49 protein-coding genes (1 of these 49 running past the window's edge) are annotated in these 57,671 nt (G+C 41.6%); 32 read left to right on the top strand and 17 right to left on the bottom strand.

Translation table 11 applies throughout. The features are described from left to right. The 9 genes from ACFVS1_RS25095 to ACFVS1_RS25055 all read left to right on the top strand — a co-directional run. Positions 1-1,275: the 3' portion of a heavy metal translocating P-type ATPase gene (locus ACFVS1_RS25095; protein WP_387551760.1), read on the top strand. 849 nt of this gene lie to the left of the window's left edge; the window shows 1,275 of its 2,124 coding nt (coding positions 850-2,124); the start codon falls outside the window, past its left edge; its stop codon occupies positions 1,273-1,275. A gap of 136 nt (positions 1,276-1,411) precedes the next feature. Beyond that, positions 1,412-1,546 carry a hypothetical protein gene (locus ACFVS1_RS25090; protein ID WP_387551757.1) on the top strand — a complete coding sequence of 45 codons (135 nt, stop codon included), beginning with the start codon at positions 1,412-1,414 and terminating at the stop codon, positions 1,544-1,546. Position 1,547: 1 nt separating this feature from the next. Next, a complete protein-coding gene (hflX, locus tag ACFVS1_RS25085) occupies positions 1,548-2,813 on the top strand; it encodes a GTPase HflX (protein WP_387551754.1) in 1,266 nt (421 codons plus the stop codon). 697 nt (positions 2,814-3,510) lie between these two features. After that, a complete protein-coding gene (locus ACFVS1_RS25080) occupies positions 3,511-4,869 on the top strand; it encodes an NAD(P)-dependent oxidoreductase (protein WP_387551794.1) in 1,359 nt (452 codons plus the stop codon). 26 nt (positions 4,870-4,895) lie between these two features. Further along, complete coding sequence (gene preA, locus ACFVS1_RS25075) at positions 4,896-6,182, top strand: NAD-dependent dihydropyrimidine dehydrogenase subunit PreA (RefSeq protein ID WP_352927791.1); 1,287 nt, start codon at positions 4,896-4,898, stop codon at positions 6,180-6,182. Between the two features lie 14 nt (positions 6,183-6,196). After that, positions 6,197-7,615, top strand: coding sequence for a dihydropyrimidinase (hydA, locus tag ACFVS1_RS25070; protein WP_241594159.1), 1,419 nt, complete (start codon positions 6,197-6,199; stop codon positions 7,613-7,615). A gap of 42 nt (positions 7,616-7,657) precedes the next feature. Beyond that, a complete protein-coding gene (locus ACFVS1_RS25065; protein ID WP_387551749.1) occupies positions 7,658-9,142 on the top strand; it encodes an NCS1 family transporter in 1,485 nt (494 codons plus the stop codon). Between the two features lie 16 nt (positions 9,143-9,158). Next, positions 9,159-9,377, top strand: a complete 219-nt coding sequence (locus ACFVS1_RS25060) for a hypothetical protein (RefSeq protein ID WP_034304894.1) — start codon at positions 9,159-9,161, stop codon at positions 9,375-9,377. A gap of 157 nt (positions 9,378-9,534) precedes the next feature. Then, positions 9,535-11,169 (top strand): PucR family transcriptional regulator, encoded by a 1,635-nt coding sequence (locus tag ACFVS1_RS25055; RefSeq protein ID WP_352927785.1) that lies wholly within the window; start codon positions 9,535-9,537, stop codon positions 11,167-11,169. Positions 11,170-11,296: 127 nt separating this feature from the next. On the opposite strand, the gene yhfH (ACFVS1_RS25050) is transcribed toward ACFVS1_RS25055, so the two are convergent. Genes yhfH (ACFVS1_RS25050) through yhfH (ACFVS1_RS25030) form a run of 5 tightly spaced genes read right to left on the bottom strand, consistent with a single transcriptional unit; the run spans position 11,297 to position 12,114 of the window. Next, positions 11,297-11,437: a protein YhfH gene (gene yhfH / locus ACFVS1_RS25050; protein WP_192825404.1), complete on the bottom strand. Its 141-nt coding sequence runs from the start codon at positions 11,435-11,437 to the stop codon at positions 11,297-11,299. 29 nt (positions 11,438-11,466) lie between these two features. Beyond that, positions 11,467-11,604, bottom strand: a complete 138-nt coding sequence (gene yhfH / locus ACFVS1_RS25045) for a protein YhfH (RefSeq protein WP_352927338.1) — start codon at positions 11,602-11,604, stop codon at positions 11,467-11,469. 28 nt (positions 11,605-11,632) lie between these two features. Further along, positions 11,633-11,770, bottom strand: a complete 138-nt coding sequence (gene yhfH, locus ACFVS1_RS25040; protein ID WP_387551743.1) for a protein YhfH — start codon at positions 11,768-11,770, stop codon at positions 11,633-11,635. Between the two features lie 29 nt (positions 11,771-11,799). Further along, positions 11,800-11,937, bottom strand: a complete 138-nt coding sequence (gene yhfH / locus ACFVS1_RS25035) for a protein YhfH (RefSeq protein WP_352927348.1) — start codon at positions 11,935-11,937, stop codon at positions 11,800-11,802. A gap of 42 nt (positions 11,938-11,979) precedes the next feature. After that, complete coding sequence (gene yhfH / locus ACFVS1_RS25030) at positions 11,980-12,114, bottom strand: protein YhfH (protein WP_352927350.1); 135 nt, start codon at positions 12,112-12,114, stop codon at positions 11,980-11,982. 472 nt (positions 12,115-12,586) lie between these two features. Here yhfH (ACFVS1_RS25030) and ACFVS1_RS25025 point away from each other — a divergent pair, with 472 nt between their 5' ends. The 9 genes from ACFVS1_RS25025 to ACFVS1_RS24985 all read left to right on the top strand — a co-directional run bounded on the left by ACFVS1_RS25025 (position 12,587) and on the right by ACFVS1_RS24985 (position 23,038). Continuing rightward, the gene (locus ACFVS1_RS25025) at positions 12,587-13,477 is read left to right on the top strand and encodes a diacylglycerol/lipid kinase family protein (RefSeq protein ID WP_352927353.1); all 891 of its coding nucleotides are present in this window, start codon (positions 12,587-12,589) and stop codon (positions 13,475-13,477) included. Between the two features lie 268 nt (positions 13,478-13,745). Next, positions 13,746-15,779 (top strand): Na+/H+ antiporter, encoded by a 2,034-nt coding sequence (locus tag ACFVS1_RS25020; protein WP_352927355.1) that lies wholly within the window; start codon positions 13,746-13,748, stop codon positions 15,777-15,779. Positions 15,780-15,863: 84 nt separating this feature from the next. After that, complete coding sequence (locus tag ACFVS1_RS25015; RefSeq protein WP_387551737.1) at positions 15,864-16,358, top strand: GNAT family N-acetyltransferase; 495 nt, start codon at positions 15,864-15,866, stop codon at positions 16,356-16,358. A gap of 189 nt (positions 16,359-16,547) precedes the next feature. Beyond that, a complete protein-coding gene (locus ACFVS1_RS25010) occupies positions 16,548-17,933 on the top strand; it encodes a protoporphyrinogen oxidase (RefSeq protein ID WP_387551735.1) in 1,386 nt (461 codons plus the stop codon). 721 nt (positions 17,934-18,654) lie between these two features. Continuing rightward, positions 18,655-19,197, top strand: coding sequence for a helix-turn-helix domain-containing protein (locus tag ACFVS1_RS25005; RefSeq protein ID WP_387551732.1), 543 nt, complete (start codon positions 18,655-18,657; stop codon positions 19,195-19,197). A 63-nt stretch (positions 19,198-19,260) separates the two neighbouring features. Beyond that, a complete protein-coding gene (locus tag ACFVS1_RS25000; protein ID WP_387551729.1) occupies positions 19,261-20,370 on the top strand; it encodes an ABC transporter ATP-binding protein in 1,110 nt (369 codons plus the stop codon). Then, positions 20,360-21,163 carry an ABC transporter permease gene (locus ACFVS1_RS24995; RefSeq protein WP_101225717.1) on the top strand — a complete coding sequence of 268 codons (804 nt, stop codon included), beginning with the start codon at positions 20,360-20,362 and terminating at the stop codon, positions 21,161-21,163. The genes ACFVS1_RS25000 and ACFVS1_RS24995 overlap by 11 nt, the downstream gene beginning before the upstream one ends. Before the next feature lies 1 nt (position 21,164). Next, on the top strand, positions 21,165-21,968 hold the full coding sequence (locus ACFVS1_RS24990; protein WP_387551725.1) for an ABC transporter permease: 804 nt from the start codon (positions 21,165-21,167) through the stop codon (positions 21,966-21,968). Beyond that, the gene (locus ACFVS1_RS24985) at positions 21,965-23,038 is read left to right on the top strand and encodes an ABC transporter substrate-binding protein (RefSeq protein WP_352927374.1); all 1,074 of its coding nucleotides are present in this window, start codon (positions 21,965-21,967) and stop codon (positions 23,036-23,038) included. The genes ACFVS1_RS24990 and ACFVS1_RS24985 overlap by 4 nt, the downstream gene beginning before the upstream one ends. A 215-nt stretch (positions 23,039-23,253) precedes the next feature. Here the strand turns inward: ACFVS1_RS24985 and ACFVS1_RS24980 are convergent, their stop codons facing one another. Continuing rightward, complete coding sequence (locus ACFVS1_RS24980) at positions 23,254-25,353, bottom strand: carboxypeptidase regulatory-like domain-containing protein (protein WP_387551792.1); 2,100 nt, start codon at positions 25,351-25,353, stop codon at positions 23,254-23,256. Between the two features lie 64 nt (positions 25,354-25,417). Continuing rightward, positions 25,418-25,654, bottom strand: a complete 237-nt coding sequence (locus tag ACFVS1_RS24975) for a hypothetical protein (RefSeq protein ID WP_387551721.1) — start codon at positions 25,652-25,654, stop codon at positions 25,418-25,420. Positions 25,655-26,051: 397 nt separating this feature from the next. On the opposite strand from ACFVS1_RS24975, the gene ACFVS1_RS24970 reads away from it, so the two are divergent. Beyond that, positions 26,052-26,942, top strand: a complete 891-nt coding sequence (locus ACFVS1_RS24970) for a foldase protein PrsA (RefSeq protein ID WP_387551718.1) — start codon at positions 26,052-26,054, stop codon at positions 26,940-26,942. 306 nt (positions 26,943-27,248) lie between these two features. Here ACFVS1_RS24970 and ACFVS1_RS24965 read toward each other — a convergent pair whose 3' ends face one another. After that, entirely contained in the window at positions 27,249-27,791 is a 543-nt protein-coding gene (locus ACFVS1_RS24965; RefSeq protein ID WP_387551715.1) for a YtxH domain-containing protein, read from the bottom strand. A gap of 169 nt (positions 27,792-27,960) precedes the next feature. Here ACFVS1_RS24965 and ACFVS1_RS24960 point away from each other — a divergent pair, with 169 nt between their 5' ends. Together ACFVS1_RS24960 and ACFVS1_RS24955 are read left to right on the top strand one after the other, a co-directional pair. Next, a complete protein-coding gene (locus ACFVS1_RS24960) occupies positions 27,961-28,425 on the top strand; it encodes a MarR family winged helix-turn-helix transcriptional regulator (RefSeq protein WP_387551712.1) in 465 nt (154 codons plus the stop codon). After that, entirely contained in the window at positions 28,425-31,541 is a 3,117-nt protein-coding gene (locus tag ACFVS1_RS24955) for an MMPL family transporter (RefSeq protein ID WP_387551709.1), read from the top strand. Before ACFVS1_RS24960 ends, ACFVS1_RS24955 begins: the two co-directional genes overlap by 1 nt. 825 nt (positions 31,542-32,366) lie before the next feature. Here the strand turns inward: ACFVS1_RS24955 and ACFVS1_RS24950 are convergent. The 4 genes from ACFVS1_RS24950 to nagA are packed head-to-tail and all read right to left on the bottom strand — an operon-like array spanning position 32,367 to position 35,774. Beyond that, positions 32,367-33,089, bottom strand: a complete 723-nt coding sequence (locus ACFVS1_RS24950; RefSeq protein ID WP_387551706.1) for an SIS domain-containing protein — start codon at positions 33,087-33,089, stop codon at positions 32,367-32,369. A 34-nt stretch (positions 33,090-33,123) separates the two neighbouring features. Beyond that, positions 33,124-33,846: a GntR family transcriptional regulator gene (locus ACFVS1_RS24945; protein WP_387551703.1), complete on the bottom strand. Its 723-nt coding sequence runs from the start codon at positions 33,844-33,846 to the stop codon at positions 33,124-33,126. Between the two features lie 15 nt (positions 33,847-33,861). Next, positions 33,862-34,596, bottom strand: a complete 735-nt coding sequence (nagB, locus tag ACFVS1_RS24940) for a glucosamine-6-phosphate deaminase (protein ID WP_387551700.1) — start codon at positions 34,594-34,596, stop codon at positions 33,862-33,864. Then, positions 34,596-35,774 carry an N-acetylglucosamine-6-phosphate deacetylase gene (gene nagA / locus ACFVS1_RS24935; RefSeq protein ID WP_387551697.1) on the bottom strand — a complete coding sequence of 393 codons (1,179 nt, stop codon included), beginning with the start codon at positions 35,772-35,774 and terminating at the stop codon, positions 34,596-34,598. The genes nagB and nagA overlap by 1 nt, the downstream gene beginning before the upstream one ends. 311 nt (positions 35,775-36,085) lie before the next feature. Between nagA and nagE the strand changes: the two genes are divergently transcribed. Next, positions 36,086-37,996 (top strand): N-acetylglucosamine-specific PTS transporter subunit IIBC, encoded by a 1,911-nt coding sequence (gene nagE, locus ACFVS1_RS24930; RefSeq protein ID WP_387551694.1) that lies wholly within the window; start codon positions 36,086-36,088, stop codon positions 37,994-37,996. 562 nt (positions 37,997-38,558) lie between these two features. Here the strand turns inward: nagE and ACFVS1_RS24925 are convergent. Continuing rightward, positions 38,559-40,292 (bottom strand): AAA family ATPase, encoded by a 1,734-nt coding sequence (locus ACFVS1_RS24925; RefSeq protein ID WP_387551691.1) that lies wholly within the window; start codon positions 40,290-40,292, stop codon positions 38,559-38,561. 249 nt (positions 40,293-40,541) lie between these two features. On the opposite strand from ACFVS1_RS24925, the gene def reads away from it, so the two are divergent. After that, positions 40,542-41,120 carry a peptide deformylase gene (gene def, locus ACFVS1_RS24920; protein WP_387551688.1) on the top strand — a complete coding sequence of 193 codons (579 nt, stop codon included), beginning with the start codon at positions 40,542-40,544 and terminating at the stop codon, positions 41,118-41,120. A gap of 254 nt (positions 41,121-41,374) precedes the next feature. On the opposite strand, the gene ACFVS1_RS24915 is transcribed toward def, so the two are convergent. After that, on the bottom strand, positions 41,375-42,889 hold the full coding sequence (locus tag ACFVS1_RS24915; protein WP_387551685.1) for an MDR family MFS transporter: 1,515 nt from the start codon (positions 42,887-42,889) through the stop codon (positions 41,375-41,377). Positions 42,890-43,018: 129 nt separating this feature from the next. Between ACFVS1_RS24915 and ACFVS1_RS24910 the strand changes: the two genes are divergently transcribed. The 4 genes from ACFVS1_RS24910 (at position 43,019) to ACFVS1_RS24895 (ending at position 47,661) form a co-directional block, all read left to right on the top strand. Continuing rightward, a complete protein-coding gene (locus tag ACFVS1_RS24910) occupies positions 43,019-43,498 on the top strand; it encodes a MarR family winged helix-turn-helix transcriptional regulator (protein WP_387551682.1) in 480 nt (159 codons plus the stop codon). 189 nt (positions 43,499-43,687) lie between these two features. Next, complete coding sequence (efeO, locus tag ACFVS1_RS24905) at positions 43,688-44,533, top strand: iron uptake system protein EfeO (RefSeq protein ID WP_387551679.1); 846 nt, start codon at positions 43,688-43,690, stop codon at positions 44,531-44,533. Continuing rightward, positions 44,534-45,820: an iron uptake transporter deferrochelatase/peroxidase subunit gene (efeB, locus tag ACFVS1_RS24900; RefSeq protein WP_387551676.1), complete on the top strand. Its 1,287-nt coding sequence runs from the start codon at positions 44,534-44,536 to the stop codon at positions 45,818-45,820. Positions 45,821-45,906: 86 nt separating this feature from the next. Beyond that, positions 45,907-47,661: an FTR1 family iron permease gene (locus tag ACFVS1_RS24895; RefSeq protein WP_387551673.1), complete on the top strand. Its 1,755-nt coding sequence runs from the start codon at positions 45,907-45,909 to the stop codon at positions 47,659-47,661. Positions 47,662-47,703: 42 nt separating this feature from the next. Here ACFVS1_RS24895 and ACFVS1_RS24890 read toward each other — a convergent pair whose 3' ends face one another. Then, the gene (locus ACFVS1_RS24890; RefSeq protein ID WP_352927421.1) at positions 47,704-48,129 is read right to left on the bottom strand and encodes a DUF4395 domain-containing protein; all 426 of its coding nucleotides are present in this window, start codon (positions 48,127-48,129) and stop codon (positions 47,704-47,706) included. Between the two features lie 478 nt (positions 48,130-48,607). Between ACFVS1_RS24890 and ACFVS1_RS24885 the strand changes: the two genes are divergently transcribed. The 5 genes from ACFVS1_RS24885 (at position 48,608) to ACFVS1_RS24865 (ending at position 55,948) form a co-directional block, all read left to right on the top strand. Further along, complete coding sequence (locus ACFVS1_RS24885; RefSeq protein WP_352927438.1) at positions 48,608-49,039, top strand: MerR family transcriptional regulator; 432 nt, start codon at positions 48,608-48,610, stop codon at positions 49,037-49,039. Positions 49,040-49,227: 188 nt separating this feature from the next. Further along, on the top strand, positions 49,228-50,526 hold the full coding sequence (locus ACFVS1_RS24880; protein WP_137019314.1) for a hemolysin family protein: 1,299 nt from the start codon (positions 49,228-49,230) through the stop codon (positions 50,524-50,526). A gap of 329 nt (positions 50,527-50,855) precedes the next feature. After that, complete coding sequence (locus ACFVS1_RS24875) at positions 50,856-53,657, top strand: response regulator (RefSeq protein WP_387551670.1); 2,802 nt, start codon at positions 50,856-50,858, stop codon at positions 53,655-53,657. Positions 53,658-53,693: 36 nt separating this feature from the next. Then, positions 53,694-54,527, top strand: a complete 834-nt coding sequence (locus tag ACFVS1_RS24870; protein ID WP_352927426.1) for a CheR family methyltransferase — start codon at positions 53,694-53,696, stop codon at positions 54,525-54,527. Between the two features lie 278 nt (positions 54,528-54,805). Continuing rightward, on the top strand, positions 54,806-55,948 hold the full coding sequence (locus ACFVS1_RS24865; RefSeq protein WP_387551665.1) for a PP2C family protein-serine/threonine phosphatase: 1,143 nt from the start codon (positions 54,806-54,808) through the stop codon (positions 55,946-55,948). Between the two features lie 95 nt (positions 55,949-56,043). On the opposite strand, the gene ACFVS1_RS24860 is transcribed toward ACFVS1_RS24865, so the two are convergent. Both ACFVS1_RS24860 and ACFVS1_RS24855 read right to left on the bottom strand, forming a co-directional pair. Continuing rightward, entirely contained in the window at positions 56,044-56,214 is a 171-nt protein-coding gene (locus ACFVS1_RS24860) for a CsbD family protein (RefSeq protein ID WP_352927429.1), read from the bottom strand. Positions 56,215-56,292: 78 nt separating this feature from the next. Continuing rightward, the gene (locus ACFVS1_RS24855) at positions 56,293-57,051 is read right to left on the bottom strand and encodes an alpha/beta hydrolase (RefSeq protein ID WP_387551662.1); all 759 of its coding nucleotides are present in this window, start codon (positions 57,049-57,051) and stop codon (positions 56,293-56,295) included. Positions 57,052-57,671 lie beyond the last annotated feature (620 nt).

Genomic DNA, 57,671 nt, shown 5'->3' with positions numbered 1-57,671 from the left:
ACGACGATTGCAAAAATCATCCACCTTGTTGAAGAAGCGCAGTCCGAAAAGGCCCCTTCCCAAGCCTTCGTCGATAAATTCGCAAAATTCTATACGCCGGCCATCATGCTCATTGCCTTGGCCATTGCCGTATTACCCCCGATTGTGATGAACGGGGATTGGAGTGAATGGATTTACCGGGGATTGGCTGTACTGGTTGTCGGCTGTCCTTGTGCTTTGGTCATTTCTACGCCCATCGCCATCGTGACAGCTATTGGAAATGCTGCGAAACATGGTGTTCTGATTAAAGGCGGGGTCCATTTGGAGGAAGCAGGGGCCTTAAAAGCGATCGCGTTTGACAAAACGGGTACTTTAACAAAGGGCGTACCTGAAGTGACTGATTTCAAGGTATTATCTGATGTGTTGAATGAAAAGGACGTGCTGGCTATCGCTGCTGCTTTAGAAAGCAGATCACAGCACCCCCTTGCTACGGCCATTCTTCAAAAGGCGGAAAACCACGATGTGGACTATCATTCTTTATTGGTAGAGGATTTTGCTGCGATCACCGGTAAAGGCATAAAAGGGAAAATCAATCAAGAAATCTATTACATTGGTAAGCCCCATCTTTTTGAAGAAGAGCCAGGTATAGTTTTCTCTGATGATGTGCTTACATTAATCAGCGGCTTTCAAAATACAGGGAAAACGGTGATGATGCTTGGTGATCAAGTGAAGCTCCTGGCACTGATCGCAGTGTCGGATGAAATAAGGGAAAGCAGTAAGGAAGCGATTCGGAAACTGCATGAATTGGGCATTGAAAAAACGATCATGCTGACTGGCGATAATATTGGAACAGCAAAAGCAATTGGAGCGGCAGCTGGCGTTCATGAGATTGAGGCGGAGCTTATGCCGCAGGATAAATTGACCATCATCAAACGATGGAAACAAAAATATGACCGAGTGGCCATGGTGGGCGATGGTGTGAATGATGCTCCGGCCTTGGCAGCTTCCACGGTAGGAATCGCAATGGGCGGGGCGGGCACGGATACGGCCCTTGAAACTGCCGATATTGCCTTAATGGGTGATGACTTATCGAAGCTGCCTTATACAATCCGCTTAAGCCGCAAAACATTAAAAATCATAAAGCAGAACATCACGTTTTCATTGGTGATTAAAATCCTGGCTTTATTATTGATAGCACCGGGCTGGTTAACACTTTGGATGGCGATTTTTGCCGACATGGGTGCGACGCTATTAGTTACCTTGAACAGTCTTAGGTTATTGAGAATAAAAGAATAGAATAATATGGGCTCCCTGGTGCATCTTAAGGTGCAACAGGGAGCTTTTCTTTATGGGCTTTCCAATTGTTTCATGTGAAACTTTGAAAAAAAGTATCGGTCCTCTTAGTTTTTTGTTGAAAGTAAAAGGAGGTCCAATGAAAACACGTAGCTTTGGCAGCAATCGTTATGCAAGCGATATCTATTATGCTACAATGTGGCTGGCTTTAGGCAGCATGATAGGTTTGTTTAAGTATAATATAGGGAGTAAGGTTTGTACGGAAGGGATTTGAAATGATGGAATTACAGCAAAGGGCAATCTTGGTTGGAGTTAATCTCAACGGTTCAAAGGATTTTGAGTATTCGATGGAGGAATTGGCCAATTTAACGGAAGCATGTGAGGTGGAGGTTGCAGGGACCATCACACAAAATTTACATCGGGTGAACTCATCACATTTTATCGGTACCGGGAAGATCGAGGAGGTAAAAAATCTCGTTGAGTATAAAGAAGCCAATGTCGTCATTTTTAATGATCAGCTCTCCCCTTCGCAACTTCGTAATCTGGAGAGGGACATGGATTGCAAGGTGATTGACAGGACAATCTTAATTCTGGACATCTTCGCGCATCGGGCGAAAACGAAGGAAGCACAGCTTCAGGTAGAAGTGGCGAAGCTGCAGTATATGCTCCCGCGTCTCGTAGGTTTGAGGGAGTCATTAGGGCGTCAGAGTGGCGGGGTCGGTACAAACAAAGGTGCAGGTGAAAAGCAGTTAGAGCTTGACCGCAGGAGAATCGAGGAAAATATAAGTGTATTGAATAAGGAACTGGAAGACCTTGTTGCACACCGGCAAACGCAGAGGAAACAGCGGAAAAAGAATGCCATCCCTGTCGTATCCTTGGTCGGTTATACCAATGCAGGTAAATCTTCGATCATGAATGCTTTGATCGAGATGTACCATCCAACAGCAGAGAAGCAAGTGTTTGAGAAGGATATGCTGTTCGCTACGCTTGAAACATCCGTCCGAAACATTCCGCTGCCGGATAATAAGGAATTTTTATTGACTGATACGGTGGGATTTGTGTCTAAATTGCCTCATCATCTCGTGAAAGCATTCCGATCAACACTAGAAGAAGTAGTAGAAGCGGATTTGTTGATCCATGTTGTCGATTTTTCCAATCCAAATCATGAGCAGCAAATAGAGATAACGGATAAGACTTTAAATGAGATAGGCATTAAAGGGATTCCGACGATTTTTGCCTATAACAAAGCGGACCTTACTGATTTGGAAATCCCTAAGGTGAATCGTGACTCTGTATATATGTCTGCAAAAAACAAAGTCGGCATCGAGGAATTGATCGAACAAATTAGCAAGCATATTTTTGTTGACTATACTCACTGTGAAATGCTGATTCCGTATGATCAAGGGCAGCTGGTTTCCTATTTCAATGAAAATGATCACATAACGGAAACTGAATATGAGGCAAACGGATATCGAATTAAGCTTGAGTGCAAGAAAACGGATTATGAGAAATATAAACGATACGTTATTCATCCGGAATGAGCCTGCCTGTTGATAAGTTGTTAACTGTTTGTTGATAAGTGGAAAAGTTGATTTCTGAATGTGGATAACTTTTGTTTAAATGCTTCTGTTCCGCAAAAACAAAGAGATTACTGTCCTATAATATGTGAATAAGTTGTGGATAAAGGCAAAAAGACCCAAGAAACCTTGAATTGAGTTTCTGGGCTTTTTTTTTATGTGGACAAAGTGTTGATAAGTAGGTTTTGAAACAAATCATCCAAATAATATCAGTAAGTATGATGAAAAGTAAGTTTGAATGTAGAAAAATGACGATGTTTATCACTTATTGTTAGGAAATATAACATGAATATTACATATTGCATATCTAGCATCTGGAAATGCTTTACACTTTGTATAATGAAACTTGCTTTTCAACATTATAAAATAAAGAATACTCAATTCTCTGATTTATAATCTGGTTTTGAGTTTTTAAGATTAGTAGGGGGGGCTTTTCGTGTTAGAAGAAGCAGGGATCGAGGCGTGACCAGTGAGAGAAATAAACAAAACGAGAGAATTCTGGCTGTGAAATCGCCATGACTGTTAGTTGAATAAATGGACGGAAAACATGTTGGCAATGCTTTCAATCGTTTAAATATGAGGACAATAGAGAGAAATGATGCAATTCCTCCCTTTTTATTTTTCAAAAATAAATGTTTGGAAGGAGAAATAGTGGATGAGTATGACGAGCCCGTTAAGAGGTGGTCTAGAGATTAACTTTCAGGAAGCGGAGAGGGGTTTATCTCCAAGGGAAGCTTTGGAAGAATCGAATCGATGTTTATACTGCTATGATGCCCCATGTATCCAAGCCTGTCCGACCGGAATAGATATTCCAGGTTTTATTAAGAAGATAGCTTCAGGTAATTTTAAAGGGTCGGCCAAGACGATCATGACGGCCAATCCTGTCGGTGCCAGCTGTGCGCGGGTATGTCCGACTGAAGAGTTATGTGAGGGAGCATGTGTCCTGAACCATTCTACAAAGCCAATCATGATTGGCAATCTCCAGCGTTATTCCACAGATTGGGCCATCCAAAATAAACAAGCCCTATTCAAGGCCGGGAAGAAGAATGGCAAAAAAGTTGCCATTGTAGGAAGCGGTCCGGCGGGTTTGTCTGCAGCAAGGGAGTTAGCCTTGCTTGGCTACAGTGTAACCATTTTCGAAGCTGAAAAGAATCCAGGCGGATTAAATACTTACGGGATTGTATCGTTCCGTTTGCCTCAGAGCATTTCTTATTGGGAAGTTGAACAAGTAAAGAGTTTGGATGTTGATATTAAAACGAATACACGGGTCGGAGTGGATGTTTCCGCAAATCAGCTGACTGCCGACTATGATGCGGTCATTTTAGCGATCGGCATGTCCGATGTTCCTAAGCTTGGAATTGACGGGGAGGAATTGGCTGAAGTTTATGATGCAATCGATTTCGTGAAAGCAACGAAGACAGGGGCTATCACGGATAAATTCATTGGGAAGAAGATGGCGGTAATAGGAGCTGGAAACACGGCGATCGATGCCGCGACCTGTTCTGTACGTCTGGGCGCCGAACAGGTGAGCATTATTTATCGTCGTACCCAAAAGGAAATGACAGCCTATGATTTTGAATATGAGTTTGCCAAACAAGAAGGTGTCGGATTTCACTGGCTGACTGCCCCCTCCAGGATCCTCTCGGATGAAAGCGGTCAGGTTACAGGCATCGAGTGCGTGAAGATGGTGCTTAGCGAGGCAGGGGAAGATGGGCGGCGCCGTCCAGTCCAAATTTCCGGATCGGAGTTCGTCATTCCGGTCGATGGGGTCATTCGTGCTATAGGCCAATCCAGGTATATAGGCTTGATTGAACAGTTCGGCATTAAACATGAAGATGGTGTCGTTACATTGGAGGGTGATTCCTATAAGACATCGCATGATAAGATCTTTGCGTGCGGTGACGTGATCTTCGGAAAAGGCCAAGGTGAGGCAATGGTTGTTTCAGCTGCCCAGCAAGGGAAAAAGACAGCCTATGAAATTGACTCGATTTTGAATGGCGAAGCGGAGGATATTGCTTAATAACTATGAAAAATAGGAGGCTTATCATGGCTGATTTATCAATTGATCTTGCAGGTATTAAATCTCCCAATCCTTTTTGGCTTGCTTCAGCACCACCTACTAATTCGGGTTATCAAGTCCAGCGCGCATTTGAAGCTGGCTGGGGTGGAGCTGTATGGAAAACATTGGGTGATCCCATCCTGAATGTTTCATCACGTTTTGCAGCGGTCAGCTTTAATGGACAGAGAGTTGCCGGGTTCAACAATATAGAATTGATTACGGATCGTCCTCTTGAAGTGAATCTGAAAGAAATATATGAAACGAAGAAGAGATTCCCGGATCATGCAATCATTGCATCGGTGATGGTGGAGCCGCAACAGGAAAAGTGGCATGAAATCATCAAGCGTATAGAAGATGTAGGGGTCGATGGTTACGAATTGAACTTTGGCTGCCCGCACGGTATGGCAGAGCGTGGGATGGGAGCTGCTTCTGGGCAGGTTCCCGAACTTGTGGAAAAGCAAACATACTGGGCGAAGGAAGCTGCATCCAAGCCCGTCATCGTCAAGCTTACACCGAATATAACCGACATTACGGTTACGGCTGAAGCGGCAGTGCGCGGCGGTGCGGATGCAATAAGCATGATCAATACGATCAACAGCTTGGCAGGAGTGGACATCCATTCATGGAATACGATTCCGCATGTAGGCGGCAAGGGGGCTCACGGAGGGTATTGTGGTCCAGCTGTGAAGCCGATCGCTTTGAATATGGTGGCAGAGTGTGCAAGGAATAATAAGATCAATGTTCCCATTTCCGGAATAGGCGGCATTTCAAATTGGCAGGATACGGTGGAATTTTTATTGATGGGTTCGACTGGAGTGCAAATTTGTACGGCTGCCATGCATCACGGTTTTAGAATAGTAGAAGACTTGATTGATGGACTTTCCAATTACCTTGATGAAAAAGGGATATCCTCCGTCATGGAAATTGTCGGTAAATCCGTACCGCGCTATTCCGACTGGGGGAATTTGGATCTTAATTATAAGGTCGTTGCGCGCATTAATAATGATGTGTGCATTAACTGCAATAAATGCCATATTGCGTGTGAAGATACTTCCCATCAATGTATAGATATGTTAAAGGACACGTCAGGCAGCTCCTTTTTGAGAGTGCGCGAAGAAGATTGCGTAGGCTGTAATCTGTGCTCGATCGTCTGTCCGGCCGATGGGGCAATCGATATGATCGAACTGACAAATGAATTACCGCCAATGACGTGGAATGAACGCCAATCGTTCCTTGGGGGCATAAGCAGTGAAAGAGTTGATTTCGTAAAATGATGGAGGGGTCTAATATGAAGAAAATCATTAAAAATGGAACGATTGCAACGGCTGCAGATACGTATCAAGCGGATATATTGATTGAAAATGAGAAGATTGCAATGATTGGCAAGGACCTGCCGGCTGACGGGGCTGAAATCATTGATGCAAAAGGCGCTTATATTTTTCCGGGTGGCATTGATCCGCATACCCATCTCGACATGCCGTTTGGAGGGACAACGACGAAGGATGATTATGAAACGGGTACGATTGCTGCTGCATATGGAGGCACGACAACGATCATCGACTTTTGTCTGACCGAAAAAGGGGTGCCATTAAAGAAAGCGATTGAAACATGGCATGAAAAGGCCAATGAAAAGGCGGCCATAGATTATGGTTTCCATTTAATGATCAGTGAGATTAATGATGATGTATTGGCTGAGTTGCCAAGTATCATCGATAATGAAGGGATTTCTTCCTTTAAGGTGTTCATGGCTTACAAGAATGTTTTTCAAGCTGATGATGCCACGCTATACCGCACTCTGTTGCAAGCAAAGGAACTTGGCGCACTTGTCATGGTTCATGCTGAAAATGGCGATGTCATCGATTATCTTACGAAGCAGGCGCTGGCTGAAGGGAACACGGATCCAATTTACCATGCATTAACAAGGCCTCCGGAGCTTGAAGGGGAAGCGACTGGACGGGCCGCCAAACTGACGGAAATGGCAAATGGCCAGCTCTATGTCGTTCATGTCACCTGTGAAGATGCGGTTGAAAAGATCACTGAGGCAAGAAATAAAGGGGTGGATATTTGGGGGGAGACTTGTCCGCAATATCTGGTTCTTGACCAGTCTTATCTTGAAAAGCCCCATTTCGAGGGATCTAAATATGTATGGTCCCCGCCGTTAAGGGAGAAGAAAAACCAAGAAGTGCTATGGAATGCTTTGAAAATGGGCCAGCTGCAAACGATCGGCTCCGATCAATGCTCTTTTGATTTTAAGGGACAGAAGGAACTTGGACGTGAAGATTTCACGAAAATACCGAACGGCGGGCCGACGATTGAGGATCGCATGAGTATCCTCTTTTCTGAAGGGGTCATGAAAGAGCGTATTACCTTGAATCAATTCGTCGACATGACATCTACGCGTGCCGCCAAGCTATTTGGATTATTCCCGAAGAAAGGGACGATAGCAGTAGGTTCGGATGCTGATATTGTCATTTTTGACCCGAAAGTTGAAAGGGCCATTTCTGCAGAAACCCATCACATGGCTGTAGATTATAATGCGTTTGAAGGTATGGAAATTACAGGTGAACCGGTGTCCGTTTTATCGAGAGGTCAATTCGTCATTAAAGACAAACAATTTGTGGGCGAAGCTGGAAAAGGGCAATTCCTGAAACGGGCAAAATATAATGCGGCACTGAAGCCGGATACAGGGAAAAAGCTTCCAGTCTAAATTCGGTAAGGAATCTTGCAAATTAAATTAGGGGGATTTTCTATGAGTGAGAAGAAAGATTATTTAAAGTCTCCCGATTTGCTGCCTATACCTCATAGTGAGAAAAACATAAGTGCAGCCGGATTTGGTTTCATTTGGGTGGGCATGGCTGTAGTATTGGCTGCCTTCGCAATCGGTGGGAACGGTGTCCAAAGTTTATCCTTAGGCTGGGTCGTTCTTGCAACGGTCATTGCCTGTGTGGTTCTCGGCTTTTTGATGACAATGACAGGGGATATTGGTGTTGAACATGGAATATCATTCCCAGTTTATATGAGAGCGCCGTTCGGTACGATTGGCACCCACATCCCTTCAGTTGTACGCGGTTTTGTAGCGTCATGCTGGTTCGGGCTAAATACTTACTTTGGAGCCACTGCAATGAACGCTATCTTCACAACTCTTTTTGAGTTTGATAATTGGTTTATCTGCTTCCTCATCTTTGCCGTTTTACAATTAGTCAACACGGCAATGGGAATAAAGTCGATAGAACGATTCGCCGACTTGGCGGCGCCCGTCATCATTTTAATTTCCGGCTGGATGTATTTCACCCTATCCGATCAGGCTGTAGCCCAAGGAAGAGATGTTTGGTCCTGGATTGAAAGTCCGGTCACTGGCGGGGCAGCTGCAACGGCATTCATGGTCGTCATTATGGCAAATATGGGATTTTGGGGCACGCTGACTGCAGATATGCCCACGCTTTCCCGATATATAAAGGCACCAAAAAATGAAAAAAATTGGTTCAAGCGCAATAAGGGGCAAATAATTGGGAATATTATCACCTATCCCATCACTCAGACGTTCATGGTGATTATCGGAGCGGTTTCTTATATGGCCGTTTCCAATTATGATCCTGTAGTTGCCATACAGGGATCAGCAAGTGGAATCGCCCTCGGCGTCCTTTTGATCATGATCGTTTTTGCTCAATGGTCGACGAATACTACGGCCAATGTCATTCCCGCAGCTACCATTTTCTCCAATGTCATGGGTCCTAAAATGCCATTTTGGGCGGGAGTCGTTGTAGCGGGGGTGATTGGGATAGTAGTTCAGCCATGGAGCCTGTTCGGCATCATCATAGAAGTTTTATTAATAATAGGCGGAATCCTGGCATCCATTGTCGGCATCCTGGTAGCGGATTACTATTTCCTTCGAAAACGGAGAGTGAATGTACAAGAACTCTATGAAAGTGAAGGGCAGTATAAATACTTGAATGGAGTGAATTGGGCAGGAATCATTTCATGGGTGATTGGAGGAATCGGTGCAACGATTTTTTCAAATTATTCGTTTATTATTGGCTTTCTTCTCGGCGGTGCCAGTTATTTTATATTAGCTAAGTATTGGTGGTTCAAGCGATATGAACAAGCTGAAATCATTGATCCGAGCGATGAGAAATATTTAGGCATTTCCGTTGGCAGGGATTGGATAATTGGGAAAGGTCCAGAACTTGAGGAAGAGATGGTTTTTACGGCTTCGACCGGCAAGGAAAACGTTTGAAAAAGGGGGAATGGAAATGTCCGAATATCAAGAGTATCGCTTAGAAAGGGAACAAATCGATTTTTTACTTGAAAGAGGATATCGAATCACCCGGGTTTCCGAAAGTTTAAGTGGAGCCTTTCTCGATTTTGAACTGATTGAAGGAACGAAGCAGGAATGGAAGCAATTGAACATCAAAACCCCGGAAGGAAGGAAATACTTTTCTACATTGCTTTTCAAAAAAAAATTGAATTGAAATAGTTATGGACCGGGCCTATTCCTCACGAATGGGTCCTTTTTGTTCGAGTTTTTTGTAGAATTTTGACGTTAGATTTTCTGACAAGTGTCTGGAGATTTAAGGGTTGTCCGTTTATAATAGATTTTAAAGCAGTTTTATAAAAGGATGTGGCTGGATGAATACATCGATAACAATCGAGGAAATTCTAACACGCAAGCATTTTAATCTGACGGATATAATTGCAGGTAGCAGTGGGATAAAGCGTCAAGTGAAGTGGGTCCACTGCATGGAAGTCACCCAAATCAGCCATTTGTTAAATGGAAACGAACTGATACTGACTACCGGTTTAGGGTGGAAAGACTGCGATGACACATTTCTATCCTACTTAAGACAGTTAATGGAATGCAATGCAGCTGGACTCTGTATAGAGATTGGCGCCAACACCATGGCAGTGCCGCAATGTGCCATTGATCTCGCAAATGAACGGCAATTCCCTATCATCCTATTTCATGAAGAAGTCCCTTTCGTAGAAATCACGCAGGATATACATTCCCTTATCATCAATAAACAATATCAGATGATCTCCAACTTAGAAAACTACTCCCAGCAGTTAAATAAAAATCTCCTCGAAATTGACCATTATGAACCAATTCTAAAATTTCTCCACAGCTATTTAAATGTACAGGTTATTCTTATCTTTAATGAAAATGATATAGCCAGCATTCCAAAAATAAAGAAAAAAACGGCCTATCAAATGGTGGCGGACATATACGAAGAGAAGCGGAAAATGGATAAAACCGTTCTTGGACAGCCGATTCAAGTGCTAGGTGAAAATTATGCAGAACTGCTCATTTGCAGCAACGGCAGGGAGTTGACAGATTTTGATTCACTGATCTTGGATCGAACGGCTACAGCATTGGCGCAGCATCTATTAAGGGAAATATATATAGAAGAAAAGAAGATGTCGGAAGAAAGTAAATGGCTTACAAATTGGATTGAAGGAGAATATAGTGATGAAGCAATCCGGGAGAGGCTATCCTATATTGATCCGAAAATGCAGTTGGATGGCGGAATCGTTTGCATATGCAAACAAAACCCAAAGTATGATAAAGGTTCCACAAAGTTAGATGGAACCTATTTTAAGATAATGTTTAGAACGATTTTTGAACAGTACGGCTTTCAGATATTTTCCATGGAAGTGCATCAGCATCTTGTTTTTATTTTGGGTGATAATCGTCCATCTGAAGATTGGAAATCAAGGGTTACAAGCGCGGTGGATCGAATCATAAAAATGGATGTAAGCGGGCGTAATCGTATGGGTCTGCTTTCCATTGGTTTTGGAAAGCATGTTCAAAGGTTAAGTGAGATTTATAAAAGTTATGAAACGGCCCGTGAAACTTTGCTGCTTCAGGATACGTTGCCAGAGGATAGCAGGAGCATCTTTTATCAGGACTTACATATGCATCGCATGATTTCGCTCTTAAATAAGCATGGTAATCTAGAGGAAACGGTGTACGAATATTTAGGTCCTGTCATTGAATATGATAAGCAAAACAATGGTGAGTTAATGCCTACCTTAAAGACCTACCTAGCTTGTAACGGTTCTAAACAGGAAACGTCGAAACAACTATTCATTGTCCGGCAAACGCTATATCATAGGCTTGAAAAATTGGAGAAACTGCTAGGTTCTGATTTTATGCGTTCAGATAAGCGTCTGGGCCTTGAATTCATGATTTTTGCATTGGACTTCTTACAATACAGCAGCAGGAAGATCAGAGGGAAATTTGTAGACAAATATATTGGAAGATAAAAAATGAGTAAGACTGAAGGGTGTCCAGGGGACATCCTTTTTTGAATGCAAGGAAAGGGAGGCAGATAACAAGGTTAATGCTGACATCAAAATCGCCTATATAGCTTCTTGATGTCAGCATCATTTATTAATATTCATCTTTTTTGGAAAGGCAGCGGTCACATTCCAAGAGGTAGGATTCAGCTTGTTCAATGATATGGGTTCCGCATTCCGTACATTGTTTAGGCGGCAGTGTCCTGAAGAATTCCAGTGGATTTATAGTTTGCATGATGACTCCTCCTTTTTGATATGGTTTAATCAGTCTTCGTGTTTGGAAAGGCAGTGATCACATTCCAAGAGGTAGGATTCAGCTTGTTCAATGATATGGGTTCCGCATTCCGTACATTGTTTAGGAGGCAGTGTCCTGAAGAATTCCAAAGGGTTTTTTGTTTGCATGATGACTCCTCCTTATGATTTGGTTTAATCAGTCTTCGTGTTTGGAAAGGCAGTGATCACATTCCACTAGGTAAGATTCAGCTTGTTCAGTAATATGGGTTCCACATTCCGTACATTGTTTAGGCGGCAGTGTCCTGAAGAATTCCAGTGGATTTATAGTTTGCATGATGGTTCCTCCTTTTTGATTTGGTTTAATCAGTCTTCGCGTCTGGAAAGGCAGCGGTCACATTCCATTAAGTAGGATTCAGCATGCTCAGTAATATGTTCACCGCACTCGGGACAATGTTTTGCAGGGATATTGTTAAAAAACTCAATGGATTTTTTCATTTGCATAATGATTCCTCCTTTTAATGTTAGATATATTTTCCAATCGCTTTATTCTTCACGTTTGGAAAGGCAGCGATCGCATTCCATCAGATAGGAATCTGAGTGGTCCGCATGTGTTTCACCACATTCCGGGCAATGTTTAAATGAATCGATTATGAGTAAATCTGATTGATTTGCTTGCATGTCTCGCTCCCTCTCTTTATAGTACAGTTTTTGTTGTTTGTTTGTTGTTATAATACAGTATATACCCGAATTTGGAAAATGTATAGGTATTTTACAGAAAATTTCAATTTTTTTTCACTGGTTGTCTAAAAACCTTATAGGTAAGGGAATCATCATCTGTTTATTTTTGAATTTTTCTTCACGGCAAGTAGGAAATGGAAGAAATAACGCTTTTTATAAAACGAAAAAACAAAGAGGGAGCGAAACGGACAGACAATTTTCAGTTGGTTGTGATAGGCAATAATGTAACAGATGAGAAACAGGAAGATCAGTGATCGATGAAAGCCTGTTTCACAGTCGATGTAAGAGCTTGTTCTAAAATGTCAGCAAAATTCAAGTGGCAGCGATTATGTATAAGTTCCTGTCTGTGTGGTTTTAATACATCAGTAAAGAGGTAACTTGCTAGTAGAAGTACAATAATGGGGGGGAGCATATGTCTAAAGCAATGATTATCGTCAATCCATCTTCAGGCAAGGAAAAGGCAGGGAAGATTTTACCGAAAGCGGAAAAGACTCTTGGTGAAATTTTTGATGAGGTATGCGTTCGTAAAACGGAAGGAGAAGGGGATGCTACGGGTTTTGCTAAGGAGGCCTGCGCAGAAAGGTTCGATGCTGTCATTTCCATGGGTGGGGATGGAACGGTGAACGAGATAGTGAATGGTTTGGGCGAGCAGCAGCATCGGCCTACTTTCGGAATCATTCCTCTAGGAACCATCAATGATTTCGCAAGATCTTTGGGAATACCACTCAATCCCAATGCTGCCATCGAGATATTGAAGGATATGCATATTAAGGAATCGGACATAGGGAAGATCAATGACCGTTACTTCATGAATGTGTTGGCAGTAGGGGCAATCGCCGAGGCGACCTATAATGTTACCGTTGAACAAAAAACCCGTCTTGGGTCTTTTGCATATTTCATTGAAGGAGCAAAAGCGATCATTAAAAAGACTCCGTTTCCTTTAACGGTTGAACATGATCAGGGAAAGTGGGTGGGCGAGGCTCATTTACTCATTGCAACAATGACTAACTCTGTCGGCGGCTTCGAACAACTAGCACCAGAGGCGGAAGTGAATGATGGAAAGCTGCACACATTTATCATTAAGGATTTATCTCTTCCTCTCATCGTCAAGATCATTCCCAGTTTGATTAGGGGGGAGATCATGGGGAATGACGAAGTTGAATATATTAAAACTTCCAAGCTCCATTTAACTACATCAGAGGAACTTGCAGTCAATATCGATGGAGATGAAGGCATTCTTCTTCCTTTCCAGGCAAATGTACTGCATAAACATCTTCGTCTCTTTGTCCCGGGGACCAAATAACTTGTTATGTGGGTTCATTGTCATTCATCTTGTGGTAAAGCTGATTATGGGTTAGCCAATCAGCTTTTTTCTATGCGGTTACCCAAGGTTTATTGATGGAGTAGATCTGTGATGTTCATCGGGCACAACGTAAGCTCCTTCGCTTTTAAAAAAGTTATCATTATTCAGGAGGATTCAAGGTTAGAATAGTTAATGCATGAATGACTGGGTATAAATATGTTACGCTTATAGTTATGATTATAGATAAGAGAGGAAGTTTGATGTTTGTATGGAGTTTTTTCTTGTTATATTAGCGCTTCTTATATTGATTGGAGTGTCTAATGTAATTAACCATTTTATACCCTTTATACCTGTACCATTAATACAAATAGCACTGGGTGTCATATTGGCACTTTTACCCCTGGGTATGCATGTTGAGATGGAGACGGAATTATTTTTGCTATTATTCATTGCACCCCTATTATTCAATGATGGCAAAAATGTACCACGAACAGCACTTTGGAAGTTGAGAGCACCCATTCTGATGCTTGCACTAGGCCTGGTATTCATAACGGTTTGGGCAGGCGGGTATTTAATTAATTGGATGATCCCTTCGATACCATTGCCGGCAGCGTTCGCTTTAGCGGCCATTTTGTCACCTACGGATGTAGTGGCAGTAAGCGCTTTGGCGAGTCGGGTCAAGTTACCGAAGAGCATCATGCACCTTCTCGAAGGCGAAGGGCTAATGAATGATGCCTCAGGTTTAGTTGCCTTTAAGTTTGCTGTTGCAGCTACAGTTACTGGTGTTTTCTCCTTAGTCGACGCAACCTTCAGTTTCATATGGATTGCAATTGGTGGGTTTGTAGGTGGAGCGATACTGGCTTTCATCATTATCAGGCTTCGTGTATTTCTTCGCCGTTTAGGGATGGAAGATGTCACGATGCATATGCTGATCCAAATCCTAACCCCTTTTATTATTTTCCTCGCTGTGGAACATTTCCACCTTTCAGGGATTTTGGCAGTCGTGGCTGGGGGAATTGTCCATGCCATTGATCGAGATCGGGAAATATCACCAACTGTAGAACTTCAAGTCGTTTCAAAGAGTACATGGTCCGTCATTTTATATGTATTGAATGGTCTTGTATTCGTTTTGCTTGGCTTGCAAATCCCAAGCGTTGCGAAAACTATTTTTCAAGATCCAGCCTTCAATAATGGACAAGTGATCCTTTATATCGTGATCATTACACTTTTCCTCTTCGCTTTACGATTCATTTGGCTTACGGCTGCCTGGTCGATTGGCTGGATGACAAAAAAAGCGGGAGCTCAAAAACCAGACTTCAAAGCTGCTGGAATCATTACCATTTCCGGTGTTCGCGGAGCTGTAACGCTAGCGGGTTCGTTCTCGATTCCATATGTGTTGGCAGATGGAAGTCCATTTCCTGAGCGTTCGTTAATCATTTTCATTGCAGCGGGTGTCATATTGCTGACACTGATTGTTGCGAGTGTATTTCTGCCAATCGTGGCAAGGTCAGAAGAAGAGGAAGTGGTGGACAAGCAGGCTGACAAAACGAAAGCTGCTACCATTCACTCACATCAAGCCGCTATTCGGGTGATTGAGTCCCAAATGACAGATGAAAACCGGGAAGCGGCTTTATCGATCATTTCCAGATACTGTACCAAGATCAATGAACTGTCCTATGTCGAACAGGAGAAAGAACCGGCTGCATTAAGGGAAGAAGAGAAGGATCTTCGCTTCAAGGCCCTTGAAGCAGAGCAAAAATTCCTGGATAAACTTATTAAGGATGAAAAAGTGGACCGGGAAACGGCGTATATATGCAAGGAATACATCCAGCGTATGGAAGGCGCCGTAACAAATCGACTGAAGTTCCGTTTTTTCAGGTCAGTAACGCTTTTCAGAAGAAGTATGCTAAGGGTTTTAAAATTATTTTTCCCTAATAAAAGTGAAATAAGAAAAATCAATCTTAAGAGATTGGAAAAGGTCAGGGATCTTAAAATCAGGATGTATAAAGCTGCCATCCAAGAGATACAAGCCGGAATTACATCCGATAATCATAAGACATCCTCGATGATCATAGACGAGTATAAAGTGTTGATTTTAAAATGCAAACGTGAAAATCGAGGCAGTACCCCGAGTAAAATGGTCGAATATGAAAGAGAGCTGTTCTATAAAGCGATCCAGGCAGAACGGGACGAAGTGCAGGATCTGTTTGAAAAACGACAAATCTCCCGTGATGTTGCCAACATACTCCGCCAGCAAATCAATTTACGGGAAGCACTGACAATCAATGAAAATACACACTGATTAACAGAAGGAGCACTGCCGATATTTTTGGCAGTGCTCCTTCCGGTATGTGTATCCAATAATTGATGAAAGAGGCTGCAGTTAATGGAAAAGGAAATCGAGACCATCACCTTAACGCCTTATTTACCGGAACATCTTCACCAGCTTTCCCAGTTTTATTCACCGGGTACACAAACCCCTTTTTCAGCTTTACCGGAAGAGTCACTGAAAGATTGCCGGGAAGATTGCGACAAGCACCCTATCGTAATATTGGCAAATGGTATCCCTGTTGGCTTTATCGTTTTACACATTGGCGAAAACATCGCGCCTTTCACCAGCGATAAAAAAGTGAAAGTACTTAGTGGATTTCTTGTTGATCAAAAACATCTGGGCAAAGGGATTGCGAAGAAAGCCTTGCAAATTCTTCCGGAATTCGCAAAAGGGAATTTTCCAAACAAGGATTCGATCATTCTGGCAGTGGGTGTCATGAACATGAATGCAAAAATGCTTTATTCGAAATCAGGGTTTCAGGATACAGGGATTCAGAAGGAAGGCAGAAGCGGGTTGATGGAGATGATGGAGTATAGATTAATACGATGAACAATGATATGGAATAAGAAACGACAAATTGGCATGTAGACTTTTCCAAAGAGGAGAGGTCTTTTTTGTCTAATTTGTTACAGGTTTCACTATGAAACTAATGAATTAGAAGGGGCCGCTTTTAATAATGCCGCTGCCTTATGGTACACTTTACTTAATGCAAAATTCGTTAATCGAGGTGTAGTCCTAATGAAAACAGTCGTAGTCGTAGGTGGGGGCATTACCGGTTTATCAACCATGTATTATTTACAAAAAACAGTTAAAGCGAGGAGTCTCTCGGTACGATTGATATTAATAGAAGGAAATGAGGAGCTAGGCGGTAAAATAAAGACTGTGCACGATGGTCCTTTTAAAATTGAAGCGGGAGCCGATTCGATTGTCGCCAGGAAACAGAATATAAAACCATTTCTTGAAGAATTGAACCTGGAGGATCAAGTAGTCTATAATGCAACGGGAAAATCATTTATCCATACAGATGGCATGCTGAAGGGAATCCCCGAAGATGCCCTATTCGGAATACCAATGAGCCTGGAGTCGCTGGCGAAAAGTGATTTGGTTTCTGCCCAAGGAAAGGTCGACGCCTTAAAGGATTTCTATACAAAAAATGAGACCTTTACCAAAAATGACTCTATCGGTTTATTTCTTGAAAGCTTCTTAGGCAAGGAATTGGTGCAAAAGCAGATATCGCCTGTCCTTTCGGGTGTTTACTCAGGAAAATTAAATGAATTGACCATTGCCAAAACACTGCCAGAGATGCTGGATTATAAAAATCAATATGGCAGTATAATACGAGGTCTATCGGAAAATAAGCAGAAATACCAAAGCAAGGGAAATAAGAAGTTTCTTTCGTTTAAAAATGGCTTATCAACATTAGTTGAACGAATTGAGGAAAGCCTCGATATGGTCGAGATTTTAAAAGGGGTCCGTGTAGCTGGAATTGGAAGAAATGCTGAGGGGTATATCATTTCATTGGCAAACGGTGAAACGCTCGAAACGGACTTTATCGTGTTGAGTACACCGCATACTGCCGCCCAGAAATTATTGGCGGATCGGGAGTTGGATGAGGACTTCGACGGCTTGATCAATAGTTCGATGATTAGCGTTTATCTTGGATTCGATATCCCGGACAGCATGCTTCCTAAAGACGGGACAGGTTTCATTGCAGGTGATAATAGTGATTTGATTTGCAATGCATGTACCTGGACTAGCCGGAAATGGGAGCATACTTCTGAAAACAGTCAGCTTTTGGTAAGGCTTTTTTATAAAAGTTCAAGTCCGGACTATGAACGATTACGGTCACTTACAAACCAGGAATTAATCTCCGTGGCCTTACGCGACATTGAAAACAGCCTAAGTATTTCTGGGGATCCAATTACGAGTGAAGTGACGAAATGGCATGAAAATATGCCAAACTACCATATAAAACATCCTCAAATCGTTCAATCCCTGGAGGCGAAAATCTCCGAGAATTATCCGAATGTTTTACTTGCGGGCTGTTCATACAATGGTGTCGGAATCCCTGACTGTATTGCTGATGGGGAAAAGAAAGCACAAGAAATATGTCTGAAGTTATAAAAGGGTGGCGGTCTCAGACTGTAGACAAATTCGGGGAAAATTGAGTGTTTGTAAAATTCGAACGTTGATTTCCACTCCAGGCACTCGTTTTCTGCGGGCGGTCCGGGAGCCTCCTCGGCACGCTTGCGCCTGAGGGGTCTCCCCTGGACGCGCTTTTCCCGCAGGAGTCTCGTACCTTACGCTCCAATCAACTTTGTTTTACCTTTTAGATAGAACCCTTATGCCTAGTTTTAAAATTAAGGTGATAAAAATACGTTCTAAACATGATTCTATTTCCGCGAAATCGACTTGAAATGATTACTTTAGATCAATTGATGCCATAGAATCGATTTTGTAGTCGCCATGATTGTAACTCCAGGTATGATAATGATATCCTAGAGTCTTTTTGAAAACGTGATTAGAAGAGGTCACCAAACATATTTACGGTTCTTTTTTAGTACAATATACGGAAATAAGATCATCAAAAAGGTTTGACACGTCACATTAGAATACGTGGAAGAATCACGAGAGGTTACCTATTCTCCATACCTGCTTCATTTCCAATAGTAAATCAGAAAGGACTGCCAGGTGGCGGTCCTTTTTTATCATGACTGGAAATTCCGTTTGAAGTTTCAGGCATTTCATGTATAATGATATTCGTAAAATTAAACTGAAAGTTTACTTATATAAAACTTTATCTACTGTGTGTTTACTATAAGTAAACCGATTGAGGGTAATTGTGATGCAAATTGGAAAAAAAATAAAGAACCTTCGCTTGAAAAAAGGATTGACCCAGGAAGAATTGGGGGAAAGAACGGATTTAAGCAAAGGATATATTTCACAGTTGGAAAGGGACCTTAGTTCCCCTTCAATTGAAACTCTTTTCAATATTTTAGAAGTGCTTGGCTGTACACCGAAGCAGTTCTTCGATGAAGAGGATCAGGTCCAAAAAGTAGTGTATGAAGAAGAGGCACAAACGTTTTTCATCGATGAAGAACGCGGTTATCAAATCCAGTGGCTCGTGCCTGAATCGAATGAGAAGGAAATGGAACCTATTCGACTGACTCTCCAGGAAAAGGGGGAGTTCAAACAATTTGAACCATCCTTGTCGGAAACATTCGGCTATGTATTAAGCGGAAGAGTCATTGTAAAGCTTGGTAAACATATGTATTTCGTCAAGGCAGGGGAATCGATTTATTTCCATGCTTCAGATGAACATCAAATCATCAATGATTTTGAAGGACCTTCCGAGTTATTACTCGTGGTGACGGAATCATACTTATAGAATGCAAAACAAATGCAATCGCTGAAGATTGATGAGTAAGGTAATGGAGAGAGGGAAGAAGCTATGGCAAACGGGAATATAATACGCTTCGATCAGGTTACGAAGCAATTCGATGATGATACGGTAGTGCTCGATAATGTTAGTTTTGAAATCGAGAGAGGGAAGTTCTATACGCTCTTGGGTCCTTCCGGATGCGGGAAGACTACGATCCTTCGTTTAATTGCCGGATTTACGGAAGCCTCCAAAGGTGATATTTACTTTGAAGGAAAAAAGATCAATGATGTGCCGGCCAATAAAAGGCAAGTGAATACGGTATTTCAAGATTATGCACTTTTTCCGCATTTAAATGTGTTTGAAAATGTAGCATTTGGTCTTCGAATCAAAAAAATGAAAAACTCGGAAGTGGAAATAAAGGTGAAGGAAGCCCTCAGCTTTGTTAATTTGGAGGGGTATGAAAAGCGGGAGATCAGGGAAATGTCCGGCGGTCAGCGGCAACGGGTTGCGATTGCCAGGGCGATCGTTAATGAACCGGAAGTCATCCTTCTTGATGAACCGCTATCTGCCCTCGATTTGAAATTGCGTACAGAAATGCAATATGAATTGCGGGAGCTGCAACAGAGGCTTGGAATCACGTTTATCTTCGTCACTCATGACCAAGAGGAAGCATTGGCGATGTCAGATGAGATTTTTGTCCTTAACAAAGGGAAAATTCAGCAAACCGGGACCCCTACGGATATTTATGATGAACCTCTGAATCGATTCGTTGCCGATTTCATCGGCGAGTCCAATATTGTAAAAGGAAAAATGATTGAAGATTACCTCGTGGAATTCGTCGGCAGACAGTTCGAATGTGTCGACCAAGGATTGAACAGTAATGAGACGGTCGATATTGTCATCCGCCCGGAAGATTTAGAGATTACTTCCGTCAATCGCGGGAAACTGCAAGTTCGTGTGGATTCCCAGCTATTTCGCGGAGTTCATTATGAAATCAGCTGTTATGACCATGATGGAAATGAATGGCTTGTCCAATCTACGAGAAAAGTGGCAGTTGGAGATGAAATAGGTCTGTATTTCGATCCGGAATCTATCCATGTCATGCGATTGGGTGAAACTGAAGAGGAATTCGATAAGCGTCTGGAAGCGTATCATGATGGGGAAAGTCATGAAGAATAAAATATCCCGGAATATTTACTTCATACCCTATGTCTTATGGATTGCTTTATTCGTGATTGCACCCATTTTGTTGATTCTTTACTATTCCTTCTTTGATATTGAAGGCAATCTATCTTTGATTAACTATCAAAAGTTCTTTACGCCAGTATATTTAAAAATGACTTTAAGCTCATTTTGGTATGCTTTCCTGATTACGGGGATATCCCTTTTAGTCGCTTATCCGACAGCATATTTGTTAACGAAAACCAAGCATAAGCAGTTGTGGCTTTTGCTGATTATCGTGCCTTCCTGGATCAATTTACTTTTGAAGGCTTATGCCTTCATTGGTATCTTTGGCACGTATGGTGTGGCGAATGGTTTTCTGGAGGCAGTAGGAATTGGAAAGCAACAGATTCTCTTTACCGATTTCAGTTTCATATTCGTTTCAGTTTATATTTTCATCCCGTTCATGATCTTACCGATATTCAATGCGCTTGATAAAATGAATCCAACCCTTCTGGATGCGGCCAATGACTTGGGGGCGTCCAGATGGATGACATTTCGCCGAGTCATTTTTCCATTGACGATAGATGGTGTAAAGACAGGATGCCAGGTAGTCTTCATCCCCGCACTTTCCTTGTTCATGCTTACAAGACTGATTGCCGGTAATCGCGTCATTACGCTAGGTACGGCTATCGAGCAGCACTTCCTTGTAACACAGGATTGGGGAATGGGTTCCACAATTGCGGTATTTTTGATTATTATAATGTTCCTGATTATGTTTGTAACGGGTAACCGAAAGCAGGGTGTGTAAATTGGGCCATAAATTATCACCAATATCAAAAGCGTTTCTCGTTTTGATTTTTCTCATACTCTATGCACCGATTTTCTTTTTAGTCTTTTACTCTTTTAACAGCGGTGGAACGATGTATGACTTTAAAGGGTTCACGATGGAGTGGTACAAGGAGTTATTCCAAGATACAAGGCTGTTGATCATTGTATTGAATACACTTGTGATTGCTTTATTATCTGCCTTGATTGCAACGATCATCGGGGTGATAGGGGCAATTGGAATTCGTTCCTTTGCGAGCAGCAAAGCTAAGAATACGGTATTGTCATTCAATAATGTATTGATTGTCAGTCCCGATGTGATCATCGGTGCTTCCTTCCTGATTTTATTCACGATGGCCGGGATCAAGCTTGGATTCTACTCGGTACTGTTGTCGCATATCGCCTTCAGTATCCCGATCGTTGTGCTGCTGGTCCTTCCGAAACTTCAGGAAATGAGCCCTACTTTAATTGATGCGGCCCGGGATTTAGGGGCAAGCCGGTGGGATGTATTAACGAAGGTCATCCTTCCATACATCCTGCCTGGTATCTTTGCTGGTTTTTTTATGGCATTGACTTATTCACTTGATGATTTTGCTGTTACGTTCTTTGTGACCGGTAATGGCTTCTCCACTCTTTCTGTGGAAATCTATTCACTGGCACGCCGTGGGATTTCATTGAATATCAATGCACTGTCGACACTGCTGTTCGTCGTGACACTGCTGTTAGTGGTCGTTTATTACTTTATAACTCAACGTGTAAGGCAAACGGGAATGGGGGGGAAACGATGAAAAGGCTTGTCCAAATGTTTTTGATCATCTCCCTCGTATCGGCTTTGCTTCTATATGCGATTTCAAGATTGAATTCATCACAGGGATTTACGAGCAGCAATACGCTTACCATCTATAATTGGGGCGATTACATCGATACCGACCTAATCGAACGTTTTGAAGAAGAGACGGGCATAAAGGTCATTTATGAGACATTTGATTCGAATGAGGCCATGATGACAAAGATCGAACAGGGCGGTACGACTTATGATATTGCCATTCCGTCCGAGTATATGATCGATAAGATGAGGCAAGAAGACTTGCTTGTTCCCTTAGATCATTCCAAGCTTCCGAATTTGAAAAATATCGATGAGCGATTCATCGATCTGCCATTCGATCCGGAGAATAAATATTCAGTGCCGTATTTCTGGGGAACGGTCGGAATTGTTTACAATTCCAAGATGCTCGGTGGAAAGGAAATAACCGCCTGGGCGGATTTATGGGATACAGATTTAAAAAATGAAATCCTTTTGACGGATGGAGCTAGAGAAGTGATGGGCATGGGCCTGAACTCTTTGAATTATTCATTGAATGATATAGATGAAGAACACCTTCAAGAGGCAAAATCCAAGCTTGATGCCCTCACCCCGAATATTAAAGCGATTGTCGGAGATGAAAGCCGCATGTTATTGGAAGCCCAGGAAGCGGCGATTGGTTTGGTTTGGTCGGGAGTTGCTTCTGAAATCATGGCTGAAAATGAAGATCTCCAATACGTTGTTCCAAAAGAGGGGTCCAATTTATGGTTTGATAATATGGTCATCCCGAAAACAACCAAAAATGTCGATGCGGCTCACCAGTTTATTAACTTCATGCTGGACCCGAAGGTTGCGGCACAGAATGCTGAATATGTAAGTTACTCGACACCTAATAAAGAAGCACTGAAATATATGCCAGAAGAAGTGGTGAAGGATGAACGTTTCTATCCATCGCCGGAACTGACAAAGAAACTGGAAGTGTACGAAAACCTCGGGAAGAAAAACTTGGCTCATTACAATGAACTCTTCCTTGAATTCAAGATGCATCGTAAGTAACACACAAAAAAAGCATGGTGTAGGAATTCCCTCCGTACACCATGCTTTTTCGTTGTAAGTTCGTCACACCTGTTTGAATAGATCCTAATGTTTCAGTAATTTTTTTGAATCACCATATTCCTTTGCTGTTTCATTTCATTTCATTAATGCTTCAAGCGCCTCGCTTATCTTGCTTTTATCATCAGCTTCTTTTACTTTCCTGTAATGGTTCCGAGTCAATCTGCCACATTGAGATGGAATAATACCTTTAGGATGGAATGGCCTTTACCCAGCTTTATCTTTTTCCTCGCTTTTTGATAGCCTTTTGAACGAACGATCAGGCTATACTTTCCTTGCAGCAGATCTTTAAAATGGCAGATTCCTTTTTTGTTTGTTTGTTTGGAACTGATTCGCATTCCGTCACTCGTGAGCAGCTCGACCTTAGCTCCCTTAATCGGCTTCTTCGTTGTCTCATCATATACTTTACCTGTAATAACCCTTTTGGAATGGCTCAGCGGTACTAACTGGAAATCAAGGATAATTTTTTCCCCTGATACAAGGGCAGATGTTTGTGAATAGTATTCGGGTGCAGATGCATGAACAGCGAATCGGCCCTCCGGCAAGTTTTTGATTTTATATTTTCCTTTGTTATCAGTATATGTTGATGCGATTTTTTCTCCGGATTCATTAAATACTTCAATCAGCGCGTTGCTAATCTTACTTTTATTATCAGCGTCTTTTACTTTTCCTTTAATGGTTCCGAAATAATCCGTCGCATTGAGATAGAAGTTTACCTCTAGAATGGAATGGCCATTACAGAGATTCACCTTTTTCTTTTCTTTTTGATAGCCTTTTGAGCGAACGATGAGGATATACTTTCCTTGCGGCAGATCTTTAAAATGATAGATGCCTTTTTTGTTTGTTTTTTGGAAAGTGATCAGCTTTCCATTACATGTGAGCAGTTCGACTTTAGCTCCCTTAATCGGCTTCTTCGTTGACTTATCATATACTTTTCCTATGATGACCCCTTTGGAGATCTTCAGCGGTTTCAGCTGGAAATCAAGGACAAGGCTTTCCCCTGGTTCAAGGGTGACGGTAACTGTCTCGGTAAGGTATCCCTTTGCACTTACGCGAACGGTGTACGTTCCTGGGACGAGTGCCGTGATGATATATTTCCCATTTTCATTGGTTTTGCCGAATACTTTCAATTTGACAGCATGATTGAATGCAGAAATCAAAGCGCAAGGAATCGGCTTTCCATTCTTTTCGTCTGTTACTGTGCCGCTTAAGCTTGCTAGAGCCATTGTGAGAAGGAGTGTTACATTCGTCGTTTCCCCGGCGTTTACATCGGCTTCCGTAATGCCGGTAATATATAATGAAGCCGAGGCCCTAACTGTATATCTGCCAGGTAACAGGCCCTGAACCTCAAAGAATCCCGAGGAATCCGTGGAAACTGCTGCTACAAGGACACCTTGACTATTCAAGATTTCAACTCGTGCACTTGCAATTGGCAGGTTGTTTTTAGCATTCCTTACCTGGCCTCGGATAGATCCCAGTCCAGAAGCTCTGATCAGCGAGATGTTTGCATTTAAATCGGACTCGCCTGCTTCAAGTGTCAGTGTGAGCTGAGCTTCGAGGTAGCCTTCTGCACTTGCGGAAATGTTATAGGTGTCTGGCTCCAGTCCTTCGAAGTAATATTGTCCATTACTGTCTGTAAATGTAAATCCGATAAGCTCACCGCGAATATTATTCAGGTCAATTCTAACGCCTGTAATAGGTCCTCCGGAAATGCTGTCCGTGACCGTCCCCGCAATCACGCTTGATGACTCTGGCACGAGTCTAAGCTCAAAATTAAGAACGTTTTCTCCAACGCCAAGGTCTGCAGATGCTGTCTCAGAGAGGTATCCAGGTGCTGACGCACGAACCGTAAAGATCCCCTGAGGCAGGCCTTGAATGAGATATTCCCCGTTTTGATCAGTGAGTCCAAAGGCGATGGATACTCCGAATTCATCAAATACTTCAACTAATGCACCCACAATCGGCTGCCTTGTTTCTTCATCAATTACCGTCCCGGTTAAGTCAGCAGGGTTCGCTAATAAAGCAAAGTTAACAGCAGCAATGTCGTCCGGATTTAGAGAAATGGTTTTGGTCTGTGCCTGGAAGTTCGGATTCAAGGCAACCACTTGGTACGTTCCGGGTACAAGATTAGGAACGATGTAGCGACCAATATCGTCCGTTTGCGTCGTAACGACTACTACACCTGAGGAGTTAATAACCCGTATTCTTGTGTCGGGCAGCGGTGCCCCCGTTGCCAGGCTGGTAATCGATCCCTGAATGGACGCTGTCTGCTGCAGAAGCAGGAAGTTAAACGAGACGGTCTGACCTGAAAAGACGATTGCGCTAAGTCAGGAACCCCCATGCGAAATTTGCAAATCCCGTTTTCTGTGAATTCCTAGGATCGCCATTCACACGGATCCGAAAATAAATTGCGTTTCCATCGTACGCCAAATAAGCCGCAGGAAACTGTGTATTCCCTACTATATCGGTCGAAACTGGAGATTCATCCCCGACCACATCAAAAATGGGCTGACTACCCAATAATATCGGCTGAAACTGTGTATTAGCAGGAAAGGCCATTCATGTTACCTCCTTGAAAAAACATCATCACTCTAGAGTATCGGATAGACGAAATGTTTATGATTAATAAATTTGAGTCGAATAAGGGGGAGGAGTGTAAAGCAGCTGCGGATTTTACTGGTAAATGAGCCTTTCTGGAATTGTAATCTTAAAAGCCTATGACTTCATGGGCATTTTTGATACATAGGGTATAACGGATGGTTGATCGAAGGTGGATATAACCGTATAACTTCGTTTTTTTAAATGATCAACCAATGAAATACTTGAAAATATCTGTAGGTATATAAGTATGTTAGTATAATGATTGAGTTGGTGCATATTGAAGGCGGAACTAAAATCTTAAGGATTAGTTAATATTTCCAAGCTATCATGATAGAAAAATTAAGGGAGAGTATTCATGAAACTATTAAGAACCACGAAGGCATATATTTGGGCAGGGAGCATTTTAATCATTGCCGGGATCATGGCATTTGCGATGATTTCATCAACGGATAAGACAATGGCGAGTATCGATGGCGAGAAAATCAATAAGGATGAGCTGTATGACGCGCTTCTTGCGGGATACGGAGCAGATACTTTAGACCTGTTGATTACGAATAAATTGGTTGAATTGGAAGCGGAAAAAGCAGGAATTAAAATTAAGGATGAAGAAATCCAGAAAGAAATCGATGTTATGGTAGAGTCCTATGGTGATGAAAAGTCGCTAAAAGAACAATTGGAAGCAAGCGGTTCTTCAATGGAAGCCTTAAAAAAGGACATCGTGGTTTATCTGCAAACGAAAAAACTGGTCGAACCGAGAATTACCGTGACGGACGATGAAATCAGTACGTATTTTGAAGATAATAAAGAAACATTTGATCAAGCTGAACAAGTGGAAGCCAGTCATATTTTAGTCGAAGACGAAAAAACGGCTAAAAAAGTTGCGAAAGAAATTGCAGAAGGCGGTGATTTCGCTAAATTGGCAGCTGAATATTCCACTGATACACAAACGGCGGATAAGGGCGGAAACCTGGGGTATTTTGGAAAAGGTGATATGGTGGAAGAGTTTGAAAATGTTGCCTTCGATCTTGATATAAATAAAGTCAGTGATCCAGTCAAATCCGAATATGGATACCATATCATAAAAGTAACCGGTAAGAAGGAAGCAAAAAAAGCTAATTTAGAAGACAGTAAAGATGTAATTAAAGAAACGCTTCTTTCTGAAAGATTACAAGAGGAATATCCCGTTTGGTTAGCTGAAGTGAAAAAAGACCATGAGATAACGAATAAATTGGAGAGCTCTAACTAAGGTTATCAAGTGAATATTATATGAAAAAACAAAAGGGTTCCGGAAAATGTACCTTTCATCAAATGATGTTCCCGAACCAATTACCCAAAGCAGCACCTTCAACTCCATAGGTATGGCCTGTCTAAATTTATATAGAGTTTTACGAGACTACTGCGGGACAAGCATGTCTAGGGGAGACCCCGCACTTGCTTTTCGAGGATGTTCCACGGCCGCCCGCGGAAAGCAAGTTTCTTGAGCGGAAATCAACATCCAAATTGTACAAGGCATAAAAAAAGCTGAGGCATAACACCTCAGCTTTTTTATATATTAGAAATTGGATGAAATGGATTTTTGATTGGATAATCCAGATTTTTTAACGATTTCATCACTCTCTTTTACACCTTTATCATGATCGGATTTCAATGATTGTGATGGTGTCTCTTTCAGTTGTTTACCGGCAACGACCACCTTTGAACTGATGTCTTTTAATTCACTTGTTGCTTCCTTCGCTGTACCAAGTGCATCAGTGGAGATATCCTTTACTTCTGATACTTTACCCACCACGTCTTCATTGACGGTTTCATATAGTGTTTCCACGTCGTTGATTGCCTCTTTAATCGTCTCGGTTGCCCCTTTGACTCCTGATACCATCTGTTCCTTCATTTCGCCGGGATTTTCCTTGACCTGTTCAATCATATTCATGGAGTTGTCTTTTAAAAGGACGGCTGAACGCTTTACTTTATTTCTTGTGTTTGAGTCAAGTAAGGTCAACGCACCACCAACAAGCCCCCCGATTAGAATCCCTTTTAGAAGTTTGCTATTCTGTTGAGTTTCGATAGTTGATTGATTTTCAATAGTCGATTGAGTCATTTATATTTCCTCCTTTAGAATAGTTGATTGTTTGCTTACTTTGGGTTTTCCCTTATTTACCATAAGTTAAACTGGAAATAATAAACTGTCATGGGATTGACATAATAAATGGAACAATAGTAATCTACATATAGTTAAATGACTGAACTACTTTTTGGGAGGTGCAACGATGGCTAATGAAAAAGTTACTGGATTGATTGATCGATATATGAAGGTTTCGTTCTATGTCAATAAGATGGGGGAGCTTTTAATAAAAGATCAGATTTGTGATGTGCTGACGAACGAACAATATTATACTTTACGCTTCATTCAACAACAGCGGTTGTGTACATCGACGGAAATCAGTGATGCCTTTTATATTAATAAGAGTGCCGTCACGTCCAACATCAACAGGCTGGAAAGCAAAGGATTGATAGAACGGGAACAGGACCTGGTTGACCGAAGGGTCTTTCACTTGAAGCTTTCAAAAGAGGGGGAAGCATTGTTACAGGAAACGGAAAATAAGATTCATAAGTTGGTAGAGAGCATCATGACGAAATTCGATTATGAAGAGATCGTTGGATTCCTTGATACATATGAGAAGCTTGCACAAATTTTCATTCAAATGAAGAATGAGGAATGGGAGGAAATATAATGAGGGGGATCATAAAGGGAAGATGGCTGGTCATTATCGCTTGGGTTGCAATTACGGCAGGTTTATTGTTTGCAGCACCGAATATGGCGGACCTTGTCCGGAATAAGGGACAGCTGGATGTACCGGCAGAGTACTCCTCTGGGATGGCCAATAAGCTACTGAAAGAGATCCAGGATAAGGATGAGTCACAAGTGGCCCTCGTATTTCATGGTGATAAGAAGCTGTCTTCCTCTGAACTGAAAGAGATTGAGATAGCGATCCAAAACCTTGAAAAGAATAAAGCAGAGCTTGGCATCAAAGAGGTCATGACCCATTTTAAAGAGCCCTCGCTAAAAGGTCAGTTGGTCTCGGAGAATGAAAACACAGTTTTGACATCCATCACGATGGTCAAGGGGGACCGAGAAGCTAAGGAAGTGATCGATGTCCTTTATAAAGAGCTGGAGCAAGTGGATGTCGAGCATTATTACACAAGCAGCTGGATGATTGATGAAGATCTTAATGCCAATTCCCAAGAAGGGCTGAAGAAAACTGAAGGCATCACGGTTGTCTTCATTCTGGCTGTATTGCTGATCGTCTTCCGTTCAGTGGTGGCACCGATCATTCCGTTGGTAACGGTAGGTTTCACTTATTTATGTTCCCAATCCATCGTCTCATTCCTGGTGGATAAATGGGACTTTCCGATTTCATCTTACACCCAAATATTCCTGGTAGGTATTTTATTTGGAATCGGGACTGATTATTGCATCTTGCTGCTTAGTCGTTTCAAGGAAGAGCTATCGTCACAGGAGTCCTTGCCTGAGGCGATCGTTGAGACATACCGAACTGCGGGTAAGACGGTCTTCTTCAGTGGGCTGACCGTAATGATTGGCTTTGCGGCAATCGGTTTTTCTACTTTTAAGCTCTATCAATCTGCAGCGGCCGTTGCCATAGGGGTTTTCATTTTAATGATCGCCCTTTATACAATCGTTCCATTTTTCATGGCGGTTCTTGGCAAAAAGCTATTTTGGCCGGCAAAAGGGAAACTTGAGCATAGTGAAAGTAAACTATGGGGAATTCTCGGTAACTTCTCCATGAACCGCCCATTGTTGGCGCTGCTGATCGTTGCAATCGTCTGTGTTCCCTTTTTGTTTATGTATGATGGGAAGATTTCATATAACTCCCTTGAAGAAGCGGGTGATGATGTTCCTTCCATCATGGCATTTAATATCATTTCCGATGAGTTCGGACCGGGACAATCCATGCCAACACAGATTGTCATAAAGAATGACGAACGCATGGATTCCGAAGAATACGTCGCACTTGCTGAAAAAATCAGCCAGGAAGTAGTCAAGGTGGATGAAGTCGATGTAGTTCGATCCATGACCCGCCCGACAGGTGAACCGATTAAGGACTTATTTGTAGCGAACCAGGCCGAAACCTTGGAAAAGGGAATCGGGGAAGGAAATGAAGGCATTAAACAAATCAGTGATGGATTAAAAACCGCAGGCAGTGAGCTTTCGGATTCAGGACCGCGGCTGAAGCAAGCGACGGACGGAATAGGGGGTCTCATATCCGGTACCAATGAATTGAAGAGTGGCGTAGGCCAGGTGGAGAAGGCGTTAACAAGCATTGAAGCAGGCATTCGCGATGGCTCTTCAGGGACTGGGGATATAAAAAACGGACTGAATGAGGTCAAGGCAAACTTGGAGAAGCTCGCCACCGGAAGCGGACAGCTTCTCGAAGGCTATAAACAATCAACTAATGGGCTAAGTGAGCTCGCAGGTGGATACAAAGAGATTCAAACTAATCTTACGGGCGTATCACAAAGTCTTGCTGGTTTAAATCCTTCCTTTGAGCAAATGGAAGCCACTCATCCAGAATTACAGGCGGATCAGTCCTATCAAACAATCAAGCAAACCGTGCAAGGAGCACAGGGTGGCTTGGAGCCCATGGCAGCAGGACTTTCCGAGCTTAATAGGAATCTAGGTTCAGTGTCCGGCGGTTTGAATACCGCGAACAAAAATATGGCCCAAATCGTAAACGGTCAAACCTCTCTCGGGGAGGGCCTGAACCAATTGATTTCAGGGGTTGACACTTTACAAAAAGGACTAAGCACGATGGCCAATGGTCAGGGGGAAGTCATAAATAATCTGTCAGGATTTAAAGGAGGCCTTACCAGCTTAAGTAATGGGCAGCAAGAACTCCTAAATGGTTTTTCAAGCCTCGGCGGACAACTTACTGATTTGACAGATGGCTTAAATGAAAGTGCGGATGGTCTGAATGAAGTCCATGATGGACTATCGTCCGCACAGGGGTATTTATCAGGGCTGGCAAAAACGGATAAAACGGTAACAGGCATGTACATTCCCAAGGAAGTAGTCGAAAGCGATGAATTCGGGGAAGCATTGGACGCGTATTTATCTGAAGACGGTAAAACCATGACCATGGATGTGGTGTTCAAGGCGAATCCATATTCCAATGAAGCAATCGAGCAAATCGATTCGATTGAGGCAACCGTTGAAAGAGTAACGAAAGATACAAAGCTAGAAAATGCGCAAGTGGCGATCGGGGGAATCACAAGTACCCATCATGACTTGGGCATGATGTCTGAGGAGGATTTCTCAAGGACGGTCGTTTTGATGCTGTCGGGTATCGCAATCATTCTTTTTTTCATGCTGCGATCCCTGGTCATGCCGATCTATTTGATTGTGTCGCTCGTTTTGACATATTATACAGCGGCAGCCATTACCGAGTTAATTTTTGTTAATATTCTCGGTTACGCCGGCATTGGCTGGGCAGTTCCATTCTTTGCTTTCGTCATCTTGATTGCTCTTGGCATTGACTATAGTATTTTCTTGATGGATCGCTTTAACGAATGGAAAGATAAACCGGTCAAGGAAGCGATGTTACTGTCCATGAGAAAAATGGGAACGGTGATCATCTCGGCGGCTGTCATTCTGGGCGGAACCTTTGCTGCCATGATGCCAGCAGGAGTTTTATCGCTCTTGGAGATAGCCACTTTAATATTGGTGGGGCTTGCTTTATATGCGTTTGTCATATTGCCATTGTTTATCCCAGTTATGGTTGCGACGTTCGGAAACGCAAATTGGTGGCCGTTTTTGAAAAATAAGGAATAAATTTAAATTAAAGAAGGCATCCATATGGATGCCTTCATTTTTTCGACTGAATGTGGCTTGGAACCTCCCTAAATTGAATAAATTTGCGGCATTTCCGTCCAAATAACTCCACTAGAGGTTTGGCAGACAGTTGGTGAAAAGGGAGCGAAATTTAATGAGTGGTCCGCAAAATAAATGATCCGGAATGCGAAGGTTGAATAAAATCATGAACGGTCGAAAAAAGCGCAGGGTAGGTCGAATAAAATCGTGAACGGTCGAGAAAAGTACGTGGTAGGTCGAATAAAATCGCGAACGGTCGAATAAAGCGCAGGGTAGGTCGAATAAAATTATGAACGGTCGAAAAAAGCGCAGGGTAGGTCGAATAAAATCGTGAACGGTCGAGAAAAGTACGTGGTAGGTCGAATAAAATCGCGAACGGTCGAATAAAGCGCAGGGTAGGTCGAATAAAATCGTGAACGGTCGAATAAAGTACGTGTAAGGTCGAATAAAATCATGAACGGTCGAAAAAAGTGCATGGTAGGTCGAATAAAATCGTGAACGGTCGAAAAAAGTGCGTGGTAGGTCGAATAAAATCGTGAACGGGCGAAAAAAGTGCATGGTAGGTTGAATAAAATCGTGAACGGTCGAATAAAGCGCAGGGTAGGTCGAATAAAATCGTGAACGGTCGAATAAAGTCATATGGCGAATAACTGGAATCCAGCTGAAATCTACTAACATATTCAAAAAACTGCAGACAGACTTGCTTTTCCTCGAGTTTGTTTACAGTAAGAAGGCATCCGCATGGATGCCTTCTTTAATTATGTATTCCTTTTTGGCTAAAGCGATTCATAATTGGGGGATTCTTGTTTTATATTTCGCGATGATCTTTTGATTGTGTTCATCTGCCCCTTCAATATTACTGCTTAGGAATACGGGAGGGGTCTCCCCTGATTCAATAATCGTTTGGATGACTTGTGTGAAAATCATATTGAGGAGAACGGCCCCGACCACGGTCGATCCAGAACCAAAAGGTATATTATGTGATTTCAGTAATGTGTCACCTTTGGCAATATGATTGTCTATGACCAAATCAACGACATCGTGGAGATAATGCTTCCGTTTATGCCGTGAAGGACAACTTTTTGCATACTCCGGTGATGTTAGTCCAATGACGAGGGCCCCTTTTTCTTTTGCGATAGTGGCGACATCTATGGGAACGGGATTTACGCCGGATGATGAAATGACGATACAGACATCACCAGGACGGATGTCCTCATCATGCATGAATTTCTCTGATAGGTCATTTTGCCGTTCAAGTTGGGAGGATCTTGAAGCACCCTTAAAAAGCATCAAATCTTCAACGAAAATAGGACGAATTGCGGCTAACCCACCTGCCCGGTAGAATACCTCTTCGGTCAAAATATGAGAGTGTCCGCTTCCGAATAGATGGATGATTCCATCTGACATCACTGCTTTTGCGATATGTTCCACAGATTCCTTAATTGATTGCTTTTCCTGTTCTCCCACAATTGTGAGTAAAGCCTGCACTTCTTCAAAATATGAGTTCATATATGTGACACCCTCCGATTGAAAATATTCAATTTTATCTGCTTATAGTGATAGTGAACTTATACCTGTCCGCACGATATGCCGATTTAACATATTCAAGGGGAGTTCCATCCATTAGGAACGTATGCCTTTGAATGAATAATATGGGTGAGTGCTTTGGAATCGCTAAGTGGGTGACTTCTAATTCAGAAGCAATCGATGATTCCAACGTTTGTGTAGCATAGTCTATTTTAAGTTTAACGTAATTCTCGACATATTGGTAAAGAGAGAGGTTAATGATCTCTTCCGTTAATCCTTTAATTAAATTGGCAGACATGTACACGGTCTCGAGCGCCATTGGAACATCATCAGCCAACCGAATGCGTTTTATTTCATAAACGGGAGCATAAAGGGAAATGTGCAATTCACTGGCAATCTTCTTATTAGCCGGAATGATTTCAAAGCTCAGCAGCTTACTGCTTGGATTCAATCCCCTGGCTTTCATGTCCTCGGTGAAACTGGTCAATCCATTGAGCTGCTGCTCCAACTTCTTATCGGCGACAAAGGTTCCCCTTCCCTTTTGACGGTATAAGTATCCGTCATTCACCAAATTATTTATAGCTTGCCGGACGGTCATCCGGCTAATTTCGAATTGCTCGGCATATTCACGTTCAGATGGAAGGGCATCGTGCGCTTGGAACTCACCGTTTTCTATTTGTCTTTTTATTTGTTCTTCGATTTGAAAATAAATCGGAAGAGGTGAGTTTTTATCAATCATCGATTTTCGCTCCTTTTAGGGTATTATCACTCCGGATAACGCTTTTTGGTCTGCGATAATTGTAACATTATTATGTTTTTTTAGGATAGATGCAGGGAATTCCTCTGAAATGTCACCGTGTATCAATTTCTTCAGTGTTTCGGCTTTTTCTTCACCAGATATCAGCAGCAGAATTTCTTTGCTTTTCATGATTGTTGAAATGCCCATCGTAACGGCATGTGTAGGAACTTCATCTATGGAATCGAAATAACGTGCATTCGCTTGACGGGTGGAATCTTCGAGTGTCACGACATGTGTACCGGATGTGAAGGAAGTTCCAGGTTCATTAAAACCAATATGGCCATTTTGCCCAATGCCAAGTATTTGAAGATCGATCCCTCCGACGGAATCAATCATTTCATCATACCGTTTACATTCTCCGTTGGTGTCATCGGCCGTTCCATTTGGCAGGTGAGTACGCTCTTTATTTATATTGATGTGAGTGAATAAGGAGTCATTCATATAATAATGATAACTGTTTGGATCATTCGGTTTTAAGCCGATATACTCATCAAGATTAAATGACGTTACATGTTCATAAGAAGTATGATTGCGCATGTGATCTTCAATCAAATTATCGTACATTCCTTTAGGGGTACCGCCTGTCGCAAGGCCCAATTTGATAGTAGGATTTCCTTTGACTTTTCCGATCACTATTTCTGCGGCTGTCCGGCTCATTTCCATGTAGTCCTGCACTTGTATGATATTCATTATACATTCTCCTTTTTAAAAGCTAAATTTCCTCTGCAAAACGTCATTTCAACGTCCAAGCGGTCATTCAATATGACAAGATCCGCGTCTTTGCCTACCTGGATGCTTCCTTTTCTGTCAAAAATCCGAAGCTGTTTGGCAGGGTTTTCCGCCGTCATTTTTATAATGTCAGTCATGGAACAATCGGTATATTCCATTGTGTTTTTGATGGCATCGTTCATTTTCAATATACTGCCGGCTAGTGTACCATCTGAAAGCGTTGCTTTCGTTTCGTTAACATACACAGGCTGACCGCCTAAATCATAGGTTCCCTTTTCAAGCCATTTGGCACGAAGCGAATCCGTTATCAAGATCATTCGTTCGCTGGTAATTTGGTTATATGCAAGCTTGATCATTTCCGGCCTGCAGTGAATGCCGTCAGCAATAAGTTCAACATATAGCTCGTCTCGAAGATAAGCGGCTCCCAAAACACCAGGTTCACGGTGATGGAGTCCCCTCATCCCATTATAAAGATGTGTAACATGGGTAGTCCCTGCTTGGATTGCTTCATCTATTTGGTCGTATGTTGCATCTGAATGTCCAATGGAAGCGACGACGCCAGTCGCCTTTAAGTGAGCGGCAAGATCTAATCCGTTTGGTTGTTCAGGTGCTAGCGTTACAAGCTTGATTTGATTTTCGGCCATTTCCTGCCACCTTTTAAATAGAGTGACATCAGGGTCAACAATATGCTCTTCTGGCTGTGCTCCTTTACGGACCGGTGAAATGAATGGACCTTCTAAATGTATACCAATTATTTCAGCGTGTTCTTGAGTTTGATTTTCGATATATTTACCAGCATTAAGAAGTGCTGATTCAATGGCTTCGGTAGATTGAGTCATTGTAGTGGCCAGAAAGCTGGTGGTTCCTTCTTTGGGAAGAGTCTCTGCCATTGTAGATAATGCTTCATGTGTAGCATCCATGGCATCGGAATTGGATACTCCGTGAATGTGGATATCGATCGCACCGGGAATTACCTGATAATCCGGTGAAAGGGTAATTACCTTGGCATCATCGTCCTGTTTGTATTGGCTGACTGGACCAACCTCGGCAATTTTTCCATCCACGATTTTAATATACCCATTTTTGAATGTTTCCTTTTCGCTATGAACTATTAGATTATTAATAATGAATGTTTTCATACATAATCTCCTTTATGAAAGTAAAACTTAATGAATGAGTTACCAAATGGTTTCTTATAATTTGCCCTCATTTTATCGCTTTTATTAAAAGTTGTCTAGACCAGTTGGATGGTATAAGGAATAAAAAAGATATTATTGCTTTATTTTCGAACAATATAGTATATTATCAAGTAAATTGGTATAGACATCTATATATTTTCTATGCTAGTATAAGCCAAAGAAAAGTTATTATATTGATAAAATGAAAACGCTTTATACTTCTCGTTCAACAGAATCAATAGAAGAAGTTAGGAACAAGGGAGATGAGTTCGATGTTGAATTTTTTACAAAAGATTGGTAAAGCTCTTATGCTGCCAATTGCTGTTTTGCCAGCAGCAGCTATATTGCTTCGCTTAGGTCAGCCAGATTTACTTGATATTGCATTTATGGCGGCCGCGGGAAAAGCGATTTTTGATAATCTTGCCTTACTATTCGCTTTAGGTATTGCAATAGGATTATCTAAAGACGGTAGCGGTGCAGCGGCATTAGCTGGTCTTGTTGGTTACTTTGTTTTAACGAATGGAACACAAGCAATTAATAAAGATATCGATATGGCTGTTTTAGGCGGTATTATATCCGGTATAGTTGCCGCTCTTCTATATAATAGATACTCCGACATACGACTCCCTGAATGGCTTGGATTCTTTTCAGGGAAAAGGTTCGTCCCAATCATCACTTCGCTTGCGATGATTATACTTGCGGGGATATTCGGCTTTGTCTGGCCGCCAATTCAGGATGTAATCAATAGTGTTGGAGACTGGATTACAGGTGCAGGGGCATTGGGTGCCGGCGTATTTGGCGTATTGAATCGCTTATTGCTTCCAGTAGGATTGCACCATGTCCTGAATAGTATGGTTTGGTTTGTTTTTGGTGAATTTAATGGTGCGACAGGTGATATAAATCGTTTCTTCGCAGGGGACCCGACAGCTGGGCCCTTCATGACTGGCTTTTTCCCAATCATGATGTTCGGACTCCCAGCTGCAGCATTAGCGATGATTGCAGCTGCTAAGAAGGAGAAACGTAAATTGGTGACGGGGATGCTTGTTGGGTTAGCTTTCACTTCTTTCTTAACAGGAATCACAGAACCGATTGAGTTTCTATTCATGTTCATCGCCCCAGTGTTATATGTAATACATGCCCTTTTAACCGGGGTCTCTATGGCACTTGCTGTTATGTTGGATATCCATCATGGTTTTGGATTCTCCGCAGGAGCCATTGATTATTTCTTGAACTTCGGCATTGCGCAAAAACCGCTATGGTTAATACCGATTGGATTGGTCTACGCGGTCGTTTACTTCGTGATTTTCTATTTTGTCATCAAGATCATGGATTTAAAAACACCAGGCCGTGAAGACGATGAGGAAAATGTGGAAGAAGAAACTATTGTGAAAACAGGGGATAAATATACCGATATGGGATCGCTTTTCATTCAAGATCTTGGCGGTAAAGAGAATATAAAGCTAATTGATAACTGTGCAACACGCTTGCGTTTACAAGTGGCCGATTCAGGAAATGTGAATGAAGCAGCCTTAAAACGGCATGGTGCGCGCGGTGTCATGAAGTTGAATAAGTCGAGTGTGCAGGTCATTGTTGGAACAAATGTTGAATTCGTTGCAAATGCAATGAAACAGCTTGTCAAGAATGGCGTGAACCCAAGCGAAGTGAAAGCAGGTCCATCTGCACAAGTGGCAGAGGATATAGTAGAGGAAAACCAAGCTTTGGGTGCAAATGACTTTGTCCTTCCAATTGAAGGAACCGTTTTACCGATAGAACAAGTTCCCGATCAAGTGTTTGCTATGAAAATGATGGGGGATGGCTTTGCTATAGAGCCAGCCAATGGAAAACTAGTATCCCCAATCGATGGGGAAGTGCTAAGTATCTTCCCGACAAATCATGCACTCGGATTGAAAATGGATAATGGTCTGGAAATTCTGATCCATGTTGGTTTAGATACAGTTAAATTAAATGGAGAAGGGTTTACATCCCTTGTGCAAGAAGGTCAAAGAATAACAAAAGGAACACCTCTTTTGGAAATTGATTTAGATCTCATAAAACGGAATGCCCCATCAACGGTCACTCCTATTATATTCACTAACTTACCAGAAGGAACGGCAGTGAAATTGCAAAAGTCTGGGATTCAGAAACAAAATACACCAGATATCATCCAGTTGGAAAAACTATAAACTTGTAAAAAAAGGGTGTCGACTTGTCGGCACCCTTTTTTTAAATGGATGAAACGGCCTCTCTGTATACTTCTTACTATGATAAATTGTCTTAACCAAAACAAACGGGTATCCCATTGGCAGGATCTATCATGACCCTTGCGTGAATACGAAAGACTTCTTCCAAAAGGCAGGTGTAATTATTTCGCCTAGGGTACCGATTTTAATCATTTCTTCCTTCATTCTGAACGATATTATGATTTCACTCTGCCTGTTGTGGTCAGTGAGTTACCTGTAAGACCAGACGGAAGTCCAAGGAGCGGAAAACTTTCTGAAATTCATATCTGCCAAGGGGATTGTATTTGAGCTGACATCGAATATTTGATTTTGATTAGGAAAGGAAGTGTCAAGGTGGACAAGGGGAGGAAAAACCGTAAAAGATCATATCGTGTTGACTAGTATGAGGAATATCCATCTGGTTATTTCATTTCTTTGCCCTGCGGCCATATAAGATAAAAAAAGAGCCTGTTTTATCGCAAACAGGCTCTAAATATTAGGTCTTAAGAGTCAGCGGAAAAGAGTATTATGCATTCGAGTATATCCTGGTCATTTCTGCTGCATCAACGATACGCTGAACTTCAGATCCCTCAAGTGTCTCTTTTTTCAATAACTCTTCAACAAGCTCTTCATACTGTAGGCGATTCGAGTCAATCAACATTTCCGTTTCAGAAATCGCTTTCGTGAATAATTCCTGCATCTTTTGCTCTTTCTCTCCTTTATTAAAGGTGAGGGTAAATCCATCTTGAAGCATTCCGGTATCGACCATTTGTTCAAGCAGGTGCTTCGCCTGTTGTACATCTCCGCCTACACCGATGCTATGTTCTCCTAAATACATTCTTTCCGCCACGCCACCTGCTAAGATCATTTTGACTTGATCAAGCAATTCACTGGCAGTTGCCAGATGGAGTTCTTTTGGTATTGGCGCTACATATCCAAGGGCTTCCCCACGCGGAATGATGGTCGCCTTTCTAACGGAACCGGGCTTTGTCAAAGCAGCAATAAGGGCATGTCCACTTTCATGAATGGCCACACGCCGCTTCGTATCCGCATCATTCAAGGTACGTGATGTCGCTCCAAGTATCGTGCGGTCAATGGCGTAATCAAGATCCTGCTTACGAATCATATCCTGTTCATTCCTCAGGGCATGTCGTGAGGCAGTATCGAACAGGGAGCTTAAGTCAGCGCCGGAGAAACCGGATGTACTTTCAGCCAACTCATCCAGGGAAGCCAGGACATCTGTCGCTAGACGCTTTCCCTTCGTATGGATATCGATGATTTCCTTTCTTCCTTGTGTATCTGGAAGTGGAACTTGGAAAGAAAAATCGATCCTGCCCGGACGTAGAAATGCCTCATCGAGCATATCTTTCCGGTTGGTTGCTGAAATGAATAGGATGCCTTCATTTGGATGGCCTCCATCCAATTGCACAAGCAGTTCAGTTAACGTTTTTTCGCCTTCTTCCCCGCCATGGGCTTTCCTTTTACCAGCCAACGCGTCGACTTCATCAATGAAAATGACAGCTGGCGATTGCTTACGTGCATTTTGGAAAAGGCTGCGGACACGGGCTGCACCGACTCCAACAAACATTTCGTTGAAGGCTGAACCGCTCGTCGAGAAGAAGTTTGCACCAAGCTCTTTTGCAATTGCCTGTGCAAGCAGCGTTTTCCCCGTTCCAGGGGGGCCATATAATAAAATGCCTTGAGGCGGCTTAATTCCAATTTTAGCTGAACGTTCAGGTTCCTTTAATGTAGTGAGTGTCTGGAGGATTTCCTGCTTGATTTCGGATTGCAAACCGCCTACATCATCCAAAGTTATCTCTGGCAGGGGCTTTGGGGTGGAAAGGCTTTGTTTTTTACTGCCTATCCGCAATCCGTTCTTTGATCTTTTCTGTATAATGACACCGGTTGTGACGAGAGCCGCCATTAAACCGCTTAAAATCCATAATGCTGATTTATTAGTTGATGAAAAAGTATACTGAACGTTATAAGTTTCGACAAGTTTATTGATCATTTGACTGTTGGGAGGAATATTGGAAACATATTCTCCATCCGGCGTGGAGATGTGAAGAGTGCCATTTCTTTTTTCTTCAATGGTGACAAGGGCTCCATTTTGGGCTTTAATCGTCTTTTCTACCGAAGAAAAGGGAATGACCATATCCTTTGACTGAGTAACAACATACCAACTGATTCCAGCAAATATCACAATGAGAGCCGTCAGGAACGGCAGCAATTTCGAAACAAATTTAGAGTTCGAGTTCAATTTTTCATCTCCTTTAAGAATATATATTCAGTATAAAATTTTTAAACATGTAATCTATAGGTCTTTATGCCTTAAATTAAAGGTAAATAATGTTAAAGTCAAGAAATAATATTTATTACGAATATTTAAAGGGTCCGGAATTTAGAAATATTTAATCTAACCGGCATATTAGACTTTTTAAAAGCGAAATGCTAAAGTGAAATGGTCTAAGTCATGAAAAAATAAAATGGTAGAAGAGTGTGAAGTTCTATGAATAAATTTATAAAAGACTATATGATTACGATGAAGGATATCGTTAGAGAAGGTGATCCCATTCTGCGTCAGGTAACGGATGAAGTTAGCCTGCCGATTTCGGATGAAGATCGTGAAACGTTGGAATGCATGATGCAATACCTGAAAAACAGCCAGGACCCAAAACTCCAAAAGAAGTACAACTTACGTGAAGGAGTAGGTTTGTCTGCAAATCAGATAGGCTTGAATAAACGCATGTTCGTCATGTATTTCCCCGACGAAAAAGGGAAGCTGTTTGAATATGCCCTTGTGAATCCGAAAATCATCAGCCATTCTGCCACAATGATCTATTTACCGCAAAGTGAAGGCTGCCTTTCCGTAGATCGTGATATTAAAGGATATGTACCACGTTATGAACGGGTTAAAATCAAAGCTTTGGACGGTAATGGTGAGGAAATTGAGATGCGGCTGAAGGGCTTTGCTGCAATCGTGTTTCAGCATGAGTTAGATCATCTAAACGGGATGATGTTTTATGACCGGATCAATACCGAAAATCCTTTCAAGCTTCCGGAGAACGTGGAAGTGAAAAGTCTGTAAGGCAAAAAGGCAAAGCGCCATGCTTTGCCTTTTTACCGTTTTATGGCTGAGGAAGCATATCCAGATTACTGATTACGGCCAGGTTCTGTTAGCTTAACTAAGAGCCCTAATAGAAGAAATGCCTCTGGTATAACTGTCTCCAAAACATACGTCCTACAACCTTGTAACCTCGGTATGATCTTTCGACACTCTTCACTTCCTATATAGAAGGGAGATGAAAATAACAAAAAGCGCTGCAAATGCAGCGCTTTTTGTTATTGCAATGATTCCTTTTTTGAAGGTGTTTCCACTCTTGTTTTTCCCATGAAGAAAACAGTGATTGCTGCGAGACCGATTGGAATGAGAGCCAAGGTGAATATTAATGATATCGAATCAGACATCGCATGAACAATTTTATCCAGGATAAAGTCCGGAATCTCGGCACGTGCGTCCGATTGGAAGAGCTGCCGTGGGTCCTCCATCAACCCAGCTGTATCCGGATTTCCTTGCATTCCTTTAAACGCATCCTGCATTTTATTTGTGAATACATTGTTCTGAATCGCTCCATAAATCGTTACACCGAGTGTCATCCCAAAAGAACGGAGGAATGAGTTTGTTGAGTTGGCCGATCCCCGGAATCTAGGTTCCAAGTTGTGAATGGATGCTATAGGCAAAAGGGAGAAGGAAAAGCCCATGCCAAATCCAGTCAAAATCATGTACAAAGTTAATAAAGTCCTGCTGGTATCAGGGGTGATGGTTCCTAATAGAAGCATTCCTGCAAAATAACAGATGACGGAAACCGTCATTAAGTTGCGAAAACTTGTCTTTGTATTGAATATCCCGCCAACTGCACTGCCGAATACAGAACCAAGCATCATCGGAGTTAGGATCAATCCGGCATTTGTTGCGGAACCACCGTAAACTGCCTGAACGAAAATCGGGATATAGACGGTTAATATAATGAATGTACCGCCATAAAGAATGGCTAAGATCTGAGAAGTGGCAAATAATCGCCTTTTAAACAGCCATAATGAAATGATGGGATCTTTTGCCCTTTTTTCGAAAAAGAAAAATGAAACGAAGAAAACCACAAAACTGGCAAACAGGCCTATGATGGGAGAGGAACTCCAGCCATACTCCCCGCCCAGTTCGAGAGCGAACATTAAGCTGATAACGGCAATGACGAGTGTTGCTGCGCCACCCCAATCAATTTTTTGCTCTTGGGTGTTGGGTGACTCCTTGTAATAATTCCAGATGAAAAATAAAGAAATGATTCCAATCGGAACATTGACGTAGAAAATCCAGTGCCAGCTGGAGTATTCAGTAATATAAGCACCTAGAAGTGGTCCCAATACGCTTGATGCCCCAAATACAGCACCGAAAAGGCCAGTTAATTTTCCCCGTTTTTCAGGTGGGAAAATATCAAAAATGATCGTAAACGCTATAGGCATCAAAGCGCCTCCGCCTATCCCTTGGATTGCACGGAAAATACTTAATTGCACTATGCTCTGGGCCATGCCGCATAAGGCGGAACCGATTAAAAAGAGTATAAGTCCAAATATAAAAAACCTCTTTCTTCCATACATATCGGAAAGCTTTCCGAATATCGGCATACTTGCCATCGTGGCGACCATATAGGCAGATGTCACCCATACAAACTTATCGAATCCGCCTAAATCAGAAACGATCGTTCCCATTGCAGTCGCAACAATCGTATTATCCATTGCTGACATCAAGATACCCAATAGTAAACCGGCAACAATGAATTTTTGTTTTTTTTGAACGTTCATATATTTTCCTCCTTCGTATCAACCAGCTCATGATTTTCCTTTACACGGTTGAAGGGTAAACGTTAAGATGAAACAAAACATTTATCTTGAAAATCAAGATAAATTTAAGTGTAAAAGGGGTGGCATTTTATGTCAAGCGATAATAGGGTGAATACAGCTTTGTTAGAGAGTTTAACACATAGATTGCAACGGTATGGAATGAGATCCGTTTTATTTCAACAAAACATGGCCCAGAAAATAGGGGTGTCCCATACGGACCTGAAAAGTGCTGAAATTTTGAATGAAACAGGACCGATTACTGCCGGTGAATTATCCAAAATTACAGGATTGAGCACGGGATCGGTTACGGCACTGATCAATCGCCTTGAGAAATCCGGTTATGTTAAAAGAGAACGAGACCGATTGGACGGAAGACGGGTAATGATTGCACCGATACCCGAAAGGCAGGAACAGATTAAATCGCACTATCTATCGCTCTCTGAGGCCACCAAGGAGTTATGTTCCGCTTATAATGAGCAAGAGCTAATATTGATCAATCAATTTGTTGAAGATATCACAAAAATCATGGACAAAGAAAATGGCAAGTTAATGAGCGAGCGTGAAAGGTAGCTGATATGCAGGCTGCCTTTTTTATTTTTAGCCAGCTTTGAGCTACTTATCCAACGAAGGCAAAGGGTATATAGTTGAATTTTTATAAAGAGATTGAACAATGTCACATTTCCATTAAAATATATATTGATAATGAATTTCATTATCTGCTAATATGAATCTAGAAATCTTTTCAAAGGGAGAATACATATGAAAAAAGCAAAAGCGTCATTAGCGGTCTTACTATCAACCAGTCTATTATTTGGCTGTGCGCAGGAAAAGGAAGGAACTGAACCGGCAGATGATAAGGCCAAAGAAGTGAGTGCGAGTAAGCTTGATGGTGTATCCAGCGAGTACCGGGAATATGCCATTGGTGAAATAGAAGAGTTCGTAAACGCAACGGAAGAATTCACTACGGCCGTATCTGCCGGTGATATTGAAAAAGCGAAGGAATTATACGCACCAGCCCGCATGCATTATGAAAGAGCAGAACCCATCGCTGAAGTTTTTGGCGATCTTGATCCCAAAATCGATGCGCGTGAAGGGGATGTCAAAGATGAAGACTGGAGCGGTTACCATAAGATTGAAATGGGGCTATGGCAAGAAAATACAACGAAAGGCTACGAAAAGTATGCAGATCAATTAATGAGTGATGTCAATTTGCTGCGAGCCAAGGTTGAAACGGTTGAGGTAACACCTGATTTGTTGATCACGGGTGCGGTGGATTTATTGAATGAAGTTTCCACGAGTAAAGTGACAGGTGAAGAAGACCGGTACTCCCATACCGACCTGTATGATTTTGTTGCAAATGTTGAAGGTGCAGAGAAGATCTATGAACTGCTTACTCCAGCGCTAAAAGAAAAGGATGCGAAGCTTGCTGAGGAAATCCAAAAACGATTTGACGATGTATACGGCTTACTTGAAAAGCATAAAGAAGGGGATGGCTACATCTCATATACAGATTTAAAGGAATCTGAAGTCAAAGAGTTAAGCCAAGCAATTGATGCACTGGCTGAACCACTTTCGCAAATAGGGATTGTAACGGAGGAATCTTAATTGAAAGAGCATACGCCGAAAGACGAAACTGGACTTTTTACAAAAAAAGTAAGTCGTCGAAACATGTTGAAAACAGCAGGAGTCGGTGGAATTGGAGTCGTGATAGGGGCATCTGGATTTGGCGGGCTTCTGACACTTTCTGAACAAAAGGCAAAGGGACAAACTAAGGATATCGTTCCTTTTTATGGAGCGCATCAAGCTGGGATCACCACTAAGGCACAAGATAACCTTTATTTCGCATCGTTGGCAGTAACCACAGATAAAAGGGCTGACCTAATCCAGTTATTTAAGGATTGGACAGAGGCTGCGGCTCAGATGACTGAGGGGAAATTGATTGGTGAAGCATCACCTAATACGAATATGCCTCCAAAGGATACGGGGGAAGCGAAAGAATTATCGCCTTCCAATTTAACAATCACTTTTGGAGTGGGTCCGACCTTGTTTTCGAAGGATGGCAAAGATCGATTTGGTTTGAAATCAAAAAGGCCTGCTGAATTAAAGGACCTGCCCCAATTCCCTTTAGATGCTTTAGAAGAAGAATGGAGCGGTGGCGATATTTGTATTCAAGCATGTGCAGATGACCTTCAAGTGGCTTTCCATGCCGTCCGGAACTTAGTGAGGATCGGCCGAGGGAAAACGATCATCCATTGGGCACAAACAGGTTTTCAACGGACTAAGCAAGCCGATTCACAAAAAACGACACCTCGGAACCTTTTCGGGTTTAAGGATGGGACTGTCAATCCGGATACGAATAATGACAATGAATTGAATGAGCATGTTTGGGTGAAGGGTGAGGACGGTCCTGACTGGTTAGTTGGAGGAAGTTATATGGTGGTGCGCCGGATCCAGATGTACATTGAAGTTTGGGACCGGACAATATTGAAAGAACAAGAAAATACGTTTGGCCGTCATCGTGACAGTGGAGCTCCATTAGGAATGAAGAATGAGTTCGATAACGTGGACCTCGAAGCTAAAGATCCAAATGGAAATCGAATCATTCCGGAGGATTCCCATATGAGCCTCTCAAGGGGGGACGGAAAAGCAAAGATATTGCGGCGTCCATATTCATATGCAGATGGAATGGATCCTAAAACAGGGAGCTTCAATGCAGGCTTGCTATTCATTTGTTTTCAGCGAAACCCAAGTAAACAATTCATACCTATACAAGAGCGACTGGCGAAACATGATAAGCTCAACGAATATATCGTTCACAGGGGCAGTGCCATGTTCGCTTGTTTACCAGGTGTGAAAAAGGGTGGCTATATTGGGGATTCCCTTTTTGGATAAATATAATTTCAAATGAGGACGTGAAAATCGCCAGCATGGACATTATCCAGTTGGCGATTTTAGTTCATGAATAAGGAGGAACCACTATGACCGTTTCTAGATGGAAGAGTGGGATATTGGTTTTAGTCGTCAGTCTTTTATTTCTTTCGACTGATATAAAGATGGTTTCGGCGGGTGAAAACCATGATCAGCTTTTTGTTTATATTGGCGATAGTTTAATGAAGGTAAAATCCGGCGACCTTGAGGAAGTATCGAAAAATATCGATCTATTCGAGCAAGATTGGAAAACGATAAAAACGGACAGCGAGAGTGCGAGGAAAGTCGACGAGAAGCTAACCGCTGTAAAAAGTGCTGTGAAAGACCAAGCCTCCACAGATGAAATCAAAAAGCGATTATCGGCATTATCCAGTACACTTGTTATTTATGATGCTAATGAAAACCCTGTTGACAAGACTGATTATAAAGAACGGTTACAAGCGATACTTCCATTGATAGATAAGTTGGAGGCTTTGATAACTGAAGGTGACTTTGATCAAGCGACAGTTCAATATACCAATCTCTTGAATCAATGGACCGATGCAGAGGTCATTGTCAGGGAGAAAAGTGTTGCTGCATATGGTGAGTTTGAAACGAAAATGGCCTTTGTGCGGATAGCAATTACCCAAGACCCACCTGATCCGGAAAAAGCCCAAAAAAATCTAACTGAATTGAAGGGGCTAATCGAGGATTTCCTTGCTGGTAAGGTTGAAGTAGGAAGCCAGAAGAACAAATATTCACTTGGGGATGTAACAGAACTTTTACAAGGAAGTGCAACGGATATTGAAAAGGATGAAATCGATTCTGCCGTTGATAAGCTAAATGAGATCTTGATAATTTGGCCTAATGTCGAAGGGGAGGTCTCCACAAGGGACAGCAAGCTTTACAGTGATATGGAAACGAAAGTCCCGACCGCAATCAGCCTATTGCAATCGAAAAAGGTAAAGGCGGAGGAAGCGAAGGGAATCGTTTCCGATTTAAACACAAGGTTACTCCCTTTAATTGAGGATACAGGTTATACAACATGGGATGCCGCTTTGATCCTTTTGCGGGAAGGGCTGGAAGCACTCTTGATAGTAGCTACATTGCTGTCTTTCCTAAAGAAAATCGGGCAAGCGGACAAACAAAAATGGATTTGGACGGGAGTTGGTGCTGGTCTAGTTGCCAGTTCCATATTGGCGGTCATAATCAATATCGTTTTCTCTCAAATAACAGCTGCGTCAAGCCGGGAATATATTGAGGGTATCACTGGGATAATAGCCGTATTGATGATGTTGACAATTGGTCTTTGGCTTCATGGTAAATCGAATGTCCATGCATGGAACCGGTATATCGGCAAGCAAATGAACCAAGCCATTGCGACGGGGAGCATCATCTCTTTCGCTTTAATCAGTTTTCTATCCATATTCCGTGAAGGTGCCGAAACGATTATCTTTTATGCTGGAATGGCTCCTTATATGGAATTAAAGCAGCTGCTGAGCGGGATTTTCCTTGCCTTCCTCATTTTAGCGGTGATTGGTTTCATCATGCTGCGCTACAGTGTGAAATTACCGATGACCCTATTTTTTAAAATGGCGACTGTACTCATTTATGCCTTGGCTTTCAAGATTCTTGGAGTTTCCATTCATTCACTTCAGGTTTCACAGGTGATACAGACAAATACCATCAGTTCCTTTCCGTTTGTAGAAACGATAGGTCTTTATCCAACAATGGAAACGCTGGTGCCGCAAGCTGCATTAATTCTGCTGATTGTATTGGCAACCGTTTGGGTCAAAAAGAGTAATTCCTTACGTACAACCGAATAATAAAATGGGACTGACGCATGTCAGTCCCATTTGTGTGTGGTATTAGCGAATAGATCGGCGATAGGAATATTGCTTCCATTGATAAAGGATGAAGCAGCCGATGCAGAATCCAAGGATGGCCATGAGAGAAGCCAATCCGACCATCAAGGTGAATATATAACCGGTAACATTCCAACCTAGTAAAAAAGATATGAATCCAAGTCCTAAGCAAACGACAGCTATGGCCTGGTTGAATTGTTGCTGTGAGTGATCTTCAGGAATATAATCGGAGGGTTTCTTTTTAAGAAAGAGCTTGGCGAGACGCATCACTGGATTGAAATTAAAGAGAAGACCTAAAAGTCCGGCCGTTAAAGGAATCACTAATATCCACATTTGTCCCGATAATAAGGCGGTGGCTGCACTTAACAAAATGACCCATTGATTCGTTCGTACTAAAGGACGGGGAATGGAACGAATTTCACTCGTCATACTAATACCAACCTTTCTGATGTGTTTTATTTATATTTTATCTTTATTTTAATCACTTGTGAAGTATAAAAAAAATAATTCAAAACCTTATTTATAATAATTTTAATTTAGTATTGATTATCATTACGAAAGTAGTATAATATGTATAACAAGCAAATAAAGTGAGGAGGACAGTATAAATGGTAGCAAAAGTTTGTGGAACATGCGGAACACCAATAAAAAAGCTAAAGCATTCTGCCCTTTGCCAATGCGGTCCTAAGATATTGAGCAATCAATTCTCAGTTAAAACAAAAAAATAAATCCGTGGATTAAATGATAAATTAAGCCGATTATTCAATTAATCGGTTTTTGTTTTTCCATTTGAAGGGTAAAGAGGGGTAATAAATATTTTTCATTTCAATTAAAATAATGTACGATTAGGGAATAGAATAAAACGTCATGGAGGAAAAGACATACTTTCTGTTTGTCAAACCATCACGTGACGGTTAGGAGGGGTTATGTTGGGAACGAGACTTTAAAAATTGGCGAGTTGGCGGAAATGGCGAATGTTACGAAACGAACTGTAGATTATTATACGAACCTAGGCTTGCTTAAAGCAGAACGTTCTGCCTCCAATTACCGTTATTATTCAGTCGGTGAACTTGAAAGGCTTCGCCGTATCGAGGGATACAAAAGAGAAAACCTTTCATTGGAAGATATTAAAGAATTACTTAAGAAGGATAAGGAAGCCGCATCAGCAATTGAGGAAAAAGGTCTTCAACTCAAGAATAAAATGGATGGCCTGAACGATGAACTTCAGGAATTCATCAGCTTGATCGAAAAGGACGGAAAAAGTGAGTTTCTTCTAAAAAAACAGATATCCCGCGAAAGCATGGCCTTGATCCAATCATTGCTAGTGTTGCTGGTATGATTAAAATTTATCCCTATAGTTTTATGCTCAAAGGTGCATATTAACGAAATAGGCTAAAGGGTTTTGATAAGGAAAAATTCGCTTTTTGAAACGAAAATAACCATTTATACAGGAGGTGCCTGGGATTTAGCCGTACTGTCTAATCCAAAGGTCAGAAGGATGGGCACAATATGGCGAACCCGCACATATTGGAGATATTTATAAAATTATTAGCAGTAGCTGTATTAATAGCATTAACCGCATTTTTCGTTGCATCGGAATTTGCAATCGTGAAAGTCCGAAGTTCCCGAATCAATCAATTAATTGAAGAAGGGCATAGAAATGCCCTCGCAGCCAAGAAAGTGACATCACATATCGATGAGTACTTATCTGCCTGTCAATTGGGGATTACAGTGACCGCCTTAGGTCTAGGGGTGTTGGGTGAACCGACGGTCGAGGCGATCTTAAAACCGTTGTTCACTAAATGGGGATTAGAGGAGTCCGTAAGTCACATCATCTCGTTCCTGATCGCGTTCGGTTCTGTTACATTCCTTCACGTTGTTGTCGGCGAACTGGCACCGAAAACGGTTGCGATTCAAAAGGCAGAAGAGGTAACCTTGCTATTTGCAAAGCCGTTAATTCTCTTTTACCGAATTTTGTACCCATTCATTTGGTTACTGAATGGTTCTGCACGTCTCCTGACGGGCATGTTCGGATTAAAGCCTGCATCCGAGTCCGAAATGGCCCATTCCGAAGAAGAGCTGCGCATCATTTTATCGGAAAGCTATAAAAGCGGTGAAATCAACCAATCGGAATACAAATATGTCAATCAGATATTTGAATTTGATGAGCGTATTGCCAATGAAATCATGGTTCCGCGTACGGAAATGACCGTTATCGAAAAGGGTATGCCATTATTGGAAGTTGTTGAACTGATTCAAGAAGAACAATACACAAGGTATCCGGTCATAGACGGTGATAAAGATAATGTCGTGGGAATGGTCAATATCAAGCGACTTTATACAGCAACGATTACAGAAGATAATGTAACAGCCTTGACGGTGGATTCCTTTGTAACACCCATCATCCGTGTTCTTGAAACGATCGCCATTCATGATTTGCTGCTGAAAATGCAAAAGGAACGGATCCATATGGCTGTTTTGACTGATGAATATGGCGGAACTGCCGGTCTTGTTACGGTTGAAGACATACTTGAAGAAATAGTCGGGGAAATTCGTGATGAATTTGACCAGGATGAACGTCCGCTCATTCAAAAGATTGATGAAGGGCATTATGTATTCGACGCAAAAACATTGGTTGAAGATGTCAATGATACCCTTGCGATCGATTTGCCGGAAGAAGATATCGATACTTTGGGAGGTTGGTTCCTGACAGGGAGATTCGAGATTGCGGTCGGGGACAAAATCGAATACGCCGGATATGAATTTACTGTAAAGGAAATGGACGGCCACCATGTTTTATATGTTGAAGTGAAGAAGATTAAATAAAACAGGATTACAAAAAAAACCGAAAGTGGAAACTTTCGGCTTTTTTTTGTATGAACAAGTCTATTCGGTGTTTATAACAATGGTCAAGGCAGACTGTTACTTAATTGGAAAATGAATTCATTTAAAATAACACAGTAGATAACAATTTTAGCTTGGAAAATGTTAAAATTGACTTTGAGCAATGAATCTATCTATATATCATTTTAAAGTTTCAAAGAATATTAGGAAAAAAATTCTTCAAAAGTAATACTAATGATAGTATTAAGATTTATTTTGCAAAGCCGTTTATCGCGAGCTGGTATAAATAAGTATTGAAGGTGGGCGGAAAAATGGGTTTTAAGAAGAAGCAAATGTTGGGATTTGGTTTGATCTTGCTTTTCTTGGCTATTTTACTTTCTTTCATGATGGTTACGCTTAACAATTTAAAGAGCAGCATGACTGAAATAGTTGAAAATCGCTATGAAAAAGTTTCAGCTTCGATGGAAATCCGTCAGCTTTTTTCCAGGTCGGACCGTGAGATCCTGTTTGTAGCTAATGATGCAAACAAAGAAGAAAGAGCAGAGAGCCTCGAAATCATCAATGATAACCATAATTTGATTGAATCAAAAATTGCCGGGTTATCAGGTACGTTAAATAGGGCGAAAGCAAAGCAATTATTGAAAGAGTTCGAGACTCAATATGCTTCTTACTCCATAACGGAGGCTGAGATCATCCAAAAGGTGAAATCGGGAAACTCTTCGGATAAACTTTCAAGCCTGATGGAGGACCAAAGGGAAAAACGAACGAAAGTCATCAGTACGATGGATGAATTTAAGGATTACCAAGAAGGTGTCATGAAAGATACCTTAAACAATTCGAAACAAACCTATGAAGATATGATCGGTTTTGTGATTTTTGCTGTTATTCTCAGCATTTTGGTTATTTCCGTAACGGTTGTTTGGATGATCCGCAGTACATCGAAAGATCTGCAAACGATTACGAAGGTCATCAAAAATATCGATTATAAAAATTTATCGGTCATCCCAAGAGTTCCGGTTCGGACTACTGATGAAATTGGTGATATAGCGAGATCGTTCAACGAAATGGCGGGATCGCTTGAAGTCTATAATCAAAAAGAGAAAGATTTCACCGAAAAGATCAGTGAACAGAACTGGATCCAGACTCGTGTTGCAGATATAGCTACCATGTATCAGCGCATTGTTGATGTGGAAGTTCTGGCTGACCGGTTCATTACAAGACTTGCACCGATGATGGGAGCTTCAATTGGAGCTTTTTACGTCAAACGGGGCGAGGGCGTGGATATGCGATTTGTGAAGCTTGCAAACTTCGCAGGAGATGGCGAAGATTCAGGCAGACGTGAATTCCGTCTTGGCGAAGGTTTGATCGGACAATGCGCCCTTGAAAAGGAATCGAAAGTCATTGAAGATATCCCTGAAGATTTTCAATTGGTTACGACAGGATTAGGAGAGGTAAATCCGAAAAGCATTGTCATTGCGCCGGTCGTTTTTGAGGGTGAAGTGGTGGCAATGGTTGAACTGGCAAGTTTGGAGACCTTTACGAAGCTGCAAAAAACTTTCCTGAACCAGGTTCTTGATACTCTGGGCATCACGATCAATAATGTTGAGGGCCGGATGGAAATAGAGCGTTTATTGAAAGAATCACAAGCACAGACCGAAGAGTTACAGGCTCAATCGGAAGAATTGCAATCACAGTCAGAGGAAATGCAAGCCCAATCGGAGGAACTGCAAACACAGGCTGAAGAATTGCGAATGATCAATGAACAATTAGAAGAAAGAAATCGTGAAACTGAAGAAAAATCGAAAGAGCTTCAAGTCGCAAAACTGAATCTTGAAAAACAAGCGGAAGAATTAAAGTTAAGTTCTAAATATAAATCCGAGTTCATGGCGAATATGTCCCATGAATTGCGGACACCGCTCAATAGCATCCTGATTTTATCAGAAATGCTTTCAGATCCGAATGATAGTAAATTAAATGAAGAGCAACAGGAATTTGCTCGTGTCATTAACTCATCGGGTCAGGATTTATTAACGTTGATCAATGACATTTTGGATTTATCGAAAGTCGAAGTCGGAAAGCTCGAAGTGGTCTTTGACGAAATGAATTTGAGTGAGCTTCCAGAGCTGTTGCACCGTAACTTCGATCATGTAGCGAAGAAAAAGAACATTGACTTTATAATAGAAAAAAGTAAAAACGTTCCGGATATTTTCTTTACGGATGAACAGCGCTTCCAGCAAATTTTGAAAAACCTATTATCCAATGCATTTAAATTCACGGAAAAAGGTTCTGTGTCTGTCCAAATCAAAAAAGCTGATGAAGAAAATGTAGCACAATGGATACAGACAAAAGGAGCTAGCAATTGGGTTGAAATTAAGGTGACGGATACGGGCATCGGAATTTCAAAAGAGAAGCAAAAACTTATCTTTGAAGCGTTCCAGCAAGGTGACGGAGCTACAATGAGAAAATATGGCGGTACAGGACTGGGGCTATCGATTTGCCGGGAGTTCGCCAAACTTCTGGGAGGCTGGGTCATTGTAGATAGTGAAGAAGGGCAAGGCAGTACCTTTACTTTCTTTATTCCAAGTATGCCAGAGGGCTTCAAAAATGTCGGCGAAGCAATAGCTGCTTCTACAGAAGTGGCAGCAGCCAACCACGATGATTCTGCCGTGCCTTTTGAAAGTCAGGGAGAACCGGATGTGGTTATAGTGGATGAAGAAGATCGGGATAAGGTCAAACCATTCTGCAATAAAACAGTACTGGTCGTCGATGATGATCACCGTAATATATTTGCTCTGAAAAATGCGCTGAAGCATGAGGGGATGGAAATCCTTACAGCTGAAAACGGCTATGAATGTTTGGAACTCCTTGAAAAAGGAAACAATATAGATGTTATTTTGATGGATATCATGATGCCAGGCATGGACGGTTACGAAACGATGACCAGAATTCGCGAGCAAAGTAAGTTCGAGGATCTTCCAATCATCGCGCTAACTGCGAAAGCGATGAAAGGCGACAGGGAAAAGTGCCTGAAGGCCGGCGCTTCCGATTATGTCAGCAAGCCGTTAAAATTGGATCAGCTGCTATCCGTCCTAAGGGTATGGCTGACTAATTGATTAATTGATTGATAGTACGGGTAAGGAAGGTTTTGCATGAAGGATACTTTAACGATTGAAGAAAGAGAAGATTTGGAAATCGAATTATTGTTAGAGGCCATTTATTCCGTTTCGGGCTTTGACTTTCGAAAATATATGCGTTCTTCAATAAAAAGAAGAGTTGAAAATAGAATGAGACTGGACCATGTTCGCAGGATTAGCGGAATGATTGAAATGGTTTTATATGAAAAAGGATATGTCGAGAAGCTTTTGAGAGATTTCTCAATAAATGTCACTGAAATGTTTCGCGATCCGGATTTCTTTAAAGCCTTTCGTTTAAATATTGTACCGCTCCTGAAAAAACTTCCTGAAATAAGAATTTGGCATGCGGGATGTTCAACCGGTGAAGAAGCCTTTTCCATGGCGATCATCCTCAAGGAAGAAGGACTTTATGATAAGGCGAGGATTTATGCCACTGATATGAATGATGAAGTCCTCCGTCATGCGGAAAAAGGAATATTGCCTTTAAATAGAATGCAGTCTTATACGAAAAACTATTTGCAAGCTGGAGGCAACCAAGAATTTTCAGAGTATTATACAACCGATTATCAAAATGCTTATCTTGATTCGGGTCTCCTTAAAAACATTGTGTTTTTCCAGCATAATTTAGTTACGGATGGTTCGTTCAATGAGTTTCATATCATCATGTGCCGGAATGTGATGATTTACTTTACCGGTGAATTACAGACCTACGTTAATCAGTTGTTTTATGACAGTCTTTGTAAAGACGGCTTTCTTGCGGTTGGCAGCAAGGAAACACTTCGTACATCATCCTTTTCGGAAGATTATGAGGACTTTGACTCAAAGGAACGAATTTATCGGAAATTGTAAAAAGAAAGAGTTCGCATATAAGCGGACTCTTTCTTTTTAATTTAGTGCCTTATTTTTCGATTTTTTTCATTTCTATGTTTAAGGTATCGGAAGAAGGGGTATAAAAAATGAGTTGGTCTCCAGATAGAATCACTGCCATGGTTTATTATTATTAAAAGAGACTGAACTTCGTTATAATATAATAGGAAATTCCCTTTAAGGGAGCTTTATGAAAGTACTGATCCATATAGAAAAGATAAATGTTGCCGCTCGATATAAGCCAAAAGGGGAATGAAAGAATGACGATTTTAATCGTAGATGATAACCAGGTTAACCTTTTCGTTATAGAGAAAATTCTAAAACGAGCTGGCTATACGGATTTTCTATCATTAACTTCAGCTGTTGAGATGTTTGAATATTTACAGGTGGATAGTCCGCAACCTAAAGAGACTTCAGTTGATATCATTCTGCTCGATATCATGATGCCGGAGATCGATGGGATAGAGGCGTGCAGGAGACTTCAAAGCATTCCTCACCTTAGGGATATACCCGTCATTTTTGTGACCGCCCTTGAAGATTCAAACAAGGTTGCCGAGGCACTTGATGTTGGCGGAATTGATTATATAATGAAGCCTATCAATAAAATAGATTTACTTGCGAGGATTCGCGTGGGGTTAAGACTTAAATATGAAAAAGATTGGCATAAAATGCAGGATGAAAAAATCCGCAATGAATTGGATCTTTCCATGCAGGTTCAAAGCGGTTTATTAAGTGAACCCATTATAAATGACCACTTAACTATAAGGGCATCCTACTTACCTGCGAATAAATTGGCAGGGGATATGTACTATTGGCACCGCATCGATGAAAGTCGGTATGGGATCATCCTGTTGGATATGATGGGGCATGGCATATCCGCCTCACTTGTTTGCATGTTCATTTCCTCCGTATTGAGGGATGCTATCAGGATACATACGGATCCGGTGGCAGTAATAAACGAAATGAATCGCTGGATGAGTACCCTTAATAAAGAAGATAATCCAGTGCATTATTATTTTACCGCGATTTATATGGTCATTGATACAGAGCGAAAGACTGTGGAATATGTGAATGCCGGACATCCTCCGGGCTTTGCTTTAATGGACGATGGGAAAGTGGCCTCACTTTCAAAAGGGACATGTCCTGTTGGGTTCTTCAACGAAATGAAAATAGAGAAGTCCGTCATTCATTATGAAGAGAAGATTCAGCTTATGCTATATACGGATGGAGTCATGGAAGCGATAGATCGAGAAGGGACGGAAGGACTCGGCCAAATCAAAGAAGCGGTCTCGGCGAGATGGTTCGATTGTAAAGAATCTCCCCCTATCGATTTTTTGATGTCCCCGGAAATGCAGCAAGATCAACCTGATGATATGTGTGTTGTTGTTATCCAAGCGAATTAAAGAAGGAAGAGGCGGCAGATTATCTGCCGCCTCTTCTCTATAAAAGCGGATAACTTTTATATGAAATGGAATGTTTGTTAAGAGAGTGAATTCACTTAACGGTCGTCTTTCAATTTACCAATGCCATCCTGAAGATTGCCTTTTAATTTATCGACTTTACCTTCTGCTTGTAAGTGAGGATCATTTTTCGCGTTTCCGACTTGGTCTTTCGTTTCACCTTTAACTTTATTTACAGCACCTTTAACTTTGTCTGATAAACCGCTCATTATGTTACCTCCTTTTTCTTTATATACTGTATATACCCATGAAGTGTATAGATAAACCTGATTTATATGGAAAAGAGTTTAAGAAGCGATTATAGCTCTTTTACTTAACCTTTGAATGAACTGAAATGACCGTTCAAGGATATGATCTTTGTCATGATCCAACGAGGCCACATGATATGAATTTTCAAGGGGAGCCATCTCCTTATCCCCGGATATGACCGTATCGTAAATCTGATAGGAACAAGAGTCTGGTACAACGTGATCTTCTGGAGAATGGAAGATAAGTATCGGGCACGAAACGTCTATTAGTTTTTGACTGGCATGTTCCATTATATCGAGTAATTGATTAATCGCTTTTAACGGAACCTGGTCATTAGTGATTTCTTTAGTTGTATCGTCTTTTATGTCAGGTTTGCCCTCAGGAACGAAGCGTGGAACCGATTGGTTACGGTATATTTCATATTCAGGAACTTGGAGAGCGGCATTGATGGTGAGAATTCCATCACAAGCCACTTTTGTAGCTAAATCGAGAACAAGGGCGCCTCCCATTGATTGACCGATGGCGAATACATGGGTGCAGGTTCTTTTTAATTTTGCATAAGCCATTTCTACATCTTGTATCCATTCCTTATAATGGCTCGCTTCCATTTCATATTCATCCGTCCCGTGGCCCGCCAGTCGAGGAGCGAAGACAGTAAAGCCTTTGGCGGCGAATTCTTCACCTAAATACCGTACGCTTTGTGGTGTTCCGTTAAAGCCATGGCAAATAAGAATGCCGATAGAATTGCCGGGTAAGAAAAAAGATTCCGCCCCTGGTATTACCATTGCTGCTGTCATAATCCCATCTCCTTTAATTAGCTATGTTTTATTGTATGAAAATAAATTTAACTATTCCGATTATTTTACTTGGTTATATAATAGCATAATGAAAATTGCGAAGTCAACTTGGTTATATGCCAAATTTCATTATTAACAGGCATTAAAAAAGGATACAAAGATACTTATTGAATGTGTGCTGCCGTTCTTACCATTATATAAGTACTGTCTTGGCATTGATGATAAACAGAAGAAGCCAATAACCGGTTGAGTGGAATAAATAAAAGAAAAGGAAAAAAAGCGTTGACTTTAAACTGAAATGGGATTAATATAAATAAGCACCAACTAAGACAAACGAAAAACTTCATCGCTTTTGGCTGATTGCTGAAAGAAATAATAACTATTGACTTCTTACTATGAAAATGATAAGATGAAATGGTCGCTGAAAAACACAGCGATTTAAAATAAGTTAAAAACTTCGCAGAAGTTGACAACTAATCAATAAGATGTTATGATGAATAAACAGCCGTTCGAAAGAACGATTGTGAAATTGCTCTTTGAAAACTGAACAAAACAAAGCGCCAACGTTAAATTTTAAGTGAGCACACACTATCAAAAAAGCAAATGAGCAAGTCAAACAT

Source organism: Peribacillus sp. NPDC058075, assembly GCF_042885195.1.
GTDB lineage: Bacteria > Bacillota > Bacilli > Bacillales > DSM-1321 > Peribacillus.
This window is presented reverse-complemented; position numbering and strand designations above follow the sequence as displayed.

Bases quoted from the DNA above. Each gene is read 5' to 3' on its own strand.
- ACFVS1_RS25090 (WP_387551757.1), top strand. From the start codon at position 1,412: ATGAAAACACGTAGCTTTGGCAGCAATCGTTATGCAAGCGATATCTAT.
- hflX (WP_387551754.1), top strand. From the start codon at position 1,548: ATGATGGAATTACAGCAAAGGGCAATCTTGGTTGGAGTTAATCTCAAC.
- ACFVS1_RS25080 (WP_387551794.1), top strand. From the start codon at position 3,511: ATGACGAGCCCGTTAAGAGGTGGTCTAGAGATTAACTTTCAGGAAGCG.
- preA (WP_352927791.1), top strand. From the start codon at position 4,896: ATGGCTGATTTATCAATTGATCTTGCAGGTATTAAATCTCCCAATCCT.
- hydA (WP_241594159.1), top strand. From the start codon at position 6,197: ATGAAGAAAATCATTAAAAATGGAACGATTGCAACGGCTGCAGATACG.
- ACFVS1_RS25065 (WP_387551749.1), top strand. From the start codon at position 7,658: ATGAGTGAGAAGAAAGATTATTTAAAGTCTCCCGATTTGCTGCCTATA.
- ACFVS1_RS25060 (WP_034304894.1), top strand. From the start codon at position 9,159: ATGTCCGAATATCAAGAGTATCGCTTAGAAAGGGAACAAATCGATTTT.
- ACFVS1_RS25055 (WP_352927785.1), top strand. From the start codon at position 9,535: ATGAATACATCGATAACAATCGAGGAAATTCTAACACGCAAGCATTTT.
- yhfH (WP_192825404.1), bottom strand. From the start codon at position 11,437: ATGCAAACTATAAATCCACTGGAATTCTTCAGGACACTGCCGCCTAAA.
- yhfH (WP_352927338.1), bottom strand. From the start codon at position 11,604: ATGCAAACAAAAAACCCTTTGGAATTCTTCAGGACACTGCCTCCTAAA.
- yhfH (WP_387551743.1), bottom strand. From the start codon at position 11,770: ATGCAAACTATAAATCCACTGGAATTCTTCAGGACACTGCCGCCTAAA.
- yhfH (WP_352927348.1), bottom strand. From the start codon at position 11,937: ATGCAAATGAAAAAATCCATTGAGTTTTTTAACAATATCCCTGCAAAA.
- yhfH (WP_352927350.1), bottom strand. From the start codon at position 12,114: ATGCAAGCAAATCAATCAGATTTACTCATAATCGATTCATTTAAACAT.
- ACFVS1_RS25025 (WP_352927353.1), top strand. From the start codon at position 12,587: ATGTCTAAAGCAATGATTATCGTCAATCCATCTTCAGGCAAGGAAAAG.
- ACFVS1_RS25020 (WP_352927355.1), top strand. From the start codon at position 13,746: ATGGAGTTTTTTCTTGTTATATTAGCGCTTCTTATATTGATTGGAGTG.
- ACFVS1_RS25015 (WP_387551737.1), top strand. From the start codon at position 15,864: ATGGAAAAGGAAATCGAGACCATCACCTTAACGCCTTATTTACCGGAA.
- ACFVS1_RS25010 (WP_387551735.1), top strand. From the start codon at position 16,548: ATGAAAACAGTCGTAGTCGTAGGTGGGGGCATTACCGGTTTATCAACC.
- ACFVS1_RS25005 (WP_387551732.1), top strand. From the start codon at position 18,655: ATGCAAATTGGAAAAAAAATAAAGAACCTTCGCTTGAAAAAAGGATTG.
- ACFVS1_RS25000 (WP_387551729.1), top strand. From the start codon at position 19,261: ATGGCAAACGGGAATATAATACGCTTCGATCAGGTTACGAAGCAATTC.
- ACFVS1_RS24995 (WP_101225717.1), top strand. From the start codon at position 20,360: ATGAAGAATAAAATATCCCGGAATATTTACTTCATACCCTATGTCTTA.
- ACFVS1_RS24985 (WP_352927374.1), top strand. From the start codon at position 21,965: ATGAAAAGGCTTGTCCAAATGTTTTTGATCATCTCCCTCGTATCGGCT.
- ACFVS1_RS24975 (WP_387551721.1), bottom strand. From the start codon at position 25,654: ATGGCCTTTCCTGCTAATACACAGTTTCAGCCGATATTATTGGGTAGT.
- ACFVS1_RS24970 (WP_387551718.1), top strand. From the start codon at position 26,052: ATGAAACTATTAAGAACCACGAAGGCATATATTTGGGCAGGGAGCATT.
- ACFVS1_RS24965 (WP_387551715.1), bottom strand. From the start codon at position 27,791: ATGACTCAATCGACTATTGAAAATCAATCAACTATCGAAACTCAACAG.
- ACFVS1_RS24960 (WP_387551712.1), top strand. From the start codon at position 27,961: ATGGCTAATGAAAAAGTTACTGGATTGATTGATCGATATATGAAGGTT.
- ACFVS1_RS24955 (WP_387551709.1), top strand. From the start codon at position 28,425: ATGAGGGGGATCATAAAGGGAAGATGGCTGGTCATTATCGCTTGGGTT.
- ACFVS1_RS24950 (WP_387551706.1), bottom strand. From the start codon at position 33,089: ATGAACTCATATTTTGAAGAAGTGCAGGCTTTACTCACAATTGTGGGA.
- ACFVS1_RS24945 (WP_387551703.1), bottom strand. From the start codon at position 33,846: ATGATTGATAAAAACTCACCTCTTCCGATTTATTTTCAAATCGAAGAA.
- nagB (WP_387551700.1), bottom strand. From the start codon at position 34,596: ATGAATATCATACAAGTGCAGGACTACATGGAAATGAGCCGGACAGCC.
- nagA (WP_387551697.1), bottom strand. From the start codon at position 35,774: ATGAAAACATTCATTATTAATAATCTAATAGTTCATAGCGAAAAGGAA.
- nagE (WP_387551694.1), top strand. From the start codon at position 36,086: ATGTTGAATTTTTTACAAAAGATTGGTAAAGCTCTTATGCTGCCAATT.
- def (WP_387551688.1), top strand. From the start codon at position 40,542: ATGAATAAATTTATAAAAGACTATATGATTACGATGAAGGATATCGTT.
- ACFVS1_RS24915 (WP_387551685.1), bottom strand. From the start codon at position 42,889: ATGAACGTTCAAAAAAAACAAAAATTCATTGTTGCCGGTTTACTATTG.
- ACFVS1_RS24910 (WP_387551682.1), top strand. From the start codon at position 43,019: ATGTCAAGCGATAATAGGGTGAATACAGCTTTGTTAGAGAGTTTAACA.
- efeO (WP_387551679.1), top strand. From the start codon at position 43,688: ATGAAAAAAGCAAAAGCGTCATTAGCGGTCTTACTATCAACCAGTCTA.
- ACFVS1_RS24895 (WP_387551673.1), top strand. From the start codon at position 45,907: ATGACCGTTTCTAGATGGAAGAGTGGGATATTGGTTTTAGTCGTCAGT.
- ACFVS1_RS24890 (WP_352927421.1), bottom strand. From the start codon at position 48,129: ATGACGAGTGAAATTCGTTCCATTCCCCGTCCTTTAGTACGAACGAAT.
- ACFVS1_RS24875 (WP_387551670.1), top strand. From the start codon at position 50,856: ATGGGTTTTAAGAAGAAGCAAATGTTGGGATTTGGTTTGATCTTGCTT.
- ACFVS1_RS24870 (WP_352927426.1), top strand. From the start codon at position 53,694: ATGAAGGATACTTTAACGATTGAAGAAAGAGAAGATTTGGAAATCGAA.
- ACFVS1_RS24865 (WP_387551665.1), top strand. From the start codon at position 54,806: ATGACGATTTTAATCGTAGATGATAACCAGGTTAACCTTTTCGTTATA.
- ACFVS1_RS24860 (WP_352927429.1), bottom strand. From the start codon at position 56,214: ATGAGCGGTTTATCAGACAAAGTTAAAGGTGCTGTAAATAAAGTTAAA.
- ACFVS1_RS24855 (WP_387551662.1), bottom strand. From the start codon at position 57,051: ATGACAGCAGCAATGGTAATACCAGGGGCGGAATCTTTTTTCTTACCC.